We start from the raw sequence: 44,214 nt of genomic DNA, 5'->3' as shown, positions 1-44,214 counted from the left end.
GGCTCATCATCGCTTCCATCAGGCGCATGACACGCCGTATCGCAAAACTCGAATTATGAGTCGGGCTCTTACGCCGCAGTGGCGACCCGAATGGGGTGGGTTGCTGCTCTTCCACGACGATCGTGAGGTGGCGCACGGCTTCGTGCCGGGGTTCAACACACTTAACCTGTTCCGCGTGCCACAACGCCATAGCGTGAGCGAAGTGACGCGCGCGGCGCCCCATCGGCGCTATTCGATAACCGGCTGGCTGCGCTCGCGCTGACGATCGCCGCCGGCGACATACCGGCCATGCCACGGCCCCGTATCAATACGGCCTCGCCGGCTGACGCGTTGACCTGATTACGACGATTGCGGCGGAGGGCGGGTCTGTGCGGCCGTGTGTTAGTCCGCATGCGGCCTGCGATTTGTCGGATGGGATTACCGCTCCGTCCGATCTTAGAGGCGGCCAGCCCAAATCCTCGTTCTTGATGATGCCAGCATTACCACGACGGTAGTGTTGCTGCCAGCGGCTGTAAGGCGTCCTGCTGCTTGCCTCGATCGCAAATCGCAAAAGCAGAACAAAACATACCAAAAAGAGAACATAATAGCAACTAATTCCATTCCACCCCAGTTTAGGCGCAAAATCCCCGATTGAGGCAGATCATCCCCTTGCGGGTGAGGGGGGTTTCGATTACTCAAAATGCCGAGGGGCACTCTCCCGTTTTGATGTCGGGATTCGGTGGCGGCGCAGGGTCGTTTCCGAAGGCGGGAGGGCTTTGCCGCTCGTGGGGCTGAACGGGCGTGGCGGACTTCGAACTTTACGAAGGCAGTGCACTGCAGGGTGTCGATGCGAAGGGTCGCGTCGCCATCCCGGCCGACTTTCGCGCGGTGTTCGAGAAGAACAGCGACGCGCGTACCATCGTCATCGGCATCCACCCGACACTGCCCTGCCTGCGCGCCTATGACCTGACTTGGTCGCGCTTCAACTATGAGGAAATCCGCGAGGCGATGCGCAGCCCCGACGCCGACGTGCGGGCGCTGGCCGAAAAGCGGAATGCCGATTTCTCCGACGTCGATCGTGCCCCGTTCGACCCGTCGGGGCGATTCGTGCTCGATGAGTTCTTCGCGAAGGAAGCGAAGATCGAGACGCCCGGCTGGGCGTTCTTCTCCGGCGACGCGCAGACCTTCAACATCTGGAATCCCGACGTCCTGATGGCGCAGACCGAAGGCGTCAGTGCGGTCACCCGCCGCCGCTGTGCGCATCTGATGGCCAATCGCAAGGTGCGCGCATGACCGCCGCGGCACCGCATATCCCGGTCCTGCTCGATGAGGTGATTGCCGGCCTCGCCCCCACGGCCGGCGAGAAGCATGTCGATGCGACTTTCGGCGCGGGCGGCTACACGCGCGCGATCCTGGCGACGGGCGCGCATGTCATCGCCTTCGATCGCGATCCCGATGCGATCCGCGAGGGGCAGGCGGTCGTCGCCGCGGCGGACGGAGCGCTGACGCTGATCGAGGCGCCGTTCTCCGCGATGGTGGCCGAACTCGCCGCGCGCGACGTGGCGTCGGTCGACGGCGTGACGATGGACATCGGCGTGTCGTCGATGCAGCTCGATCAGGCCGACCGCGGCTTTTCCTTCCAGTCGGACGGCCCGCTCGACATGCGGATGAGCCAGTCGGGCGAGAGTGCGGCCGATTTCGTCAACACCGCCGACGAAGCCGCGATCGCTGACGTGCTCTACCTTTACGGCGAAGAGCCCAAGTCGCGCCGCGTCGCCCGCGCGATCGTCGCGGCGCGCCCGATCACGCGGACCGGCGAGCTGGCGCACGTCGTCCGCAAGGCGCTGGGGTACAAGCCGCACGACAAGAAGGACCCGGCGACCCGGACTTTCCAGGCTATCCGCATCCATCTGAACCGCGAACTGGACGAACTGGCCGATGGCCTGCGCGCGGCGGAAGCGCTGCTGCGTCCCGGCGGCCGGCTGGCAGTGGTGAGTTTCCATAGTCTGGAGGACCGCATCGTGAAGCGGTTCCTGCGCGAACGCTCCGGCGGCACCCCCGCCGGATCGCGTCACCTGCCGCAGGTTCAGGCGGTGCGGGAGCCGACGTTCGAGGCGCTGTCGAAGGCAATCCGGGCGGGTGAGGGCGAACTGGCACGCAACCCGCGTGCCCGGTCGGCGACATTGCGGGTGGCGCGGCGGACGGGCGCCGCGGCGTGGGCAGAGTGAGTTTCGGTCAAGTGAGCGTGGGGCGAGTGAGGAGCGTAGGGAAATGGCGGTAAGCGGCTTCAAGGGGTTCGGCTGGTTGCTCGGCATCGCTGTCGTGTCGCCGGCCTGCTACATGGTCTCGTCGCAGGTCGCGGCGGAGCGTGGGCGTGTCGAGGCGGTCGAGATGGCGATCCTGGATGCCAAGAAGGACATTCGCGCGCTGGAGACAGAGTTCGACACCCGCGCGAACCTGGCCCAGCTGGAACGCTGGAACGGCGACATCCTGTCGCTGTCCGCGCCGCGTCCCGAACAATATGTGTCGAGCGATGCCCAGCTCGCCTCGCTGCGCCCGATGGAGGGCGGTCAGCAGTACGCTTCGCTGGTCGTTCCCGCCGCCACCAATGTCACGCTCGCCGAAGTGAAGCCGGTCGCCCAGCCGTCGGTGAAGATCACGCTGCCCAAGACCACGCCCGTCCAGACCGCCGAAGCTCCGGTGGCGCCGCCGGTCCTGCAGAAGGCGGTCGCGAGCGCCGTCATCGCCAAGCCGCGGGTCCAGAAGGTGGCGATGGTCGACAGCGGATTGTTGAGCGACGCGACCTTCGGCGACCTCGTCTCCAGCGCGCGTCGTGAAAAGGGAACGCTGCGTTGATCGTCCTTGTCGCGCCGCAGTCGAACGACCGTCGTCGCGAAACCGGCCGGCATTCGCTGGTCGCGGTCGCCCATGTGCGACTGATGGTCCTGATGCTGCTGTTCGGCTTCGCCAACCTGACGATCATCGGCAAGCTCGGGTATCTCGCCATCTCGGCCGAGCCGGCGACGACGCGCGACGCCGCGGCGGCGCTCGTCCCGCTGCGCGGCGACATCGTCGATCGCAACGGCCAGCCGCTGGCGCGCACGATCGACGCCTGGTCGATCGGCATCCAACCGCGCAACATCATTGGCGACAAGATGGAGCTGGCGCAGAAGCTGGCCGAGGTGATGCCGGAACAGGATGCTGGCGCTTACTACCGGATGCTCAATTCCGAATCGCGCTTCGTCTATCTGAAGAAGCGCGCGATGCCCGAACTGGTCGCGGCGGTGAACGCGCTGGGCAATCCGGGCATCATCTTCGCGCGCGAGCCGGAGCGGCTCTATCCGCAGTCTAGCCTGGCGGCGCAGGCGATCGGCTATGTCAACGCCGACCGTCAGGGCGTGCGCGGCATGGAGCGTGTGCTCGACGAGCGGCTGACGGCGGACGCGACGCGTGGTCAGCCGGTCGCGCTGTCGATCGACGCGCGGGTGCAGGGCGCGCTCGATAGCGAGCTGACCCGCGCGATGGTGGCATACAAGGCGGCCGGTGCGGCAGGGATCGTCCTCGACGTGCACACCGGCGAGGTGCTGGCGATGTCGTCGCTGCCGACGTTCAACCCGAACAAGGTGATGTCGGGCGACGGCGGCATGAACAACATGACGCAGAGCCGCTACGAACTCGGGTCGGCATTCAAGCCGATCGCGATGGCGGCGGCGATCGATTCGGGTGTCGTCACCGACATGTCGCGCCGGTTCGACGCGACCCAGCCGCTCCCGATCGGCCGGTTCAAGATCAAGGACGATCACGCCATGAACCGGTGGTTGAACATCCCCGAGACGCTGATCCATTCCTCGAACATCGCGACCGCGCGCATCGCCGACCTGATGGGCCGCGAGCGGCTGGAGGCGATGTTCCGCAAGATGGGCTTCGACACTGCGCCCGATATCGAGATCGAAAAGGCGCGGCCGTTGTGGCCGACGAACTGGGGCCGGTCGACGACGATGACGACCGCTTATGGCCACGGTATCGCGGTGACGCCGCTGCATCTCGCCAGCGCCTATGCCGCGCTGGTCAATGGCGGCATCTGGCGTCCGGCGACGATGCTGAAGGTCGCTCCCGCCCATGCGCCGACCGGTCGCCGCGTCATCAGCGAGGCGACCAGCGCGCGGATGCGCCAGCTGCTGCGCCTGATCGTCACCGACGGCACCGGCAAGAAGGCCGAGGCCCCCGGCTACCGGGTCGGGGGCAAGACCGGCACCGCGGAGAAGCCCGGCGTCGGCGGCTATTCGAAGCACGTCAACGTCTCGACCTTCGCAGCGGCTTTCCCGATGGACGCACCGCGGTATGTGGTGATCGCCATGCTCGATTCGTCCCAGCGCGTTGAAGCGAACTCGTTCCAGACGACCGCGGCCTATACCGCCGCGCCGGTCGTCAGCCGTGTCATCTCGCGTACCGGCACGCTGCTGGGTGTCCAGCCGAGCCTGACCCGCGACGTCGACCTGTCCGAATTGACTCCGCTGATCTGGCACGCGCCGGGCGAAAAGACCGGACAGGTGGAGTGAGGCTCGGCGCGCTCACCGGCGGCAGCGAGGCCGACACGATCACGGGTTTCGCGATCGATCACCGCAAGGTCGCCCGCGGCACCATCTTCGGCGCATTTGAAGGTGCGCGGGTGAATGGCGAGGATTTCATTCCCGCCGCGGTCGCCGCCGGAGCGATCGCGATCGTGGCGCGACGGGGCGTGCGGGTCGACGGGGCGGTGCATATCGCCGCTGACAATCCGCGCGAGTGTTTCGCCCAGCTCGCCGCCAAATTCTTCGCACCGTTTCCGGCGACGACCGTCGCCGTGACGGGCACCAACGGCAAGACTTCGACGGTCGAACTGACTCGCCAGCTGTGGCGCTTCGCCGGCCATCATGCTGCGTCGATCGGGACGCTGGGCGTCACCACTGCGGACGACCGGGTAACGACCGGGCTGACGACGCCGGACGTGGTGACCTTCCTGTCCAACGTCGCAGGCCTCGCGCGCGAGGGGGTGAGTCATGTCGCGTTCGAGGCGTCGAGCCACGGCCTGACCCAATATCGTACCGAAGGGCTGCCGGTCCGGGCGGCGGCCTTTACCAACCTCAGCCGCGATCACCTCGACTATCACGGCGACATGGCGGCGTACTTCACGGCGAAGCTGCGCCTGTTCGCCGAAGTGGTGGCGGACGACGGGGCGATCGTGGTGTGGGCCGACGATCCAAATTCCGAACGGGTGATCGACATCGCCCATGCTCGCGGCCTGAAGCTGCTGACGGTGGGCGAGCATGGCGATACGCTGCGGCTGGTCGGGCGGGAGCCGACGTTGCTCGGTCAGCAACTGACGATGGAAGCGGATGGCGCGACGCATAAGGTCATGCTGCCGCTGATCGGCGCCTATCAGGCCGCCAATGCACTCACCGCGGCCGGGCTGGTCATCGCGACCGGCGGAAATGTCGCCGCGACGATTCAGGCGCTCGGCCGGTTGCAGCCGGTTCGGGGCCGGCTGGAGCGCGCGGTCATCACCGCCAGTGGTGCGCCGGTTTATGTCGACTATGCCCACACGCCCGACGCGCTCGACGCCGCCATCGCCGCGCTCAAGCCGCATGTCGCGGGGCGCCTGATCGTCGTGTTCGGCGCCGGCGGCGATCGTGATACCGGCAAGCGCGAGCCGATGGGCCAGGCCGCGGCACGCGGGGCGGACGTGGTGATCGTGACCGACGACAATCCGCGCTCCGAAGATCCGGCGGCGATCCGCGCAGAGGTGCTGAAGGGCGCTGTCGGCGCGATCGAAATCGGCGATCGGCGCGCGGCGATCGCGGAAGCGGTGCGGATGGCGGGCGCGCAGGATATCGTGCTCATAGCGGGCAAGGGGCACGAGCAGGGCCAGATCATCGGCGACTTGGTCCTGCCTTTCGACGATGTCCAGATCGCGCGCGAGGTCGCGGCGTGAGGCTGCTCCCATCGCCGTCATCCCTGCCCAGGCGGGGCTTGTGCGAACGTCCCCGCGCACGACCAAGACCCATCGGTGTTCCCGCGCAGGCGGGAACCCAGGGCCAAGCAACACAACAAGTGGGGGCGCTCGTGACCCTGGGCTCCCGCCTGCGCGGGAGCACCGATCGGCGTTTCGCACATGCCTCTCAACGGCGAGCAATTCTCGCTAACCTGTCGCAAGACAACGGCTGTTTGCGCCAATTTTCCCCCGTTTTTGCGGGCGTGACGGCTTATGGCGGGTTGCTATGACCTCGCCACTCTGGACTGCCTCCGAAATCGCCGCCGCAACTTCGGGCCACGCGAACACGGATTTCACCGCCACCGGCGTCACCTTCGATTCCCGCGAAGTCGGGGCCGGTGACCTGTTCCTCGCCCTGACCGGGGAGGAAACCGACGGTCACCGCTTCATCGACGGCGCGTTCGCCAATGGCGCGACGGGGGCAGTGGTCAGCCGGGACGTGACTCACCCGGCCGTGCGCGTCGCCGACACGATGGCTGCCCTCGAAGACCTCGGCCGCGCCGCGCGCGGGCGGGTCGATGCGACGATCATCGGGGTGACGGGATCGGTCGGCAAGACCGGGACCAAGGAAGCGCTTGCCGCCGCGCTGGACCGCACGATGCCCGGCCGCGTCCATTGGTCGGTCAAGAGCTACAATAATCATACCGGCGTTCCGCTGTCGCTCGCGCGCATGCCGCGCGACACCCGCTTCGGCGTGTTCGAAATGGGGATGAATCACGCCGGAGAGCTCGCGAAGCTGACCCGCATGGTCCGGCCGCATATCGCGATCGTCACCGCGATCGCGCCCGCGCATACGGCGTTCTTCTCGGGCGAAGAGGCGATTGCCGACGCCAAGGGTGAGATATTCCAGGGGCTGGAGCCCGGCGGCACGGCCATCGTGACCTTCGACAGCCCGCATCGCGACCGGCTTCTGGCCGCGGCGCGACCCCATGCGGGGCGCATCGTGACCTTCGGCAGCGGCGAGGGCGCGGACGTCCGCGCGATCGAAGCGATGCGGGTCGCGAGCGGCGGCACTTTCGTGACCGCGCGTGTCCGCAATCGCGAATTGAGCTTCACCGTCGCCCATCCCGGCGCGCATTGGGTGTCGAATGCGCTGGCGGTCCTGGCCGCGGTCGATGCGGCGGGCGGTGATCTCGGCCGCGCGGGCCTCGCGCTTGCCGATATGGGCGGGTTGCCGGGGCGGGGGCTGCGGTTCGCCGTGCCGGTCGCGGGCGGCGAGGCTCTGGTGATCGACGAAAGCTACAACGCCAATCCTAGCTCGATGCGCGCGACATTGGCGGTGCTTGCCCTGGAGGGGCATCGGCGCATCGCGGTGCTCGGCGGGATGCGCGAACTGGGCGACGACAGCGCCGCCTATCACGCCGCCCTTGCCGACCCAATCGACGAAGCGGGTATTTCCCACGCCATATTGGTCGGTGCGGAGATGCTGCCGCTCGCCCGGGCGCTTGAGGGGCGGGTCGATTTCGTCCATGTGCCCGATGCCGCAACGGCGCGCGATCGTCTGAATGACGTGCTGGCGCCGGGGGACGCGGTGCTCATCAAGGGATCGAACGGGATCGGACTGTCGGCGGTCGTCGCCGCACTCCGCACTCCCATCGCAGCAGGGGCGGGGGACTGATGCTCTATTGGATCGCCGAACAGCTCGGCTTTCCCGGAATCCTGAATCTGCTGCGCTATCTGAGCTTCCGCTCGGGTGGGGCGGTGGCGACGGCGCTCATCATCGGGCTGATCATCGGGCCGAAGTTCATCGGCTGGCTGCGGGTACGTCAGGGCAAGGGGCAGCCGATCCGGCTCGACGGGCCGCAGACGCACCTTGCCAAGGTCGGCACGCCGACGATGGGCGGGCTGCTGATCCTGACCTCGCTGACGTGCAGCGTGTTGCTGTGGATGGACCTGCGCAATCCCTATGTCTGGGCCTGCCTGTTCGTGACGCTCGGCTTCGGGATGATCGGCTTCCTCGACGACTACGACAAGGTGCGGAAGGCGAGCACCGCGGGCGTGTCGGGCCGGGTGCGGCTGATGGGCGAATTCGCCATCGCCGCGGTCGCCGCCTTCGTCATCACCCGCTTCAACGGTACCAACCTCTACGTGCCGTTCTTCAGCTATTTCTCGGTCGACCTGGGGCCGCTCTACATCGTCTTCGCGGCCTTCACGATCGTCGCGTTCGGCAATGCGGTGAACCTGACCGACGGGCTCGACGGGTTGGCGACGATGCCGGTCATCATCGCCAGCGTGACCTTCATGATCATCGTCTACCTCGCCGGTAACGCGCGCTATGCGGAATATCTCGGCATCCCGCATGTGCTGGGCGCGGGCGACCTGACGATCTTCTGCGGGGCGGTGATCGGCGGGGGACTCGCGTTCCTGTGGTACAATGCGCCCCCGGCGGCGGTGTTCATGGGCGATACCGGCAGCCTGGCGCTGGGCGGGGCGCTGGGAACGATCGCGGTGACCGCGCATCATGAGATCGTGCTGGGCATCGTCGGCGGGCTGTTCGTCGTCGAGGCGATGAGCGTCATCATCCAGGTGTTCTTCTACAAGCGCACCGGAAAGCGCGTGTTCCGCATGGCGCCGATCCACCATCATTTCGAACAGCTGGGCTGGAGCGAGCCGACCGTCGTGATCCGCTTCTGGATCATTTCGCTCGTGCTGGCGCTGGCCGGCCTGTCGACGCTGAAGCTGCGGTGATTACGAGCGCTACCTGGGCAGGGAAGCGCTACGCGGTGCTGGGGCTTGCGCGCTCCGGCGCGGCGACGGTGCGCGCGCTGGTGGCGAGCCGGGCGAGTGTTGTGGCGTGGGACGCGAATGAGGATGCGCGTGAAGCCCTCTCCCTTTGGGGAGAGGGTTTGGGAGAGGGGGCGGTGTCTCACCGAGATCAGTCCTCGCGGACGAGCCCCTCTCCCAACCCTCTCCCCGAGGGGGAGAGGGCTTTGGTGCTTGCCGACCCACTTGCCCTCGACCTCACCAGTTTCGCCGGCGTCGTCGTATCTCCGGGCGTACCCCTCAACCGCCACCCGATTGCCGCCCACGCCGGCGACGTGCCGGTCATCGGCGACATCGAGCTCTTCGCCCAGGCCCGTGCCGAACTGCCGGCGCACAGGATCGTCGGCATCACCGGCACCAACGGCAAGTCGACCACCACTGCGCTCATCGCGCATATCTGCGAGACGGCGGGTCTACCCACGCGCCTGGGCGGTAACATCGGCCTCCCGATCCTGGGGCAGGACCGGTTGCCCGAGGGCGGGGTCTATGTGCTGGAGCTGTCGAGCTATCAGATCGACCTGACCCGCAGCCTCGATTGCGACGTCGCGGTGCTGCTCAACATCACGCCCGACCATCTCGACCGCTACGACGGGTTCGAGGGCTATGCCGCCTCCAAGGCCCGCCTCTTCGCGATGCAGTCGGCGGGGCATGCCGCGATCGTCGGGATTAGCGACGAAGCTTCCGCCGTCATCGCCAGGCAGATCGCCCGTTCGGGGCGTGCCGAGGACCTGACCAAGATCGCGCCCGGCGTCTGCCTCGACCAGTCTCGCTGGCCGGCGCTGCAAGGTCCGCACAATGCGCAGAACGCGCTCGCCGCGATCGCTGCATGCGAGGCGCTGGGGATCGACGCGACTGCGATCGACCGGGGGCTGCAAAGCTTCCCCGGCCTGCCGCACCGCATGGAGCGGGTCGCGACCCGGGGCGGGGTGCTCTACGTCAACGACAGCAAGGCGACCAACCCGACCTCGACCGCGCCGGCGCTTGCCGCGTTCGACCGCATCCACTGGATCGTCGGTGGGCAGGCCAAGACCGACGATCTCGACGCGTGCCGCCCGGGCTTCGGCAATGTTGTGCAGGCCTATGTGATCGGCGAGGCGGCCCCGATGTTCGCCCGACTGCTCGAACTCGACATGCCGGTGTCCCAAAGCGGGACGCTCGACCAGGCCGTCCGCGATGCTGCCGCCAATGCGCAGGCCGGAGAGACGGTCCTGCTGTCGCCCGCGTGCGCCTCGTTCGACCAGTTCCGCGACTATGAAGATCGTGGCGCCCGTTTCCGCGCCGCCGTCGAGGCGCTACCGTGACCGACATGGCGCGAGACACTTCCCCGAAGGGCTTCCGCAGCCGCGTCGACGAACGGCTCGGCCGCGGCAATCGCGGGCCGATCGCGATGTGGTTCTGGGAGCTCGACCGCGTCCTGTTGCTGCTCGCCTTCATGCTGATCGCGATCGGTCTGATCGCGGTCGCGGCAGGGAGTCCGGCAACGGCACAGCGCTATTCGGGGCTCAACCACCAGTTGGCGCCGATGTATTATTTCTGGCGGCAGGTGATGTGGGTCGCGGTGTCGGTGCCGGTGATGCTCGCCTTTTCGATGCTGCCCCCGATCGCCGCGCGCCGGTTCGCGCTGGGTGCCTGTGCCGTGTTCGGTTTCCTGTTGCTGCTGACCCCTGTGCTAGGCGTCGAGGTGAACGGGGCGAAGCGCTGGATCGGCGGCGGCATCGCGCAGTTCCAGCCGTCCGAGTTCCTGAAACCCGTTTTCATCGTCACCATCGCCTGGATGCTCAGCCTGCGCGCGCGCGATCCGGACCTGCCGATGGTGCCGGTGACGCTGGCGATGACCGGCATCGTGGGCGCGACGCTAATGCTCCAGCCCGATTTTGGGCAGACGATCATCTTCGGCACGACCTGGCTGATCCTGCTGATGATCGCAGGCGTGAACCGCAAGGTGATCGGCGGGCTGATCGGCATGGGGGTCGCCGGTGTCGTCGCGGCGTACATATTCTACGACACCGCGCGCATCCGCATCGACAATTTCCTGTTCCCCGACCACGGCGGGCCGGGGGCGGATCACTATCAGACCGACATGGCGCACGCGACGATCACCGCGGGCGGCCTGACCGGCACCGGTCCCGGCGGGGGGACGGTGAAGTTCCGCCTGCCCGAGGCGCATACCGACTACGTCTATTCGGTGGTGGGCGAGGAATTCGGGCTTCTGGCCTGCGCGGTGATCGCAGTGCTGTTCTTCGCGATCGTGGCGCGGGTATTCGTCAAGCTGCTGGACGAGGAGGACGCCTTCCGCCTGCTCGCCGCCGCGGGGCTCGCCTCGCAGTTCGGGGTGCAGGCGACGATCAACATGGCGGTGAACACCGGTCTCGCGCCGTCGAAGGGCATGACGCTGCCTTTCATCAGCTACGGCGGGTCGTCGATGATCGCGTTGTCGATCGGCATGGGGTTGCTACTCGCCTTTACCCGGCGGAACCCGTATCTGCATCGCTCACCCTATATCGTCGGTAAGCGAAACGTCATGTCCCGACCTCGTCACTATGTCCTCGCCGCCGGTGGGACCGGAGGCCATATGGTCCCCGCCGCCGCCCTTGCCGCCGAGCTGACCCGCCGCGGTCACCGCGTAGCGCTGGTCAGCGATGAGCGCGGCGTGCGCTTTCCCGACCTGTTCGAGGGTATCCAGACGCACGTCCTGCCCGCCGGGCGCTTTGCCGGTGGACCGGTCGGCTGGCTGAGGGCGGGGCGCAAGATGCTCGCCGGCCGCGCGATGGCGCGTGAGCTGTACCGCACCTTCAAGCCCGCAGCGGTAATCGGCTTCGGCGGTTACCCTGCGCTCCCCGCGTTGCTGGCGGCGTTCGCGGAGAAGATCCCGACGATCGTCCACGAACAGAATGCGGTGCTCGGCCGCGTCAACCGGCTGGTCGCGGGGCGGGTCGCGGGCATCGCCACCTCCTACGCCGAGGTCGCGCGGCTGAAGCCTGCATATCAGGCCAAGACGCACCTCGTCGGCAATCCGGTGCGCGACGCGATCCTGGCGATCCGAGAGCGGCCATATCCGCTGCTGGACGAGGATGGAGTCTTTCGCGTACTCGTCACCGGCGGCAGCCAGGGCGCGACGGTGTTGAGCCAGGTCGTCCCCGATGGCCTCGCGCTGCTGCCCATCCATTTCCGCCGCCGGTTGCAGGTGACGCATCAGGCGCGGATCGAGGACATCGATGCGGTGCGGGCGAAATATGCCGAGCATGGCATCCCGGCCGAGACGGCGACCTATCTGCCCGATCTGCCCGAGCATCTGGCGTGGACCCATCTGGTCATCGCGCGCGCCGGCGCGTCGACGATCGCCGAGCTGACCGCCGCCGGTCGACCCGCGATCCTGGTGCCGCTGCCCAGCGCGACCGACGACCACCAGACCGCGAACGCGCGCGAGATCACCAAGTCGGGCGGCGCGCGGACGATCGCGCAGCCGGCGTTCACCGCAGCGGAGCTTGCCAAGCAGATGCAGCGCCTGGGCCTCGATACCGAAGCGCTGGCCAACGCCGCCACCCGTGCGCGCGGGTGCGGCCGGCCGAACGCCGCGCGCGATCTGGCCGATCTGGTGGAAAGCATCGATGCCCAGCCGGCCAGGCCGCCGGTCGTCATTCCCCAGCGCAAGGAGGCTTTCGCGTGAGCTGCAATCTGATCCTCCCCTGCAAGGGGAGGATTGGTCGATGAAAGGCGTCGCGACCGATATCGGGACCATCCACTTCGTCGGTATCGGCGGCATCGGCATGTCGGGCATCGCCGAGGTGATGCACAACCTCGGCTATCAGGTGCAGGGCAGCGATGTGGCCGAGGGCTATGTGATCGAGGGCCTGCGCAAGCGCGGTATCCCGGTCACGATCGGTCATGCGGCGGAGAACGTCGCCGATGCGGCCGTCGTCGTGACATCGACTGCGGTCAAGCGCGGTAACCCCGAGGTCGAGGCCGCGCTCAGCCATCGTATTCCGGTCGTGCGGCGTGCGGAGATGCTGGCCGAATTGATGCGCCTGAAGTCGACCGTCGCGGTCGCGGGCACGCATGGCAAAACGACGACGACCAGTATGGTCGCCGCGCTGCTCGATGCGGGCGGGGTCGATCCGACCGTCATCAACGGCGGGATCATCAACAGCTATGGCTCCAACGCGCGGCTGGGCGCGAGCGACTGGATGGTGGTCGAAGCCGACGAGAGCGACGGCAGCTTCCTGCGCCTTGATGGGACGATCGCGGTCGTCACCAACATCGATCCCGAACATCTCGACCATTATGGCAGTTTCGAGCGGGCTAAGGACGCCTATGTCGAGTTCGTGGAGAACGTGCCCTTCTACGGCGCGGCGCTGCTGTGCCTTGACCACCCGGAGGTCCAGGCACTGATCCCGCGCGTGCGTGACCGTCGCATCGTCACCTATGGCTTTGCGGCCAGCGCCGACGTGCGCGGGGTGAACGTCACGCCCTATCCGGGCGGCAACCGGTTCGAGGCGCAGGTCCGCCACCGCGATGGTTCGGTCCGCTCGATCGAGGGCATCGACCTGCCGATGCCGGGCCGGCACAATGTCCAGAACGCGCTGGCGGCGATCGGCGTCGCGCTGGAACTCGGCATCGACGATGCGACGATCCAGAAGGGCTTCGAGCGCTTCTCGGGCGTCAAGCGGCGCTTCACCAAGGTCGGTGAAGTGGCCGGTGCGACGATCATCGACGACTATGGCCACCACCCGGTCGAGATCCGCGCGGTGCTGTCCGCGGCACGCGAGAGCGCGCAAGGAAAGGTGATCGCGGTTGTCCAGCCGCACCGCTTCTCGCGGCTCGGCAATCTGATGGACGACTTCCAGGGCGCCTTCAACGACGCCGACGCTGTCTATGTGACCCCGGTCTATGCCGCGGGCGAAGCGCCGGTCGAGGGTGTCGACGCCGGCACGCTCGTCGAGGGGCTGAAGCGGCGCGGGCATCGTCAGGCGGCGACCGTCGCAGACGCCGACGATCTGGCGAACGTCCTCGCGGGCGACCTTTCGGCCGGCGACCAGGTCATCTGCCTGGGCGCGGGCGACATCACCAAATGGGCGGCAGGCCTCGCCGCGGCGATCGAGGGAAAACGAGCATGAGCGACTTCTTCTCGATCGCCGTCGACATGCAGCGCGAAATCCTGCTGGCGCAGAAAGCGCAGATGGACGTCGCGCAGAAGATGCTCGACGCCGGCAAGCAGGTCGCGGCCGCGCAGGACGTGACGCAGAAGGCGGCCGAGGCGAATGTGAAGGCGTTCCAGGCCTGGGCGAAGCTATGGGGTTGGAAGTGAACTCTCCCCAAATCCTCCCCGCAAGCGGGGAGGGGGACCAGCCGCAGGCTGGTGGAGGGGGCTCTCCGCGAGCGACTCCGGTGCGGCCCGCCCCCTCCACCACCGGCTGCGCCGGCCGTCCCCCTCCCCGTCCCGGGGAGGATTTTGCTGTCCGCGGCAAGCTTACTCTCAACGCCCCCCTGGCGCCGCTGGTCTGGTTCAAGTCTGGCGGCACGGCGCAGTGGCTGTTCGAACCGGCCGACACCGACGACCTGTCCGATTTCCTTCGCACGCTCGACCCTGAGGTGCCGGTGATGGCGCTCGGGCTCGGTTCCAACCTGATCGTCCGCGATGGCGGCGTACCGGGCGTCGTCGTCCGCCTCGGCAAGCCCTTCGCCAAGGTCGTTGCCGATGGCCTGACGCTGACCTGCGGTGGCGGGGCGAGCGGTATCCTGGTGTCCTCGACCGCGCGCGACGCGGGCATAGCGGGCGTCGAGTTCCTGCGCTCGATCCCCGGCACGGTCGGCGGATTCGTGCGGATGAATGGCGGGGCGTATGGCAAGGAGACGGCCGACGTGCTGGTGTCCGCCGACATCGTCCTGCGGTCGGGCGAGCGGCGGACGCTTGGCGTGGAGGATTTTGGCTATACCTACCGCCATTCGACATTGCCCGAGGGGGCGATCGTCGTCGGCGCGACCTTCCGCGGGCAAGCCGGTGAGCCGGCCGCGATCCAGGCGGAGATGGACCGCATCGCCGCCGCGCGCGAAGCGTCGCAGCCGCTGCGGAGCAAGACGGGGGGCTCGACCTTCAAGAACCCGCAAGGCCACAAGGCCTGGGCGCTGGTCGACGCCGCCGGCTGTCGCGGCTTGACCCGCGGGGGCGCGCAGGTCAGCGAGAAGCATTGCAATTTCCTGTTGAATACGGGCGACGCGACGAGCGCGGATATCGAGGGGCTGGGGGAAGACGTGCGGGCGCGGGTGAAGGCGGCGAGCGGGGTTGAGCTCGAATGGGAAATCCAGCGGGTCGGGGTGGCGAAGTGATTGCTTCCGACGCGATCCTCCCCTGCAAGGGGAGGTGGCTGGCCGCAGGCCAGACGGAGGGGTGTCCCCCTCTCGATAGCGCGACACCCCTCCGTCATCGCTCCGCGACGACACCTCCCCTTGCAGGGGAGGATTACCGGTGACCACCCCCCTCCACATCGTCGTCCTCATGGGCGGATGGTCCGGCGAGCGTCCCGTCTCACTCATGTCCGGCGCCGGCGTCGCCGATGCGCTGGAATCGCGCGGCCACCGCGTGACCCGCATCGACATGGACCGCAACGTCGCCGCGCGTCTGGCCGAAGCAAAGCCCGACCTCGTCTTCAACGCGCTGCACGGTGCGCCGGGGGAGGACGGGACCGTACAGGGCATGCTCGACCTGATGGGCATCCCGTACACCCACTCGGGCCTCGCGACCTCGGTCATCTCGGTTGACAAGGTGCTGACCAAGAACCAGCTCGTGCCCCACGGCATCCCGATGCCCGGTGGACGGATGGTGAAGTCGGCCGAACTGTTCGAGGGCGACCCGCTGCCGCGACCCTATGTGGTGAAGCCGGTTAACGAGGGGTCGTCGCTGGGCGTGGCGATCGTCACCGATGACGGTAACTACGGATCGCCGATCGGTCGCGATGTTGCAGGGCCTTGGCAGGACTTCGCCGAACTGCTGGCCGAACCCTATATCCGCGGGCGCGAGCTGACGACCGCGGTGCTGGGCGACCGCGCGCTGGGCGTGACCGAACTGCGGCCCAAGTCGGGCTGGTATGATTTCGACGCGAAATATACCGACGGGATGACCGAGCACGTCTTCCCTGCGCAGATCCCCGACGAGATCACCGACGCCTGCAAGCGGATCGCCGCCGACGCGCACCGCCTGCTCGGCTGCAAGGGCGCGTCACGGTCGGATTTCCGCTGGGACGATGAGCGTGGCGTCGATGGGCTGTTCCTGCTGGAGGTCAACACCCAGCCGGGCATGACGCCGCTCAGCCTGGTGCCCGAACAGGCGGCACATTGCGGGATCAGCTATCCTGAACTGGTTCAGTGGATCGTCGACGAAGCCCTGGGGCGCCGATGAGCCGTCCGCCCGCCAAACGTACGCTGAAGCGCCGCCCGCAGGCCGGGCGGGGTGGCCGCAAGCCCGCGAAGAAGGTAGGCCTGCTCGACAAGGCGGTCGCCGCGATCCCGGTGAGCGAACAGACGCTGCGCAAGGCGACCGGCTGGTCGATGTTCGCAGGCGCGCTCGCCGTGCTGATCGCAATGGCGGCGTGGCTGGGCATTCCCGGCACGATCGGCATCGCGCTCGCCGAGACGGTCGGGCGTGCGGGGCTGAAGGTCGACCGGATCGAGGTGACCGGCAACAGCCGCATGGACCGGATGACGATCTATGCCGTCGCGCTCGACCAGCGCAGCCGGGCGATGCCGCTGATCGACCTGGAGGGCGTGCGCAATCGCCTGCTCGACTATCCGTGGATCGCCGACGCGCGCGTGTCGCGGCGGCTGCCCGACATGCTGGTGATCGATATCGTCGAGCGCGAGCCCGTCGCGATCTGGCAGAACCACGGCCAGCTGATGCTGATCGACGTGACCGGCAAGCCGCTGGAGCCCGTCTCCCCCGACGCGATGCCGCCGCTGCCGCTCGTCATCGGCGACGGCGCCAACGAGCGCGAGCCGCAATATCAGACGTTGATGAACGCGGCGCCGCAGTTCAAGCGGCTGGTCAAGGCCGCGACCTGGGTCGGCGACCGGCGCTGGGATATCCTGTTCGCGAGCGGTGAGAAGCTGTCGCTGCCGGAAGGGGAGGACGCCGCGGCCAAGGCGCTGGAGAAATTCGCGCAGCTCGATGCACGTGACCGGTTGCTGGGGCGGGGCTATCTGAGCTTCGACCTGCGCGATCCGACGCGGATGGTGCTGCGACTGCCGGGCGGGGCGACGAATGCGAAGGCGATCACGGGGGAGGGGGCGTAGTCCTCAAACACTTCCGTTCGCCCTGAGCGACGTCGAAGGGCATGAGACTCATGTGCTTCGACTTCGCTCAGCACGAACGGTAGGGTAAGGGCCGACGCTACGGCGCGCATACAGGGGCAGGGCAATGGCGAAGACGGGACCGGACGATCTCATCACCGCACTCGATATCGGGTCGTCGAAGGTGTCGGCGCTGATCGCGCAGAAGGGCGATGGCGGGGAACTGGTCGTGCTCGGCACCGGCCAGCGCGAAAGCCGCGGGGTCCAGCGCGGCTATATCAGCGACATGCACGCGACCGAGGCCGCGGTGCGGGAGGCGGTGGAACAGGCCGAGCGTATCGCCGGGCTGAACATCGAAGACGTCTGGGTCGGATTCTCGGCCGGCGGGCTCGTCAGCGACGTCGTGAAGCTGGAGGTCGATCTGGGCGGCCACCGCGTCGAGGAAGGCGATATCGACGACCTGCTGCGGGCCGGTCGCAACGCGATCGATCCCGGCGGGCGGATGGTGCTCCATGCACAGCCGATGCGCTACACGCTCGACGGGCGGAACGGCGTGCGCAATCCGCTGGGGCTGCACGCCGACAAGCTGGGCGTCGACATCCATGTCGTCGCGACCGACGGCTCGCCGGTGCGCAACCTCGACCTGTGCGTCCGCTCGGCGCATCTGGAGGTGAAGTCGATCATCGCTGCCCCCGTCGCGACCGGCCTGTCGTGCCTGAGCGAGGAGGAGCGCGAGCTAGGTGTCGCGCTGGTCGAGATCGGCGCGGGGGTCACTAACGTCAGCGTGTTCCGCGAAGGCGTGCTGGCGAGCCTCGCCTCGATCGGCATGGGCGCGGCCGACATCACCGACGACATCGCCTCCGCCTTCGGCACCCGCCGCGCGCAGGCGGAACGGATGAAGTGCTTCCACGGCTCCGCGAATATGAGCCCGCGCGACCATCACGAGATGATCGACGTTGCGCCGATCAGCCATGATGGCGAAGCGGAGGCATCGCGGATCACGCGGTCGCAGCTCAACACCGTCATCCGCGCCCGGCTCGAACGGCTGATGGCGGAGATCACCAAGGAGCTGAAGCGGCTCAACTTCGACGATCCGGTCGGGCGGCAGATCGTGCTGACCGGCGGCGGCGCGGAATTGCGCGGGATCGCCGACTATGCGCAGCAGGCGCTCGGCCGGGCGGTACGTGTCGGTCGCCCGCGCGGGCTGTCGGCGCTGCCGGAGGCGCATTCGGGGCCGGCATTCGCGACGCTCGCGGGGCTTGCGGTGTTCGCTGCGTCGAGCCCGATCGACCTTCGTGCGATCGAACCGGGCGGGCAGATGGTCGCACGGCCGCGCGGCGGGGCCTTGCTTGGGCGGCTGATGTCGGCTTTTCGGGCGAATTATTAACATTTGGCGACAGCTCCCCGCCGTTTAGGCCTAGGCGCGGGCGGGGCGTTGGTGCAAAATGGCACAGTAACAGGTGGACCCTCGCGTTTTGGGGTCCGTGGGAGACCAGCGCATGAGCATCGAATTCCTTCCCCCCGACGTCGATGAACTGACGCCGCGCATCAGCGTAATCGGCGTCGGCGGCGCGGGCGGCAACGCGATCGCGAACATGATCCGCGCCGAGGTGCAGGGAGTCGAGTTCCTCGTCGCCAACACCGACGCCCAGGCGTTGAAGCAGTCGGAAGCGCCGACGCGCATCCAGCTGGGCACGAAGATCACTCAGGGGTTGGGCGCCGGCTCGCGGCCCGAGATCGGGCGAGCGGCTGCCGAGGAGACGATCGAGCAGATCCAGAAGAGCCTCGAAGGCGCGCATATGTGCTTCATCGCCGCCGGCATGGGCGGCGGCACGGGCACCGGCGCAGCTCCGGTCATCGCCAAGGCGGCGCGTGACATGGGTATCCTGACCGTCGGCGTCGTGACCAAGCCCTTCGCGTTCGAGGGCAAGCGCCGCGCGCAGTCGGCCGAAGCGGGCATCGAGGAACTGCAGAAGTTCGTCGACACGCTGATCGTCATCCCGAACCAGAACCTGTTCCTGATCGCCAACGCCAACACGACCTTCAAGGAGGCGTTCGAGCTGGCCGACGAGGTGCTGCAACAGGGCGTGCGCGGCATTACCGACCTGATGGTCATGCCGGGCCTCATCAACCTCGACTTCGCCGACGTCCGGTCGGTGATGCAGGAGATGGGCAAGGCGATGATGGGCACCGGCGAAAGCTCGGGCGATGCCCGCGCGATCGAGGCGGCGCAGAAGGCGATCGCCAACCCGCTGCTCGACGGCGTGTCGATGCGCGGCGCGAAGGGCGTCATCGTCTCGATCACCGGCGGCGACGACATGCGTCTGCTGGAAGTCGACGAAGCCGCGAACCACATCCGCGAGCTGGTCGATCCCGACGCCAACATCATCTGGGGTTCGGCATTCAATCCCGAGTTGGAAGGCCGCATCCGCGTGTCGGTCGTCGCGACCGGGATAGAGGCTGTGACCGAGGCCGAAGCGCCGCCGGCGCCCGCTCCGGAGGCCCCGCGCGTATTCTCGTTCAACACGCCGCGTCGCCCGGACGTGCCGGCGCCGGTCGCCGCTGCGCCGGTTGCGCCGCAGCCTGCCGCGCCTGCGCCGCAGGACGGCACTTACGGCACGACCGCGCCGGTGCCGGCCAACGTCGCGCCGACAGGCTATGAAGCACCGACCCACGTCTCCTCGCCCGCCGCGGTCGCCGCGCGTGACGAGGATGAGCTGGTGCTCGGTTCGGATTCGATGATGGACGTGCCGCCGTCGCAGGCGCACGAGCCCGTGTCGTCGGGCGAACTGCCGCCCGAACCGGCAATCCGTCGTCGCTGGCTGACCGGCGCACCGGAAGAGCCGGCTGCTCCGGTCGATCCGGCTCCGCGGGTCAAGATGGGCGGCACCTTGTTCGAGCGTATGTCGGGCCGCACCGCCAAGGGTGATGAAGAGGAGGGCAAGGCTCCCCTCGACATCCCGCGCTTCCTGCACCGCCAGAACAACCAGTGATGGGACACGAGCGGGCGCCGGTGAAGGTCGGCGCCCGCTCGTGGTGTTTGGGCGAGCCGATTTTCGGCGCACTGCACGTCCGCACCTCAGCCTGAGCGGCGGACGCCGTCGATTTGGACGTGGGCGGCGGCTCGGTTAGGGCCTAAAGCAGATGGCCCACCATTTCGGTGCGACCACCTCGGCGTTGGTTTCGGTCGGCTTTGATCGTTCGTGCTGAGCGAAGTCGAAGCACCTAAAGGAGGGCCGCCCTTCGACTTTGCTCAGGGCGGACGGGGTGAATGACGCCGATCGCCTTACGATACCGCGCTCAACCGACGAGCATCTGCGGCGAGTGTCGGCACCGCCAGACTCCCCGTCGTCGCGGCGACCTGCTAACCAAATCGGGTGACACCGGCCGCCCGCTCCGAACCCCGCCAGGTTTCGACCGCGACTTACGTCGCTTTGGCGTACTCGGCGGCCTCTGACAGCCTGTGTTCAGCCGCACGGGCGTGTAGGTTTATATACCGATGACGATCAGCAGATTTCGTTTGGGCATCGCGACGGCCGCGGTCGCCCTCGCTCCGGCAACGGCGCTTGCGCAGCAGCTGATGCCGGCGCCGACGCCCAATGCCGATGCGCTTGCCGCCCAGATGCGCATCCTGGGCGAAAACCCGCGCGATGTCCCCGCCCTCCTGCGGGCCAGCGAACTCAGCATTCGCCTGTCCGACACGCCGGCCGCATTGTCGTTTCTCGCGCGGGCGCAGGCGGTCGACCCGTCCAATCCGCGCATTCTGGCCGGGCGTGCGTCGGCACTGGTGTCGATGGAGCGGCCCGCGGAGGCGCTGCGGCTGTACGGACAGGCCGAGCGGGCAGGGGTGGCGATGACGCCATATCTGTCACAGCGCGGGCTCGCCTATGACCTGACCGGTCAGCCGACGCTCGCGCAGCAGGATTATCGGCGGGTGTTGGCAGCGGGCGCCGATGACGAAGTGACGCGGCGGCTGGCGCTGTCTCTGGGTATATCGGGGCGGCGGGACGAAGCGCTCGCGCTGCTCGATCCGCTTCTGCGTCGCAACGACCGTGCGTCGTGGCGCGCCTGGTCGTTCGTGCTGGCGATGGTCAACGACCAGGCAGAGGCGCGCAAGATCGTCAGCGGGATGATGGTCGGTGGGGCGGCGATGGCGCCGTTTCTCGAACGCTTGCCCGCACTCGGTGCGGCCGATCGCGCCTTTGCCGTCCATTTCGGGCAATTGTCGCCAAGCCCTGCGCGGCTGGCGGATGCGCGGATGGCGCCAGGGTCGGGGGCGCAGGTGGGGACTCTCGTCGCGAGCCGCGCGCCCGCCATGTCCGCGCCGCGACCGGTGCCGGCTCGGATGCCGACGCCTGCCCCCGCACCCACGACGGTGGCGCCCGCGCCGACCCCGACCCCGGCGCCGGTGCGTGTCGCATCCGGCACGCCGATCCCGGTCCCGTCGAGCCTGACCGGCTCGCCAGCGCCAAACGTGGTTCGCTCCGCGTCGACCTATGTCCCGTCTGCGCCCATCGCCACTGCCGCGCCGACGCCACCGCCGTCCGGATCGCTCCCGGCCACGGGCGCGACACTTCCGCCGGTTCGCCCGACCCCGGCCCCCGTGACGCAACCGGTTGCGCCTGTCCGGACGCCAGACGTCGCACGTCGCAATACGCAGCTGCTCGCCTCGATCATCGAGACGATCAACGTGCCGGCCACCGAACGTGAAGTCGCACCGCCGAAGCCTGTCGTTGCCCGGCCGGTGAAGGTCGCTCTTGCCAAGCCGAAACCGGTCGTCGAGCCGAAGACGGTCGACACGAAGAAGACTGCGGTCGACAAGAAGGCAGATGCCAAGCTCTCGGCGGATGCGAAGACCACGGACTCGAAGGCGAAGAAGCTCGCCGATGCCAAGGCCGATACCGACGCGAAGGGCAAGAAGGCCGCGGACGCGAAGAAGGTGGCCGATACGAAAAAGCCCGATCCCGCCAAGGGCGAGGCGCAACGCTGGTGGGTCCAGGTCGCTGGCGGCGCGAACGAGGACGACCTGGGCAAGGACTGGAAGCGGGTGACCGCGAAGTCGTCGGCGCTGAAGGGCAAGGGCGCCTATACGACGCCGCTGCGGGCGACGAACCGGCTGTTGACGGGGCCGTTCAAATCGCAAGAAGAGGCCATGGCCCTCGTCAATACGCTCAAGAAGGACGGCACGTCCGCATTCGCCTGGCAGAGCCCGGCGGGACAGAAGGTCACCAGGCTTCCGGCCAAGTGATGCCGCGGGCCAGTTGGGCCGCGACCCCGGAAGCGAGCCGGGGGCGGCTGCACGTCGAGCCGGGCGGATCGGCGCGGGGGCCGCGCGACGCGTTTCAGCGCGATCGCGACCGGATCATCCATTCGATCAGTTTTCGTCGGCTGCGGCACAAGACGCAGGTGTTCCTGGCGCCCGACGGCGACCATTTCCGCGTCCGCCTAACCCATAGTATCGAGGTTGCGCAGATTGGCCGCACCATCGCCCGTGCGCTGAGGCTGAACGAGGATCTGACCGAGGCCCTGTGCCTGGCGCATGACATCGGCCATCCGCCGTTCGGCCATGCGGGGGAGGATGCGCTGGAGGCGGCGCTCGCGGACCACGGCGGCTTCGATCACAATGGGCACACGCTGCGCGCGCTGACCCGGCTCGATTCGCCCTATCCCCTGTGGCCGGGGCTGAACCTGACCTGGGATACGCTGGAGGGCCTCGCCAAGCATAACGGCCCGGTCGTCGAACCCGGCTGGGCGCTGGCCGCGGTCGATGCGGAGATGCCGCTCGACCTGGCGAGCCATGCGTCGCTGGAGGCGCAGGTGGCGGCGCTGGCGGACGACATCGCCTATGACAATCACGACATCGACGATGGCCTGCGTGCAGGGTTGCTGACGCTCGACCAGTTGCTGGCAGTGCCCCTGATCGCGCGCGGCTGGGATGCCGTAACCGCGCGCCATCCGGACGTTCCGCCGGAGCGACTGATCGGCGAACTCATCCGGTCGCAGATCGGGGCGATGGTCAACGACCTGATCGAGACGACTCGCGCCGCCGTCGCCGACGCGCGGGTCGAAACGGTCGACGATGTCCGCGCCGCCGGCCGCACCCTCGGCCGCTTCTCCGAGACGATGCGCGAAGACGAACGCGTGCTGAAGCGGTTCATGTACGCCAACCTCTACCACCACCCCAGCCAGCTTGCCGCCGCCGACGCCGCGCGCACGGTGGTGAGCGGACTGTTCGCGGCGTACCGCGCGGACCCGTCGTTGATGCCGCCCGAATGGCGCGACCGGATGCCCGCCGAGGAGCCGCTGCGCAGCCGGCACATCGCCGATTTCATCGCCGGCATGACCGATCGCTATGCCATCCGCCGGTACCAGGACATCTTCGGCCCGGTCGCGTTGCCGGAAGGATTCTGACCGGACGTCGTATAACCTTCGTCAGCCCGGACTTGATCCGGGATCCAGAGCCAAAAGCCGCGGCGCTCGCGACCCTGGATCCCGGATCAAGTGCGGGAGGACGGGTGCTCCGAGGCAAGGCGACGCTCTTCGCCGACGAACCGATCGGCTGACATAGTTCTGCGACAGGCCCGGCATAGGCAGGCTGGGTCATCGCAGGAGATCGTTGCCGATGTCCGATATCGTCATCGCGCTGAACCGCTTCGGACTGGGTGCCAGGCCGGGCGAGGCGGTGCCCGCAGATCCGCGCCGCTGGCTGCTGGCGCAGTTCGACCGCTACCAGGCCCGCCCCGCCGTTCTTGCCGATGCGCCGACCGCAGAGGCGGCGGCGCGGCAGGTCCAGGATTATCAGGCGATCCGCCAGGACGTCCGGCAGGAACGCCGCGAGCAGGCTCCGGCGACGCAACCAATGGCCGATACCGAGATGGCGCCGACGAACCGTCGCCCAGCGGGTCCGCGACAGGTTGCACAGGCCGACGACACGCCGCCAAGCGACGCGGAGCGGATGCGCGCCGCGCTGCGGCGGCAGGGGCAGAGCCTCTACACTCGATCGGTCGGCTTGCGCATGAACGCCGCGCTGACCACCCCCGCGCCGTTCGTCGAGCGGCTGGTGCATTTTTGGTCGAACCATTTCGCCATTTCAGCCGACGGAATGCGCGTCACGCCCTTTGCCGGCCCGTTCGAGTTCGAGGCGATTCGTCCGCATGTGCTGGGCCGGTTCCGCGACATGCTGTTCGCGGTGGAGCGGCATCCGGCGATGCTCATGTTCCTCGACCAGGCGCAGTCAGTCGGTCCGAATTCGATGTTCGCGCAGAATGCTGCGCGACGTCCGGCGGCAGCGCAGCGGCGGTTCGGGCTGAACGAGAATCTCGCGCGCGAGATCATGGAATTGCACACGCTGGGCGTCCGGACCGGCTATACCCAGGCCGATGTGACCGAGTTCGCGCGTGCGCTGACCGGTTGGACGGTCGCCGGGCTCGGCCGCGGGGCCGGGAGCGGAGCCGCCCGGACGCCGGGCAGCTTCCTGTTCGCCGAGCGGCTGCACGAGCCCGGCACGCGCACGATCCTCGGGCGGAGTTATGCGCAGGACGGCGTTGCACAGGCGTCCGCCGTTCTCGACATGCTCGCCGCGCATCCGGCGACGGCCAGGCATATCGCCACCAAGCTGGTGCGCCACTTCGTTGCCGACGATCCGCCCCCGGCTGCGGTCGCGCGGGTGGAGGCAGCGTTCCTGCAGTCGGACGGCGACCTGCCCACCGTCTATCGCGCGCTGATCGCCGCGCCCGAAGCCTGGGCTTCACGGGCGACGAAATTCAAGACGCCGTGGGATTGGTCGGTATCGACGCTACGCGCGCTGGGCCTCGACGAATTCGGGACGCCGCAAACGGTGGGGCTGCTCCAACAGCTTGGTCAGCCGGTCTGGCGACCGGGGTCGCCGGCGGGATGGGACGATGTCGCGGCCAGCTGGGCCGGGCCGGACGCGGTGCTGCGCCGGGTCGAGGTGGCGGAGCGCTTCGCCAACCGGGCGGGGCAGGTGATCGACCCGCGCGCGCGGGCGCAGGCGCTCTTCCCCGGCGGCGCCAGCGCGGTGACGACGCAGGCGATCGCCCGGGCGGAAAGCCCGCCACAGGGCCTCGCGCTCCTGCTCATATCCCCCGATTTCCTGCGGAGATAAGCTCATGGTCACGCGTCGACACTTCGTCTCGTCCGCCGGCCTCGCTATGCTGGGCACGACCTTCGCCCCGCGCATCGCCTTTGCCGCGGCACCCACCGACAAGCGTTTCGTCTTCATAATCCAACGCGGCGCCGCCGATGGCCTCGGCACGCTCGTGCCCTATGGCGATCCGGCCTATGCCGCGGCGCGTGGCAGCCTGGCCGACGGGCAGCATCAGAAGCTCGACGGGATGTTCGGTCTGCACCCGATGCTTTCGACGAGCGCGGCGATGTACCGGTCGGGCGAAGCGCTGTTCGCCCATGCCGTCGCCTCCCCCTATCGCGACCGATCGCATTTCGACGGGCAGAACGTGCTCGAGACGGGCGGGGCGCAGGCCTATGCGGTCAAGGATGGGTGGCTCAACCGCCTGCTGACCGTCCTGCCGCAAAGCGACACGCGCGCAATCGCGATCGCCGCCACCGTTCCGATGGCGCTGCGCGGACCGGTCGAGGTCGAATCCTATGCGCCCTCCGCGCTGCCGGATGCGACCGACGATCTGCTGGCGCGGGTGACCCAGCTCTATCAGGGGGATGCCCAGTTGCACGGCCTGTGGGAGCAGGCGATGGCGACACGCACCCTGACCGGCGACCTGAGCGCGGACGACGGTCGCAATGCCGCCGCGACGGGCGCGCTGGCTGCACGGTTGCTGGCGCTGGCCGATGGCGCGCGGATCGCCATGATCGAGACGGGCGGCTGGGATACGCACAGTGGCCAGCAGGGGCGGTTGGCGGCGCAGTTGCGCGGGCTCGACGCGATGGTCGCCGCGATCAAGGCAGGGATGGGCCAGGCGTGGAAGGACACGATGATCCTGGTCGCGACCGAATTCGGCCGAACGGTCGCGGTCAACGGTACCGGTGGCACCGATCACGGCACGGCGTCGGCGGCGATGCTGTTCGGTGGCGCTGTGAAGGGCGGCCGGGTGCTGGCCGACTGGCCAGGTCTGGCACCGGCGAACCTGTACGAGGGGCGTGACCTGAAACCTACGACCAGCCTGGACGGCTTCATCGCCGGCGCGGCGGCGGCGCATTTCGGGATCGATCCGGCGCGGACGATCGCGGCGCTGTTTCCGAAAGCGGGAGCGATAAGGCCGGTCGAGGGGCTGACCTGAAAACGCTTCCCCCGCAATGCCGGGAAGCCATATGAGAAAGGGGTGTCCTGCTACCGAAAGCGGGACACCCCTTCGACAAGCCTTAAGCTTTTCGCCTTCCCGCAGTCGGGGGAAGGTTGCGAGGACTTAGTCGGCGTTGGCGACGCGATCGGCGGTGCCGCGGGCCAGCGCGACCTTCGCCGAGGCGACCGTGAAGCGGACCGGACGGGTGCCGGCGTGACCGGTGACGTTGCCGTCGCGGATGACCAGGCGGAACGCTTCGCCGGTCGGCAGCGCGGTGCCGGTCAGGATCGTCGCGCCATCGGCCGACTTGGTGCTCGCATAGCGATAGGTAACGCCGTCGTGCGTGAAGCTCTTGGTCGGCTCGCCAGCGATGCCAGCGGTGGCAACGAGAGCGAGGGCAGGGGTCGCAATGAGGCTCAGCAGCTTGAACATAACGGTCTCCGATTGATGTCGGGGCCGGCGCGTTTCGCGGTGCCCATCTGACAACCCGGATCATATTGCAGTGCAGCATCGTCGCAATCGCGAGGATTGCCATCGCGATTGCAATTCCTGCAATCGTCTCTGGCGCCGCGCTTGCGATGCGGCCCCGCGACCCGTAAGCGCCATAGCATTATGACGCTCTATCCACGCTTCGCCGCCCATATCGATTCCGCACTCGACGCGCTGGTTGCGTCGGGACAGTTGCCGGCTGGGCTGGAACGACGCGCGGTCACGATCGAGCCGCCGCGCGATGCGAGCCACGGCGATCTGGCGACCAACGCCGCGATGGTGCTGGCGAAGCCCGCGGGCACCAATCCGCGCGCGCTGGCCGAGGCGCTGGCCGGCGAGTTGCGGGCCATCCCCGGCGTGTCGAGCGTCGCGGTCGCAGGCCCGGGCTTCATCAACCTGACGCTGGACGACGCGACCTGGCGCGACGAACTGGCCGCGATCGCCGCCGCAGGCGACAACTACGGCAAGTCGACGGTTGGCGAGGGCGTTACCGTCAACGTCGAATATGTTTCGGCCAACCCGACCGGTCCGATGCACATGGGCCATTGCCGCGGCGCGGTGGTGGGCGATGCGCTCGCCAACCTGCTCGCCTTCGTCGGGCACAAGGTCATCCGCGAATATGTCATCAACGATGCCGGCAGCCAGGTGCAGACGCTCGCCCGCTCGGCACATCTGCGCTACCGCGAGGCGCTGGGCGAGGACATCGGCGCGGTACCGGAGGGGCTGTATCCGGGCGACTATCTGGTGCCGATCGGCCAGAAGCTCGCCGCCGAGTTCGGCGACCGCTACGTCGGCGCGCCCGAGAGCGAATGGCTCGCGACCTTCCGCGTGAAGACCGTCGATGCGATGATGGAGCTCATCAAGGCCGATCTCGCGCTGCTGGGTATCCATCACGACGTGTTCGCGTCCGAGGCCGAATTGCAGGCGGCCGGCAAGCCCGAGGCCGCCGAGGCGTGGCTGCGCGCGCGCGACCTGGTCTATGACGGCGTGCTCGAAGCGCCCAAGGGCGAGACGCCCGAGGATTGGGAGCCGGTCGAGCTGCCGCTGTTCCGCTCGACCAAGTTCGGCGACGACCAGGATCGCCCGATCAAGAAGTCGGACGGGACGTGGACCTATTTCGGCGCCGACCTCGCCTATCACTTCCAGAAGGCCGAAAGCGCCGATCAGCTGATCGACATCTGGGGTGCGGACCATGCCGGCACCGTCAAGCGCATCCAGGCTGCGGTCGCGGCGCTGACCGAGGGCAAGACGCGGTTCGACGTGAAGCTGGTCCAGATGGTCCGCCTGCTGCGCGCGGGCGAGCCGGTGAAGATGTCGAAACGCGCCGGCAATTTCGTGACGCTGGCGGATGTGGTGCGCGAGGTCGGCAAGGACGTCGTCCGCTTCACCATGCTGACCCGCAAGGCCGACGCGCAGATGGACTTCGATTTCGCCAAGGTGGTCGAGGCGTCGAAGGACAATCCCGTCTTCTACGTGAACTATGCCCACGCGCGCGTCCATTCGCTGCACCGCCGCGCGAAGGAGGCGGGGATCGCTCTGCCCACCAAGGCCGATCTGTCCCGGCTTGATACATCGGAGCTCGCGCTGGTGAAGCGGATGGCACAGTTCCCGCGCGTGGCGGAAGGAGCTGCGGCGGCTCGCGAGCCGCACCGAATTGCTTTCTATCTGTATGACTTGGCAGCAGAGTTTCACGCTGCGTGGAATCAGGGTAACGACGATCCGTCGCGCCGCTTCCTTCTTGTCGAAGATGTCGAGACGACCGCCGCTCGACTGTTCTTGGCCGACGCGGTCGGGCAGGTTATTCGCGGTGGCCTCGCAATCATGGGGGTCGAGGCTGTCGAGGAGATGGGCGCGTGAACATCAGTAGCGAAGGCGGCAATCGCCCGTTGATCGCGGATGACGATCGGCTGCCTTGGCTGGAGTCCGCCGACGACGATTACCACGAGGGACCATCGATCGGGCGGATCGTGGCGATCGTGCTGCTGATCGCGGGCGTGATCGCTGCCCTGTTCTGGGCGGTCGACAAACTGGGCCGCAGCGGCGACGTCGCCGGGACGGGGGAACTCATCACCGCACCGGCCGGCGACTATAAGGTCAAGCCCGAGGAGCCGGGCGGGATGAAGGTCGACGGTCAGGGCGACAGCATGTTCCGCGCGTCCGAAGGCGCGACCGAAACCGGTGCGATCGACACCCGCGCAGTGCCCGAGGCGCCGGTTGCCGGCAAGACAGCCGCGCCCGCGCCGAAACCGGACGAAGGCGCCGCCCGGGTCGTCGCGGCAGTTCCGCAGGCCAGCAACGGCCGCCTGACCGCCCAGGCGCCGGGCATGGCACTGCCCAAGCTCGCCGCCGGTGGCGGGGGCGGGGCGCTGGTCCAACTGGGGTCGTTCCCCAGCGAAGCGGTCGCAAATTCGTCCTGGGCCACGCTCTCGAAGCGGTTCGCCTATATCGCCAACCTCGGCAAGTCGATCGAGAAGGCGGAAGTGAACGGCAACACCGTCTATCGCCTGCGCGTCAACGCCGGCAGCAACGGCAATGCGACGGCGATCTGCGGGCGGCTGAAGGTCGCCGGCGAGGCGTGCTTCGTTCCGAATTGAGGGGTTCCGTCCTCGGAACCTGAACTTTTGGAAGCGATGACCGGTTGCGGCTAATGCAAGCGTGGCCGCAATGCATCCTGTGCTGGATCGGTATTTAACCCTATCCTCCCCTGCAAGGGGAGGTGGCAGCGCGAAGCGCTGACGGAGGGGTGTCACGTTCTCGATAGCGGGATACCCCTCCACCACCGCTTCGCGGAGTGTCGGGTCGGATCGTCCCCCCCGGACGATGCTCGAACGCGCGGGGCGCGTTCGACCCGCCACTCCCCCTCCCCTTGCAGGGGAGGATCAGCGTCATTTCCTGATCCGACCTTGAGTTATTTCAGACTGACCATGGCATAAGCTTTCCAGCCGATTTGCCTGACGACGGCCTTCCTCGCTAAGGCTGGCGCCATGAAGCCAGTAATCTACGGCCTGTCGGGCCTGACGCTCACGCCCGACGAGCGCGCCTTCTTCCGCGAGGCCGATCCGGTCGGCTATATCCTGTTCGGACGCAATGTGCAGGATCGCGCGCAACTCTCTGCACTCACATCGGAATTGCGATCGATCACCGGACGCGATCGCCTGCCGATCCTGATCGATCAGGAGGGTGGTCGCGTCGCGCGGATGAAGCCGCCCGAGTGGCCCGCCTTTCCGGCCGGTCCTGCGTTCGACGCCGTGTACGAGACGGCGCCTGCCTCCGCGATCGCCGCTGCGCGCGCGAACGGCGAGGCGCTGGGGGCTATGCTGGCTGAGGTCGGGATCACCGTCGACTGCGCACCGATGCTCGACCGACGCTTCCCCGATACCGTCACGGCCATCGCCGACCGCGCGTTCGGCGGGGACGCGATGCAGGTGGCGGCGCTCGGTCGCGCGATGCTCGACGGCCTGGCCAGGGCGGGCGTCGTGGGCGTCGTGAAGCACATGCCCGGCCACGGCCGCGCCGGCGTCGACAGCCATTACGAGCTTCCCATCGTCGACGCGTCGGATGCCGAGCTGGAGGAGGATATCCGCCCCTTCCGCACGCTGGCGCAGGCGCCGATGGGCATGACCTGCCACGTCGTATTCCAGGCATGGGACGCTGACCGGCCGGCCACCTTGTCGCCGACTGTCATCGCCGATGTCATCCGCGGCCGGATCGGCTTCAATGGCCTGCTGATGACCGATGACATCGACATGAAGGCGTTGTCGGGCACGCCGGGCGAGAAGGCCGAACAGGCGCTGGCGGCGGGGTGCGACGTGGTGCTCGACTGCTGGGCGCGAATGGACGAGATGGTCGAGATCGCCGGACGGATCGGCGATATCTCCGATGCCGCGCAACAACGGCTGGACCGCGCGATGGTCAGCGTTGCCACGCCAGGCGGCGTAGACATTGCCGAAGCGATCGCGCGGCGCGACGCGTTCCTCGCGCTCGCTTGACGCGGTGGACACCGACACCCTCACGCTCGACCTCGACGGGTGGGAGGGGCCGCTCGACCTGCTACTGGCGCTCGCGCGGACGCAGAAGGTCGATTTGCGCGAAATCTCGATCCTGGCGCTGGTCGAGCAATATCTCCGCTTCCTCGATCAGGCACGGACGCTGAAGCTGGAGATCGCCGCCGATTATCTCGTGATGGCGGCGTGGCTGGCCTATCTCAAGTCCGCGCTGCTGCTGCCGCGCAATCCGGAGGAGACGCCGAGCCCTGAGGATCTGGCGCTGCGCCTGCAACTCCGCCTCGAACGGCTGAATGCAATGCGCGAGGCCGGCGCGCGGTTGGTCGCGCGCGATCGGCTGGGGCGGGACGTCTTCCTACGCGGCGCGCCCGAGGGGCTGCGCACCGTCAGGCACGCGACCTGGGAGGCGGAAATTTACGACCTGATCGCCGCCTATGGCCGGATCAGCGCGCGGTCGCGTCCGGTGATGCATGTCGTCGCCCAGCGCGACGTGATGACGCTGGAGGAAGCGCTGGCCCGCGTCTCCGACCTGATCGGCGCGCGGATCGAATGGTCGGCGATCGAGAGTTTCCTGCCGACGGCGGCGGGCGGCAGCTATCGCAAGTCGGCGCTCGCCTCCAGCTTCGTCGCCGCGCTGGAACTCGCCAAACAGGGGCGGGTCGACCTGCGCCAGGCGTCCCCCTTCGCGCCACTGTACCTGCGGGCAGCGTCGTGACGCCGGCCGGCTCGCTTGTCCGCGCTGTGGAGGCGATCCTGTTCGCCGCGGAAACTCCACTGACGGTTCAAGATATTCGCCAGCACGTCGGTACGGCGGCGGACGTGGAGGCGGCGCTTGCCGACCTGACCGGGCACTACGCCGGGCGCGGCATCGAACTGGTCGAGCGTGGCGGACGCTGGCATTTCCAGACCGCCGCGGACCTCGCGCACCTGTTGCGCCGCGACCGGGAGGAGACGCGTAAGCTGAGCCGTGCGGGCATCGAAACGCTGGCGATCATCGCCTATCACGAACCCGTTAGCCGCGCGGAAATCGAGGCGATCCGCGGGGTTCAGGTCGCCAAGGGCACGCTCGACGTGCTGCTGGAGGCGGGCTGGATCCGCCCTGCCGGCCGCCGCGAAGTGCCCGGCCGCCCGCTGACTTATGCGACGACGGCCGGCTTCCTCGGTCACTTCGGCCTCGCCAGTCGTCGCGATTTGCCGGGCCTGGAAGATCTGCGCGCCGCCGGACTGCTCGATCCCGTCGACCTCGCCTTCGAGAATGCCGTGGAAAAGGATGACGACAGCGACTAGATGACACTCAACCTAAGGAGTTGATCATGGGTAGCATGAGTCTGGTTCACTGGCTGGTCGTCGCCGTGATCGTCATCCTGTTGTTCGGCGGCAGCCGGTTCTCGAACATGATGGGTGACGTCGCCAAGGGCATTAAGCAGTTCAAGAAGGGCATGGCCGACGAGGACGAGACGCCGTCGTCGAAGGAGCCGACCCGGATCGAGGCGCAGAAGGCTGCCGAGCCCGCCTACAAGTCCGAAGCCGAGCGCGTCCGCGAGGATCGCTGATCGTCGTTCACGCTGCCATCCCTATCCATCGTTCGGGCTGAGCCTGTCGAAGCCCTGCCTTTCTCGTTTGCCGCACGATCTGTGGCACGAAGAAGGACAGCCTTTCGACAAGCGCAGGGCAAACGGGGTGGGCTGAAACCAGGATCGAGATGTTCGACGTAGCTCCTACCGAATTGCTGCTGGTCGCGATCGTCGCGCTGCTGGTGATCGGACCCAAGGATTTGCCGAAGGCGATGCGCTTCGTCGGCCATTGGGTCGGCAAGGCGCGCGGCGTCGCGCGGCAGTTCCGCTCGGGCTTCGATTCGATGGTGCGCGAGGCCGAACTGGCCGAGATGGAAAAGAAATGGGCAGAGGAAAATGCGCGGATCATGCGCGAGCATCCGATGACGCCCACCCCGGCAGCACTACCATCGCCTGAAGATTCGGCCGATGCGCATACGCCGGGCCAGCCGCCGGTATTTGACACGCCGCCGCCTGCCGATGACGCTGTTCATCACGATGGTACCCACGCGCCGGTGATGGTCGAGAAGCCCGTGGTCGAGCCGGCATCGGGCGACACGCCCCTGCCGCCTGCGGACAAGACGCCATCATGAGGGATATCGACGATACCCAGGCTCCGTTGCTCGACCATCTGATCGAGCTGCGCCGCCGCCTGCTCTACTGCATCATCGCGGTCGTGCTATGCTTTGCGGTCTGCTTCTATTTCTCGAAAGAAATCTTCGCTTTCCTGGTCCATCCGCTGGTGGTCGCCGGGCAGAAGAAGATCTTCTTTACCGTCCTGTTCGAGGCGTTCTTCACGCAGATCAAGGTCGCGTTCTTCGCGGCGATGATGCTGTCGTTCCCGATCATCGCGATGCAGCTGTGGCAGTTCGTCGCGCCGGGGCTCTACAAGAACGAGAAGAAGGCGTTGCTGCCCTTCCTTCTGGCGACGCCGGTGCTGTTCACGATGGGTGCGGCACTCGCTTACTATATGGCGATCCCGATCGCGGTGCATTTCCTGCTGAGCTATCAGGGGACGATGGGCGAAGTGCAGCAGGAGGCGATCCCGACGGTTGCGCCGTACCTGTCGTTCGTCATGCAGTTCCTGTTCGCGTTCGGCCTGTCGTTCCTGCTGCCGATCCTGCTGATGTTGCTGGAACGTGCAGGCATCGTCACGCGCAAGCAACTGGTCGGCGCGCGGCGCTATGCCATCGTCGGCGCCTTCGGCCTCGCCGCAGTGCTGACGCCGCCGGATGTCGGCTCGCAGCTGATGCTCGCGATCCCGCTGGTGATCCTCTATGAACTGGCGCTGATCGGCATCTGGTTCACCGAGCGCAAGCGCGCGAAGGAAGCGGCGGCGGAGACGAGCGAGGCTTAAGACATGACGGCGCTTGGCGAGCGCCTACAGAAGCGTCCGGCTAGCTCAGCGGGATGCTGACCTAGGCCGATCGAGGCCAACCGTAATCCTGCAAACAGAAAGGGCCGCGATCCTGCCCGGATCGCGGCCCTTTTCGTTATAAGCGCCGAGAAATTCTTACTTCGACTTCTCGGCCGTCTTCGCGACCGTATCGCCGGCCGACGAAACATCGCGGCCGACGCCTTCGACGGTGTTGCAGGCGCTGACGGCGAGGGCACCGACGAGGGTCAGTGCGGTCATGATCTTACGCATAGGGTGGGCTCCCGAAGAATTGGTTGCGCTGGCACAATGATCGACGTCCGCCTTCGTTCCGCGGGTCGCGAAACCGGTCTGTCAATAGCGATGTCGGGGAGCAGAAAGAATTTAGGCCCGGAAGCGTCACCGGGGGGGGGGGGAGGGGTGGACGCTACCGGGCCTATGTCTTGGATAGCGAGAGCGGGGGGGCATAAAGTCGCTATCCGAGGAGCAGAACGGCCGTCCTGCGCCCGGGTTCCGCAAGACTTCGAAAAAAATTGATACTTTCGAAGATTTTTCGCGTCACCGTTTCTTGCGACAGGCGTCCGAGCAATAGACGACGTTCTGCCAGTCCCGCGCCCACTTCTTGCGCCAGGTGAACGGCCGCTGGCACGCCGGGCAAAGCTTTGACGGCAAATCGCTTTTCTTAATTCCGTTGGGCATCGAGGAACGTCCGGATCAGGCCCAAGTCAACGGTCCGGTCGAGATAGGTTTGGCCGATCCCACGGGTCAGCAGGAACGGCAGCGTACCGGCATCCATCTTCTTGTCGTGCAACATATGCGCGACCAACGTCTCGCCATCGGCATCGATGCCGGCGCTGTTCAAATCATGCGGCAGCCCGACGTCGCGGAGGTGCGCGACGACGCGATCGGCATCCGCTGCCGGCGCGATGCCCTGTGCGGCGGAATAGCCACAGGCCAGCGCCATGCCCGCCGCGACGCCCTCACCGTGGAGCAGCCGGTCGGAGAAGCCTGCTTCCGCCTCCAGCGCATGGCCAAAAGTGTGGCCTAGATTGAGCAAGGCCCGACGCCCGGTCGTCTCGCGCTCATCCTCGCCGACGATGCGTGCCTTGGCGGCGACCGATGTCGCGATGGCATGTTCGCGCGCGGCGGGATCGCCGGCCAGAAGGGCGGCGGCATTCGCCTCGCACCAGGCGAAAAAGTTGGGATCGTCGATCAGGCCGTACTTCACGACTTCGGCATAGCCCGCGCGCAGGTCGCGGGCCGGCAGGGTGTCGAGCACGTCCGGGTCGATCAGGACCAGTGCGGGCTGGTGAAAGGCGCCGACGAGATTCTTGCCGGCAGGCGTGTTGATCGCGGTCTTGCCGCCGACCGACGAATCGACCTGGGCGAGCAGGGTCGTCGGCACCTGAACGAACCCGCAGCCGCGTTTGAGGATGGAACAGGCGAACCCCACCAGATCACCGATCACACCGCCCCCCAGCGCGATGACATGGTCGCCGCGCTCGATGCCCAGTTCGATCAGCCGGTCGGTCAGCGCCGCAAGCTGCGCCCAGCTCTTAGTCGCTTCCCCCGACGGCAGCACGATCGCCTCGCTGGCGATGCCTTCCGCCGACAGCGCCGCCTGTAGGGTAGCGAGATGCGCCGTCACATTCGCGTCGGCGACGATCACCATAGTCCGCCCGCGCGACAGGGGTTTCAGCAGGGCACCCGCACGCGCCAGCAGCCCCGCCTCGATCACCACATCGTAGCTGCGGTCGCCCAGTGCGACGCGGACGGTCGTCATTTGCCTAGTTCCTTCAGGATCGCCGCGACGGTCACTTCGTGCGGGGCGTTGGCGCTCGGCACCCGGATATGGGCGAGCGCGTAGAGCGGGTTGCGGACGGCGGCGAGTTCGCGCAGCACGGGCAGCGGATCGCGCCCGCTGAGCAGGGGGCGGGTGTCGCGGCGCTTGACGCGTTCGGCCAGCACGCGCAGATCGGCATCGAGCCAGATCGCCGTTGCCTGCGTCAGGATCAGGTCGCGGGTCTCGTCATTGACGAAGGCGCCGCCACCGGTCGCGATCACTTTGGGGCGCCCGTCGATCAGCCGCGCGATCACCCGGCGTTCCCCGTCCCGGAAATAAGGTTCGCCGAACTTCGCGAAAATCTCCGACACGGTCATGCCGGCCGCGGTCTCGATTTCGGTATCGGCGTCGACGAACGGCAGCGACAACCGGCTCGCCAGACGTCGGCCGACGGTCGATTTGCCCGCTCCCATCAGGCCGACCAGCACGATCGGACGCGCGCCATGCACGCGTTGGGAGGGATTGGGCTGAGCCATGCGCGGGGGGCTATACATCGCACCACCCGCTCGGGCAAAAGGGCGGCGATTCAGTTTTTGTTTCGGTGTTCGAAAGGCGCGTGATGTCCCGTCCGCTCGTGATTCTGGTGGTTCTGCTCGTAGTCGTCGTCGGGGGATTGTTCGTCCTGGCCGGGCGCGACACGACACAGGCCCCGACCCGCGTCGAAAAGGCGGTCGCCCTTGAAAATCTTTCGTAACGGGGTCGCGCTTTCCGTCCTCGCACTGGCGGTCGCAGTCGCGGCGGGGGCGCAGGACCGGCCCGAATCGATACTTCCGCCCGGCTTCGGCGATCCTGCGCCGACGCCGTCGCCGACTCCTGCGCCGGCCGCCACCCCCGGCGGCGCGCCGTCGACCGTCCAGCCGCTGCCGCCCGGCTATGTCTCCCCGAGCGCGACACCCACGCCGACCCCCAGCGCCACGCCGACGCCCGTCGATCTTTCGGCGTACGAGCTGCCCGCCTTCGCGCGACGCTCTCTGGCGGATGTCGGTGCGGTCGGCCCCGATACCGGCGGCCTGGGTCCGCGCGCGTTCGCCAACAGCGACGGGCAGATGGTCGAGCGGCTGATGCGTCGGCTCGACGCACCGATCCCGTCGCGCTGGCTGTCGATCGCGTTGCGCCGGGCACTCGTCTCGCGTGTCGATACGCCGCCGCGGGTCGGCGGCGCGGATTTCGCCGCCGAGCGTGCCTGGCTGCTGCTGCGGATGGGCGAGGCCGATGCCGCGCGCGCGGTCGTCCAGGCGGTCGATGTCGCCGATTACACGCCCAAGCTGTTCCAGGTCGCGATGCAGGCGATGCTTGCGACCGGCGACCCGGCGGGGCTCTGTCCGCTGGTCGAGCCCGCGCTGACCGTCGCCAACGACACCGGATGGCTGTTCGCGCGCGCGATGTGCTCCGCCTTCGCCGGCAAGGGGCCGCAGGCGATCCCGCTGCTGCGCACCGCCAGCCGCCGGACCGGCCGCAGTGTCGATGCGCTGCTCGCCGAAAAGGTGATCGGCGCGGCGGCGCAGGGGCGGGCGGTGACGATCGAGTGGAACGGCGTCGACCGTCTGACCGCGTGGCGGCTCGGGCTTGCGACCGCGACGGGCGTAGCCGTGCCTGACGAACTGCTGGCGCAGGGCCGCCCGCAGGTGGCGCTGTGGCGCGCGACCGCGCCGATGATCGCGCCGGACGTCCGCGCGACGCTGGCCGATCGGGCGGCGGCGCAGGGCGTCATCTCGAACCTTGCGCTCGTCGATCTCTATTCGGAGGTCGAAGCATCCGACACCGCCAACAGTCCCGCCGCCACCGCGGCGCGCGACCTCCGAGGCGCCTTCACCGAAAAGACGGTCGATGGCCGGCTGAAATCGCTGCGCCAGCTGTGGGGAGGGGACGGCGATCGGTGGACGCGTTACGGCCGTCTCGTCCTGACCGCGCGGGCGGCGGCGAATATCCCGGCCTCGACCGATTACGCCGAGGACGCGCCGCGGCTGATCGCCTCGATGCTAACTGCCGGGCTCGACCGGCCGGCGATCCGATGGGAGCGAGTAGCTACCAGCGGCGATGGCTGGGCGATGCTGACGCTCGCCGATCCGCGGGCGCGCGACGTGGCGCCTGATGCGATCGAGTTGTATCGGGGCAGCGATACGAGCCGCAACACGCTCAAGGCACGGATGCTGCTCGCCGGGCTGACCGGGCTCGGTCGGCTCTCGCCCGAAGGCGCGCAGAACCTGGCCAAGACGTTCGAGGTTCGATTCGGCCAGCAGAACGCCTGGACGCGCGCGATCGATGCAGCAGCGACACGCGGCGACGCGGGCACCGTCCTGCTGCTGTACGCGGTCGGAATGCAGACCGGCGACTGGCGCGGCGTACCGCCCGAGGTGCTCTATCACGGCACCGCGGCGTTGCGGCGCGTGGGCCTGGGCGGCGAAGCGCGGATGATTGCCGCAGAGGCGATCGCCCGCCTGTGACAAGAGCACTAGAGGATGCGATCCTGATCGATCGATTCCTCGAGATGATGATGGCGGAGGCGGGGGCGGCGAAGAACACGATCGCCGCCTATCGCACCGACCTGACGCTGGCGTCCGAGGTGCTGGGCGGCCGGCTCGCCGGGGCCGGGGCGGGCGATCTGACCGCGCTGGCGGATGGCTGGGGCGATCTCGCCCGTGCCACGGTCGCGCGCAAGGCAGCGGCGATTCGCCGATTCTACGGGTTCCTGGTCGACGAAGGGCTGCGCGCCGACGATCCCTCTCCCGCACTGCCACGGCCGGGGCGGGGTCGGCCGCTGCCAAAGACGCTGTCGGTGGCCGAGGTCGATAGGATCTTCGCCGTCATCGCCGATCGTCGCGCGCGCATTCCGCCCGATCCGCTCGACCTGCGACTCTCCGCGCTGATCGAATTGCTCTACGGCTCGGGCCTGCGTGCGAGCGAACTCGTGTCCCTGCCGCGCGCCGCGGTCGCGACCGACCGGCCCTATCTGATCCTGACCGGAAAGGGCGGGCGGGAGCGGCTGGTTCCCATCTCCGACCGCGCCCGTGCCGCCGTGGCGGCGTGGCGGCTGTATGTTCCCAAGGATGCCGCCTGGCTCTTCCCCTCGGGCGCAACGCATCTGACGCGCATCCGGCTCTACCAGATGGTCAAGGCGCTGGCGGCGGCGGCCGGTATCGCGCCCGAACGCGTCAGCCCCCACGTCTTGCGTCATGCCTTTGCGACGCACCTGCTGGCGGGCGGCGCGGATCTGCGTGCGCTTCAATCGATGCTCGGCCATGCCGATATCGCGACGACCGAAATCTACACCCATGTCGACGCCAGCCGCCTGGTCGAGCTGGTGAATACCCGCCATCCCCTCGTTGACGCGGGCAAACCGCGCGCTTAGCGCGTGCAGCATGGCAAGCTTCCTCGACTTCGAGAAACCGATCGCCGAGCTGCAGGGGCGGATCGACGAACTGCGCGAGACCGCGTCCTCGCCCGAACTGGACATCGATGCGGAGGTCGCGCGCCTTCAGGCCAAGTCCGACAAGATGCTGCGCGACACCTATGCGCGGTTGACGCCGTGGCAGAAGACGCAGGTTGCGCGGCATCCCGAACGCCCGCACCTGAAGGATTATGTCGCGGCGCTGGTCGACGATTTCATGCCGCTGGGCGGCGATCGCGCGTTCGCCGACGACCAGGCGATCATCGGTGGCCTGGGCACCTTCCGCGGGCGCAAGGTTATGGTGATCGGCCATGAGAAGGGCGACGACACCGCCAGCCGCCTGCGCCATAACTTCGGCATGGGCAAGCCGGAGGGCTATCGCAAGGCGATCCGCCTGATGAAGCTCGCCGATCGCTTCGGTCTGCCGGTGCTGACGCTTGTCGACACGTCGGGCGCGTTCCCCGGCGTCCAGGCCGAGGAACGGGGCCAGGCCGAGGCTATCGCGCGGTCGACCGAAGCCTGCCTGGAAATCGGCGTGCCGCTGATCTCCGCGATCGTCGGCGAAGGGGGATCGGGTGGTGCCGTGGCGCTCGCGACCGGCAACGTCGTGTTGATGTTCGAGCACGCCGTCTATTCGGTGATCTCGCCCGAGGGCTGCGCCTCGATCCTGTGGCGGACCGCCGACAAGGCGCCCGAAGCAGCGGAGGCGATGAAGGTCACGGCGCAGCATCTGAAGGAACTGGGCGTCATCGACCGCATCGTGCCCGAGCCGCTGGGCGGCGCCCACCGCGACCGGGCGGCGGCGATCGCGTTACTGGGCGACGCGCTGGAGGCCGCGCTGAAGGATTTCGACGGTCGCGAACCGACCGCGATCCGCTCCGCACGCCGGCAGAAATTCCTGGCCATCGGTCGCGTCTGAGCAAGGTCGGATCGACGTTCGACCGATTGAGCGACGTCCGATCGCCTTTCCATGTCATCCCGGACTTGATCCGGGATCCAGGTTCGCGAGTGACACGGCTCCTGGCTCTGGATTCCGGATCAAGTCCGGAATGACGGTGCCTTGAGATCAACCCGCTAGTCGTCAGATCGCCGGCAACAAAAAAGGGCGACGGACCATCGGTCCGCCGCCCTTTTGTGATCGAGTATGAAGTCTTACGCCGACTTCATGTTCGATGCGACGTTGTTGAACGTCGCCTTCAGGTTGTTCCCGAGGCCCTGCATCGCGGCGATCGCGGCAACCGCGATCAGAGCGGCGATCAGGCCGTACTCGATGGCGGTCGCGCCCTTCGAGTTCTTCAGGAACGTGCGAATCTTCTGCATGTTGGTCTCCACTGTTCGAAACTTCAGTCACCCGGCTGCGCGGGGCATCCCGAACAGCATCGACAGCTTTAAGTTCAGTATGTTGAGAAAGGTTTAAACCAGCGCATTACCGGCTCAGTAACCGGTCGCATTCGTGATCTTGGTACGGATGCTCGTCCACATCGTCTGGGTGTTGTCGCCCAGGCTGAGCAGCGCGGTCATCATCGCCAGGACGATCATTGCGATGATCAGGCCATATTCGACGGCCGTCGCGGCCTTGCGGTCGGACATCAACCGGGCGAGGAGCCGGGTGGCGGTGCGGATAGGATCATGGACCATCGCGGTGATCATAGATCAGGAAAGGTTGAGGAAATGCTATCGCACCACGGTTCAGCTCCTTCGCTGCTGCACGTCGCGGCTGCGGCGCTGGTCGACGCCGACGGCCGCGTGCTGGTCCAGCAGCGCCCGCCCGGTACGCAGATGGCGGGTCTGTGGGAGTTTCCCGGCGGCAAGCTCGACGCCGCCGAGACGCCCGAGGCGGCGCTGATCCGCGAACTCGACGAGGAACTGGGGATCGCGGTGGCGCAGGCCTGTCTTGCGCCCGCCGCCTTCGCCAGCGAGCCGCTGGGCGACCGGCACCTGCTGTTGCTGCTTTACGTCTGCCGCAAATGGGGCGGCATCCCGCAGGCGCGGCACGCGACCGCGTTACGATGGGTGTATCCCGCACAACTCCACGCGCTAGACATGCCGCCGGCGGACCGGCCGCTAATCGGGCTGCTCGAGGCCTTTTTGTAGCGCCGCCGTCAGGCTTGCCGTCGCACTGCCGCGACGGGCGGGTTTCGGCTGGCTCGGATCGGGCGCCCAGCCGGTCAGGTAGACGATGTCGAACCGCTCGGCGACGCGACCGTCCGCGTCGGCCCGTGCCGTAAAGGCTTCGGCCAGCCGGGCGAGGGTGTCGCGGCGCAAGGGGCGGCGGTCGGTCAGCAGATTGCTCGCCGCCATCCCGCGCAGGTCGCGGACAAGGCCGAACAGGTTGCCGTATCGTACCGTCACGCTCTCCACATCTGCGACCGGGAGCGCGAAGCCGGCGCGGACGAGCAGGTCGCCCGCCGATCGCACGTCGATCATCGGGTGCGCGCGCGCCGTCCCAGGATCGGCATCCCGCAGCGCCGCGCGCAGCGTCGACAGGCTGCCGCCGCCGAGAAACGTGCCAAAGAACACGCCGTCCGGCCGAAGGGCTCGCCGCGCCAAGGCGAGGGCGCCGGGTACGTCGTTCACGGTGTCGAGCACGCCGGCCGAGACGACGAGGTCGAAACTCGCCGCCGGGACATCGATCCGGTCCTCGTCGGCCTGGACAGCGCCAGTGGCAAAGCGCGCGCCGGCATCGACTCGCGTGATCGCCGCTCCGGGCAGCGCGAACGCCCCGTCCGCGGAGCCCAGATCGAGCACGTCACGGAAATCGCGCTTCACCGTCGCCAGACGGTCCGCGATCCCGTCGAGCATCATGTCGCGCAGGAAGGCATAGTCGCGCCAGTCGGCCGCGGCCCGGTCGCGACGCAGGCGGCGGGCGGCGCGGTCGAAGATTTCGGAAGTGCTCACGGCGGCGGCTTGTGCGCGCCTCTCTCGCCCGCGACAAGAGGCGTGTGCATGCCGCCATCGCCTCACTTGTCTCGCTAGCGCTGCCACCGCGCTGTCCGGGATGTTCGGCGGTGGTCGAGGCGGACCATCGCTTCTGCGCCGCCTGCTGGGGCGCGCTGGTCTTTCTCGGCCCGCCATGGTGCGCGGGCTGCGCGCTGCCCTTCGAGCATGATCGCGGCCCGGAGGCGCTGTGCGGTCGTTGCCTGGCCGAGCGCCCGGAGCATGACGGCGCGCGGGCGGCTGTCGCTTATGGCCCGGTCGCGCGTGCGGTCGCGCTCAGGTTGAAGTACGGCCGCCGCACGGCTTTTGCCGAAACTGCCGCGCGATTGATGCACCGGGTGATGCCGGAGGATGCGGACCTGCTCGTCTCCGTCCCGCTCCATCGCTGGCGGCTGTGGACGCGGGGCTATAATCAGGCGGCGCTGATCGCGGATGCGCTGGGGCGGATGTCCGGCATCCCGGCGCGCCACGACCTGCTCCATCGCACGCGAGCCACGCCATCGCTGCGGGGGCTTGGCGGCAGGGCGAGGACCAAGGCGGTGCGCGGCGCTTTCGCTTTCGGACCCGATCGCAAGTCCGTGCTGGCCGGGCGATCCGTGGTCCTGGTCGACGACGTCTTTACCACCGGTGCGACCGCGAGTGCCTGCGCCAAGGTCCTGCGACGGGCCGGCGCGGCGCGGGTCACCATCCTCTGCTGGGCGCGGGTGATCGACGATACCGACGACGACGCAAGCGATTGACATTCGCAGCCGGCGACCACACTTCGAGAGGCATGGCACGGGTCGAGATCTACACCAAGGCGTTCTGTCCCTATTGCAGCCGCGCGATGCGCCTGCTCGATAGCAAGGGCGTCGCTCCGGAGGAATATGACATCACGATGGGCGGGCCGAAGCGCGCCGAGATGATCGACCGGGCGAACGGTCGTACGACCGTGCCGCAGGTGTTCATCGACGGTCGCCACATCGGCGGGTCGGACGATCTTGCCGCGCTCGACCGCGAAGGAAAGCTCGACCCGCTCCTGGCCGCATGAGGGCGGCGGTTCTCCAGATGACGAGCGGGGTCGATCCCCGCGCCAATGCCGTCACGCTGACCGACGCGATCGCGCGCGCCAGGGGCGAGGGCGCGGCGATGCTGTTCACGCCTGAGATGTCCAACCTCCTCGATCGCGATCGATCACGCGCGGCAACGTCGATCGTCGCGGAGGGGGAGGATGCGACGCTGGCCGCGGTGCGCGATGCGGCGGCGAAGGCGGGGCTGTGGGTCCATCTCGGTTCGTTCGCGGTGCGGGGTGACGATGGCCGCTACGCCAATCGTGGCTTCGTGATCGATGATAACGGCGCGATCCGCGCGCGCTACGACAAGCTCCACCTGTTCGACGTCGACCTTCCGACTGGGGAAAGCTGGCGCGAGTCTTCGGTCTATGCGCCCGGCGAGCGGGCGGTGGTCGTCGATACCCCGCTCGGGCGCCTCGGCCTGTCGATCTGCTACGACTTGCGTTTTCCCGACCTGTTTCGCGCGCTTAGCGATGCCGGCGCGACCCTTTTTGCCATCCCCGCCGCCTTCACCGTGCCGACCGGCCAGGCGCATTGGCATGTGATGATGCGCGCCCGGGCGATTGAGGCGGGCGCCTATGTCGTTGCGGCGGCGCAGGCCGGAACGCATGACGACGGTCGCGCGACCTATGGCCATTCGCTCGTCGTCGATCCGTGGGGCGAGGTGGTCTGCGATCTTGGCCCCGAACCGGCATTGGGCTTTGCCGAGATCGAGGCTTCGCGCGTTGCCGAGGTTCGCGCGCGCATCCCTGTCCTCGCACACCGTCGCGTGATCCCGCCGGTCGAGGTCGTGGCGTGATCCTGTTCGACCTGAAATGTGCCGGCGGGCATGTCTTCGAAGCCTGGTTCAAGTCGAGCGGCAGCTATGACGAACAGCGCGCCGGCGGCCTGATCGCCTGCCCGGTGTGCAGCGATACAGACATCGGCAAGGCGGTGATGGCGCCCAACGTAGCAGCGAAGGGCAACCGCGGTGAGGCACCGTCGCCGGCCGCGATCAAGGCTGCGATCGCAGCCATCGCCAGCGCCCAAGCCGAGGCGATCAAGGACTCGCAATGGGTCGGTACCGCCTTCGCCGACACCGCGCGCGCGATGCACAGCGGCGAAAAACCCGTCACCGCGATCCACGGCCAGGCGACCCGCGCCGAGGCGAAGGCGCTGGTGGAAGAGGGCGTGCCGGTCGCGCCGCTACTTGTCCCGGTGGTGCCACCGGACGCGCTGAACTGACGACCGGCGCAGTAAGCGCTA

At 67.8% G+C, this 44,214-nt stretch carries 46 protein-coding genes and 1 pseudogene; 39 read left to right on the top strand and 8 right to left on the bottom strand.

Translation table 11 applies throughout. The features are described 5' to 3' along the window. The 22 genes and pseudogenes from ACFSC3_RS16210 to ACFSC3_RS16105 all read left to right on the top strand — a co-directional run. Positions 1-262: 2OG-Fe(II) oxygenase family protein (locus ACFSC3_RS16210; RefSeq protein WP_380941462.1), on the top strand; the 262-nt coding region annotated here is incomplete at its 5' end. 518 nt (positions 263-780) lie between these two features. Continuing rightward, positions 781-1,272, top strand: coding sequence for a division/cell wall cluster transcriptional repressor MraZ (locus tag ACFSC3_RS16205; protein ID WP_380941461.1), 492 nt, complete (start codon positions 781-783; stop codon positions 1,270-1,272). Next, the gene (gene rsmH / locus ACFSC3_RS16200) at positions 1,269-2,207 is read left to right on the top strand and encodes a 16S rRNA (cytosine(1402)-N(4))-methyltransferase RsmH (protein ID WP_380941460.1); all 939 of its coding nucleotides are present in this window, start codon (positions 1,269-1,271) and stop codon (positions 2,205-2,207) included. Before ACFSC3_RS16205 ends, rsmH begins: the two co-directional genes overlap by 4 nt. A gap of 43 nt (positions 2,208-2,250) precedes the next feature. Beyond that, complete coding sequence (locus ACFSC3_RS16195) at positions 2,251-2,835, top strand: hypothetical protein (protein ID WP_380941459.1); 585 nt, start codon at positions 2,251-2,253, stop codon at positions 2,833-2,835. After that, positions 2,832-4,538 carry a peptidoglycan D,D-transpeptidase FtsI family protein gene (locus ACFSC3_RS16190; RefSeq protein ID WP_380941458.1) on the top strand — a complete coding sequence of 569 codons (1,707 nt, stop codon included), beginning with the start codon at positions 2,832-2,834 and terminating at the stop codon, positions 4,536-4,538. The genes ACFSC3_RS16195 and ACFSC3_RS16190 overlap by 4 nt, the downstream gene beginning before the upstream one ends. Continuing rightward, positions 4,535-5,950, top strand: coding sequence for a UDP-N-acetylmuramoyl-L-alanyl-D-glutamate--2,6-diaminopimelate ligase (locus tag ACFSC3_RS16185; protein ID WP_380941457.1), 1,416 nt, complete (start codon positions 4,535-4,537; stop codon positions 5,948-5,950). Before ACFSC3_RS16190 ends, ACFSC3_RS16185 begins: the two co-directional genes overlap by 4 nt. Positions 5,951-6,236: 286 nt before the next feature. Further along, positions 6,237-7,628, top strand: a complete 1,392-nt coding sequence (locus ACFSC3_RS16180) for a UDP-N-acetylmuramoyl-tripeptide--D-alanyl-D-alanine ligase (protein WP_380941456.1) — start codon at positions 6,237-6,239, stop codon at positions 7,626-7,628. Continuing rightward, complete coding sequence (gene mraY, locus ACFSC3_RS16175) at positions 7,628-8,698, top strand: phospho-N-acetylmuramoyl-pentapeptide-transferase (RefSeq protein ID WP_380941455.1); 1,071 nt, start codon at positions 7,628-7,630, stop codon at positions 8,696-8,698. The genes ACFSC3_RS16180 and mraY overlap by 1 nt, the downstream gene beginning before the upstream one ends. Then, a complete protein-coding gene (murD, locus tag ACFSC3_RS16170; RefSeq protein ID WP_380941454.1) occupies positions 8,695-10,074 on the top strand; it encodes a UDP-N-acetylmuramoyl-L-alanine--D-glutamate ligase in 1,380 nt (459 codons plus the stop codon). The genes mraY and murD overlap by 4 nt, the downstream gene beginning before the upstream one ends. A gap of 5 nt (positions 10,075-10,079) precedes the next feature. Beyond that, a pseudogene (locus tag ACFSC3_RS16165) lies at positions 10,080-11,276 on the top strand (FtsW/RodA/SpoVE family cell cycle protein); the annotation flags it as partial. 18 nt (positions 11,277-11,294) lie between these two features. Then, the gene (murG, locus tag ACFSC3_RS16160) at positions 11,295-12,440 is read left to right on the top strand and encodes an undecaprenyldiphospho-muramoylpentapeptide beta-N-acetylglucosaminyltransferase (protein ID WP_380941486.1); all 1,146 of its coding nucleotides are present in this window, start codon (positions 11,295-11,297) and stop codon (positions 12,438-12,440) included. 40 nt (positions 12,441-12,480) lie between these two features. After that, positions 12,481-13,887: a UDP-N-acetylmuramate--L-alanine ligase gene (murC, locus tag ACFSC3_RS16155; RefSeq protein WP_380941453.1), complete on the top strand. Its 1,407-nt coding sequence runs from the start codon at positions 12,481-12,483 to the stop codon at positions 13,885-13,887. Then, the gene (locus ACFSC3_RS16150; RefSeq protein WP_380941452.1) at positions 13,884-14,078 is read left to right on the top strand and encodes a hypothetical protein; all 195 of its coding nucleotides are present in this window, start codon (positions 13,884-13,886) and stop codon (positions 14,076-14,078) included. The genes murC and ACFSC3_RS16150 overlap by 4 nt, the downstream gene beginning before the upstream one ends. A gap of 80 nt (positions 14,079-14,158) precedes the next feature. Further along, positions 14,159-15,097 (top strand): UDP-N-acetylmuramate dehydrogenase, encoded by a 939-nt coding sequence (murB, locus tag ACFSC3_RS16145; protein ID WP_380941451.1) that lies wholly within the window; start codon positions 14,159-14,161, stop codon positions 15,095-15,097. A 169-nt stretch (positions 15,098-15,266) separates the two neighbouring features. Continuing rightward, a complete protein-coding gene (locus ACFSC3_RS16140; protein ID WP_380941485.1) occupies positions 15,267-16,166 on the top strand; it encodes a D-alanine--D-alanine ligase in 900 nt (299 codons plus the stop codon). Next, on the top strand, positions 16,163-17,056 hold the full coding sequence (locus tag ACFSC3_RS16135) for a cell division protein FtsQ/DivIB (protein WP_380941450.1): 894 nt from the start codon (positions 16,163-16,165) through the stop codon (positions 17,054-17,056). Before ACFSC3_RS16140 ends, ACFSC3_RS16135 begins: the two co-directional genes overlap by 4 nt. Before the next feature lie 124 nt (positions 17,057-17,180). Further along, complete coding sequence (gene ftsA, locus ACFSC3_RS16130; RefSeq protein ID WP_380941449.1) at positions 17,181-18,440, top strand: cell division protein FtsA; 1,260 nt, start codon at positions 17,181-17,183, stop codon at positions 18,438-18,440. A gap of 112 nt (positions 18,441-18,552) precedes the next feature. Beyond that, positions 18,553-20,046 carry a cell division protein FtsZ gene (gene ftsZ, locus ACFSC3_RS16125; protein WP_380941448.1) on the top strand — a complete coding sequence of 498 codons (1,494 nt, stop codon included), beginning with the start codon at positions 18,553-18,555 and terminating at the stop codon, positions 20,044-20,046. 506 nt (positions 20,047-20,552) lie between these two features. Further along, positions 20,553-22,301, top strand: a complete 1,749-nt coding sequence (locus ACFSC3_RS16120) for an SPOR domain-containing protein (protein ID WP_380941447.1) — start codon at positions 20,553-20,555, stop codon at positions 22,299-22,301. Beyond that, positions 22,301-23,464 carry a deoxyguanosinetriphosphate triphosphohydrolase gene (locus ACFSC3_RS16115; RefSeq protein WP_380941446.1) on the top strand — a complete coding sequence of 388 codons (1,164 nt, stop codon included), beginning with the start codon at positions 22,301-22,303 and terminating at the stop codon, positions 23,462-23,464. Before ACFSC3_RS16120 ends, ACFSC3_RS16115 begins: the two co-directional genes overlap by 1 nt. 211 nt (positions 23,465-23,675) lie before the next feature. Beyond that, positions 23,676-25,178 (top strand): DUF1800 domain-containing protein, encoded by a 1,503-nt coding sequence (locus ACFSC3_RS16110; RefSeq protein ID WP_380941445.1) that lies wholly within the window; start codon positions 23,676-23,678, stop codon positions 25,176-25,178. A 4-nt stretch (positions 25,179-25,182) separates the two neighbouring features. Beyond that, positions 25,183-26,325, top strand: a complete 1,143-nt coding sequence (locus ACFSC3_RS16105; protein ID WP_380941444.1) for a DUF1501 domain-containing protein — start codon at positions 25,183-25,185, stop codon at positions 26,323-26,325. A gap of 126 nt (positions 26,326-26,451) precedes the next feature. Here the strand turns inward: ACFSC3_RS16105 and ACFSC3_RS16100 are convergent, their stop codons facing one another. Then, positions 26,452-26,760 (bottom strand): hypothetical protein, encoded by a 309-nt coding sequence (locus ACFSC3_RS16100; protein ID WP_380941443.1) that lies wholly within the window; start codon positions 26,758-26,760, stop codon positions 26,452-26,454. Between the two features lie 180 nt (positions 26,761-26,940). On the opposite strand from ACFSC3_RS16100, the gene argS reads away from it, so the two are divergent. The 8 genes from argS to tatC all read left to right on the top strand — a co-directional run bounded on the left by argS (position 26,941) and on the right by tatC (position 33,731). Continuing rightward, complete coding sequence (argS, locus tag ACFSC3_RS16095) at positions 26,941-28,674, top strand: arginine--tRNA ligase (RefSeq protein ID WP_380941442.1); 1,734 nt, start codon at positions 26,941-26,943, stop codon at positions 28,672-28,674. Continuing rightward, positions 28,671-29,411 carry an SPOR domain-containing protein gene (locus ACFSC3_RS16090; protein ID WP_380941441.1) on the top strand — a complete coding sequence of 247 codons (741 nt, stop codon included), beginning with the start codon at positions 28,671-28,673 and terminating at the stop codon, positions 29,409-29,411. The genes argS and ACFSC3_RS16090 overlap by 4 nt, the downstream gene beginning before the upstream one ends. Positions 29,412-29,801: 390 nt before the next feature. Continuing rightward, a complete protein-coding gene (gene nagZ, locus ACFSC3_RS16085) occupies positions 29,802-30,806 on the top strand; it encodes a beta-N-acetylhexosaminidase (RefSeq protein WP_380941440.1) in 1,005 nt (334 codons plus the stop codon). A gap of 4 nt (positions 30,807-30,810) precedes the next feature. Continuing rightward, on the top strand, positions 30,811-31,536 hold the full coding sequence (locus ACFSC3_RS16080) for a segregation and condensation protein A (protein ID WP_380941439.1): 726 nt from the start codon (positions 30,811-30,813) through the stop codon (positions 31,534-31,536). Next, positions 31,533-32,108 (top strand): SMC-Scp complex subunit ScpB, encoded by a 576-nt coding sequence (gene scpB, locus ACFSC3_RS16075; protein ID WP_380941438.1) that lies wholly within the window; start codon positions 31,533-31,535, stop codon positions 32,106-32,108. The genes ACFSC3_RS16080 and scpB overlap by 4 nt, the downstream gene beginning before the upstream one ends. 26 nt (positions 32,109-32,134) lie before the next feature. Further along, positions 32,135-32,374 carry a twin-arginine translocase TatA/TatE family subunit gene (locus ACFSC3_RS16070; RefSeq protein WP_380941437.1) on the top strand — a complete coding sequence of 80 codons (240 nt, stop codon included), beginning with the start codon at positions 32,135-32,137 and terminating at the stop codon, positions 32,372-32,374. Positions 32,375-32,523: 149 nt separating this feature from the next. Beyond that, on the top strand, positions 32,524-32,967 hold the full coding sequence (gene tatB / locus ACFSC3_RS16065) for a Sec-independent protein translocase protein TatB (RefSeq protein WP_380941436.1): 444 nt from the start codon (positions 32,524-32,526) through the stop codon (positions 32,965-32,967). Then, positions 32,964-33,731, top strand: coding sequence for a twin-arginine translocase subunit TatC (gene tatC, locus ACFSC3_RS16060; RefSeq protein ID WP_380941435.1), 768 nt, complete (start codon positions 32,964-32,966; stop codon positions 33,729-33,731). Before tatB ends, tatC begins: the two co-directional genes overlap by 4 nt. 156 nt (positions 33,732-33,887) lie before the next feature. Here the strand turns inward: tatC and ACFSC3_RS16055 are convergent, their stop codons facing one another. The 4 genes from ACFSC3_RS16055 to ACFSC3_RS16040 all read right to left on the bottom strand — a co-directional run bounded on the left by ACFSC3_RS16055 (position 33,888) and on the right by ACFSC3_RS16040 (position 36,068). Continuing rightward, entirely contained in the window at positions 33,888-34,010 is a 123-nt protein-coding gene (locus tag ACFSC3_RS16055) for an entericidin A/B family lipoprotein (protein ID WP_380941434.1), read from the bottom strand. Between the two features lie 297 nt (positions 34,011-34,307). Continuing rightward, positions 34,308-34,448, bottom strand: a complete 141-nt coding sequence (locus ACFSC3_RS16050) for a DUF2256 domain-containing protein (protein ID WP_380941433.1) — start codon at positions 34,446-34,448, stop codon at positions 34,308-34,310. After that, a complete protein-coding gene (gene aroB, locus ACFSC3_RS16045) occupies positions 34,432-35,532 on the bottom strand; it encodes a 3-dehydroquinate synthase (protein WP_380941432.1) in 1,101 nt (366 codons plus the stop codon). Before aroB ends, ACFSC3_RS16050 begins: the two co-directional genes overlap by 17 nt. Further along, positions 35,529-36,068, bottom strand: coding sequence for a shikimate kinase (locus ACFSC3_RS16040; protein ID WP_380941431.1), 540 nt, complete (start codon positions 36,066-36,068; stop codon positions 35,529-35,531). The genes aroB and ACFSC3_RS16040 overlap by 4 nt, the downstream gene beginning before the upstream one ends. Positions 36,069-36,151: 83 nt before the next feature. Between ACFSC3_RS16040 and ACFSC3_RS16035 the strand changes: the two genes are divergently transcribed. The 4 genes from ACFSC3_RS16035 to ACFSC3_RS16020 are packed head-to-tail and all read left to right on the top strand — an operon-like array spanning position 36,152 to position 39,899. Beyond that, a complete protein-coding gene (locus ACFSC3_RS16035) occupies positions 36,152-36,286 on the top strand; it encodes a hypothetical protein (RefSeq protein WP_380941430.1) in 135 nt (44 codons plus the stop codon). Beyond that, on the top strand, positions 36,270-38,036 hold the full coding sequence (locus ACFSC3_RS16030) for a hypothetical protein (RefSeq protein ID WP_380941429.1): 1,767 nt from the start codon (positions 36,270-36,272) through the stop codon (positions 38,034-38,036). The genes ACFSC3_RS16035 and ACFSC3_RS16030 overlap by 17 nt, the downstream gene beginning before the upstream one ends. Continuing rightward, a complete protein-coding gene (locus tag ACFSC3_RS16025; RefSeq protein WP_380941428.1) occupies positions 38,033-38,941 on the top strand; it encodes a tyrosine recombinase in 909 nt (302 codons plus the stop codon). Before ACFSC3_RS16030 ends, ACFSC3_RS16025 begins: the two co-directional genes overlap by 4 nt. 10 nt (positions 38,942-38,951) lie before the next feature. Further along, positions 38,952-39,899, top strand: a complete 948-nt coding sequence (locus ACFSC3_RS16020) for an acetyl-CoA carboxylase carboxyltransferase subunit alpha (protein WP_380941427.1) — start codon at positions 38,952-38,954, stop codon at positions 39,897-39,899. A gap of 233 nt (positions 39,900-40,132) precedes the next feature. Here the strand turns inward: ACFSC3_RS16020 and ACFSC3_RS16015 are convergent, their stop codons facing one another. Continuing rightward, on the bottom strand, positions 40,133-40,300 hold the full coding sequence (locus tag ACFSC3_RS16015; RefSeq protein ID WP_056427022.1) for a Flp family type IVb pilin: 168 nt from the start codon (positions 40,298-40,300) through the stop codon (positions 40,133-40,135). Between the two features lie 114 nt (positions 40,301-40,414). Next, positions 40,415-40,618: a Flp family type IVb pilin gene (locus ACFSC3_RS16010; protein WP_380941426.1), complete on the bottom strand. Its 204-nt coding sequence runs from the start codon at positions 40,616-40,618 to the stop codon at positions 40,415-40,417. 33 nt (positions 40,619-40,651) lie between these two features. Here ACFSC3_RS16010 and ACFSC3_RS16005 point away from each other — a divergent pair, with 33 nt between their 5' ends. Then, positions 40,652-41,074, top strand: a complete 423-nt coding sequence (locus ACFSC3_RS16005) for a (deoxy)nucleoside triphosphate pyrophosphohydrolase (RefSeq protein ID WP_380941425.1) — start codon at positions 40,652-40,654, stop codon at positions 41,072-41,074. On the opposite strand, the gene ACFSC3_RS16000 is transcribed toward ACFSC3_RS16005, so the two are convergent. Then, a complete protein-coding gene (locus ACFSC3_RS16000; protein WP_380941424.1) occupies positions 41,045-41,878 on the bottom strand; it encodes a methyltransferase domain-containing protein in 834 nt (277 codons plus the stop codon). The two genes, ACFSC3_RS16005 and ACFSC3_RS16000, sit on opposite strands and share 30 nt — an antisense overlap. 11 nt (positions 41,879-41,889) lie before the next feature. On the opposite strand from ACFSC3_RS16000, the gene ACFSC3_RS15995 reads away from it, so the two are divergent. The 4 genes from ACFSC3_RS15995 to ACFSC3_RS15980 are packed head-to-tail and all read left to right on the top strand — an operon-like array spanning position 41,890 to position 44,193. Continuing rightward, positions 41,890-42,657 (top strand): ComF family protein, encoded by a 768-nt coding sequence (locus ACFSC3_RS15995; protein ID WP_380941423.1) that lies wholly within the window; start codon positions 41,890-41,892, stop codon positions 42,655-42,657. 32 nt (positions 42,658-42,689) lie between these two features. Continuing rightward, a complete protein-coding gene (gene grxC / locus ACFSC3_RS15990) occupies positions 42,690-42,947 on the top strand; it encodes a glutaredoxin 3 (protein WP_380941422.1) in 258 nt (85 codons plus the stop codon). Further along, positions 42,944-43,768, top strand: coding sequence for a carbon-nitrogen hydrolase family protein (locus ACFSC3_RS15985; protein ID WP_380941421.1), 825 nt, complete (start codon positions 42,944-42,946; stop codon positions 43,766-43,768). Before grxC ends, ACFSC3_RS15985 begins: the two co-directional genes overlap by 4 nt. Further along, positions 43,765-44,193, top strand: a complete 429-nt coding sequence (locus tag ACFSC3_RS15980) for a DUF1178 family protein (protein WP_380941420.1) — start codon at positions 43,765-43,767, stop codon at positions 44,191-44,193. Before ACFSC3_RS15985 ends, ACFSC3_RS15980 begins: the two co-directional genes overlap by 4 nt. Positions 44,194-44,214 lie beyond the last annotated feature (21 nt).

This window comes from Sphingomonas floccifaciens (assembly GCF_042681125.1).
Classification (GTDB): Bacteria; Pseudomonadota; Alphaproteobacteria; order Sphingomonadales; family Sphingomonadaceae; genus Sphingomonas; species Sphingomonas floccifaciens.
The sequence above is the reverse complement of the archived record's forward strand: the minus strand, read 5'-3'. Positions and strand labels throughout refer to the sequence as shown.

Excerpts from the sequence above, each read along its gene's own strand:
- grxC (WP_380941422.1), top strand. The coding sequence starts at position 42,690 with ATGGCACGGGTCGAGATCTACACCAAGGCGTTCTGTCCCTATTGCAGC.
- mraY (WP_380941455.1), top strand. The coding sequence starts at position 7,628 with ATGCTCTATTGGATCGCCGAACAGCTCGGCTTTCCCGGAATCCTGAAT.
- ACFSC3_RS16195 (WP_380941459.1), top strand. The coding sequence starts at position 2,251 with ATGGCGGTAAGCGGCTTCAAGGGGTTCGGCTGGTTGCTCGGCATCGCT.
- nagZ (WP_380941440.1), top strand. The coding sequence starts at position 29,802 with ATGAAGCCAGTAATCTACGGCCTGTCGGGCCTGACGCTCACGCCCGAC.
- ACFSC3_RS16105 (WP_380941444.1), top strand. The coding sequence starts at position 25,183 with ATGGTCACGCGTCGACACTTCGTCTCGTCCGCCGGCCTCGCTATGCTG.
- rsmH (WP_380941460.1), top strand. The coding sequence starts at position 1,269 with ATGACCGCCGCGGCACCGCATATCCCGGTCCTGCTCGATGAGGTGATT.
- tatB (WP_380941436.1), top strand. The coding sequence starts at position 32,524 with ATGTTCGACGTAGCTCCTACCGAATTGCTGCTGGTCGCGATCGTCGCG.
- ACFSC3_RS15985 (WP_380941421.1), top strand. The coding sequence starts at position 42,944 with ATGAGGGCGGCGGTTCTCCAGATGACGAGCGGGGTCGATCCCCGCGCC.
- ftsZ (WP_380941448.1), top strand. The coding sequence starts at position 18,553 with ATGAGCATCGAATTCCTTCCCCCCGACGTCGATGAACTGACGCCGCGC.
- ACFSC3_RS16040 (WP_380941431.1), bottom strand. The coding sequence starts at position 36,068 with ATGGCTCAGCCCAATCCCTCCCAACGCGTGCATGGCGCGCGTCCGATC.
- murC (WP_380941453.1), top strand. The coding sequence starts at position 12,481 with ATGAAAGGCGTCGCGACCGATATCGGGACCATCCACTTCGTCGGTATC.
- ACFSC3_RS16115 (WP_380941446.1), top strand. The coding sequence starts at position 22,301 with ATGCCGCGGGCCAGTTGGGCCGCGACCCCGGAAGCGAGCCGGGGGCGG.
- ACFSC3_RS16050 (WP_380941433.1), bottom strand. The coding sequence starts at position 34,448 with ATGCCCAACGGAATTAAGAAAAGCGATTTGCCGTCAAAGCTTTGCCCG.
- ACFSC3_RS16135 (WP_380941450.1), top strand. The coding sequence starts at position 16,163 with ATGAGCCGTCCGCCCGCCAAACGTACGCTGAAGCGCCGCCCGCAGGCC.
- argS (WP_380941442.1), top strand. The coding sequence starts at position 26,941 with ATGACGCTCTATCCACGCTTCGCCGCCCATATCGATTCCGCACTCGAC.
- ACFSC3_RS16055 (WP_380941434.1), bottom strand. The coding sequence starts at position 34,010 with ATGACCGCACTGACCCTCGTCGGTGCCCTCGCCGTCAGCGCCTGCAAC.
- ACFSC3_RS16140 (WP_380941485.1), top strand. The coding sequence starts at position 15,267 with ATGGGCGGATGGTCCGGCGAGCGTCCCGTCTCACTCATGTCCGGCGCC.
- ACFSC3_RS16035 (WP_380941430.1), top strand. The coding sequence starts at position 36,152 with ATGTCCCGTCCGCTCGTGATTCTGGTGGTTCTGCTCGTAGTCGTCGTC.
- tatC (WP_380941435.1), top strand. The coding sequence starts at position 32,964 with ATGAGGGATATCGACGATACCCAGGCTCCGTTGCTCGACCATCTGATC.
- ACFSC3_RS16005 (WP_380941425.1), top strand. The coding sequence starts at position 40,652 with ATGCTATCGCACCACGGTTCAGCTCCTTCGCTGCTGCACGTCGCGGCT.
- ACFSC3_RS16150 (WP_380941452.1), top strand. The coding sequence starts at position 13,884 with ATGAGCGACTTCTTCTCGATCGCCGTCGACATGCAGCGCGAAATCCTG.
- ftsA (WP_380941449.1), top strand. The coding sequence starts at position 17,181 with ATGGCGAAGACGGGACCGGACGATCTCATCACCGCACTCGATATCGGG.
- ACFSC3_RS16020 (WP_380941427.1), top strand. The coding sequence starts at position 38,952 with ATGGCAAGCTTCCTCGACTTCGAGAAACCGATCGCCGAGCTGCAGGGG.
- ACFSC3_RS16110 (WP_380941445.1), top strand. The coding sequence starts at position 23,676 with ATGTCCGATATCGTCATCGCGCTGAACCGCTTCGGACTGGGTGCCAGG.
- ACFSC3_RS16010 (WP_380941426.1), bottom strand. The coding sequence starts at position 40,618 with ATGGTCCATGATCCTATCCGCACCGCCACCCGGCTCCTCGCCCGGTTG.
- aroB (WP_380941432.1), bottom strand. The coding sequence starts at position 35,532 with ATGACGACCGTCCGCGTCGCACTGGGCGACCGCAGCTACGATGTGGTG.
- ACFSC3_RS16180 (WP_380941456.1), top strand. The coding sequence starts at position 6,237 with ATGACCTCGCCACTCTGGACTGCCTCCGAAATCGCCGCCGCAACTTCG.
- murG (WP_380941486.1), top strand. The coding sequence starts at position 11,295 with ATGTCCCGACCTCGTCACTATGTCCTCGCCGCCGGTGGGACCGGAGGC.
- ACFSC3_RS16070 (WP_380941437.1), top strand. The coding sequence starts at position 32,135 with ATGGGTAGCATGAGTCTGGTTCACTGGCTGGTCGTCGCCGTGATCGTC.
- ACFSC3_RS16100 (WP_380941443.1), bottom strand. The coding sequence starts at position 26,760 with ATGTTCAAGCTGCTGAGCCTCATTGCGACCCCTGCCCTCGCTCTCGTT.
- ACFSC3_RS16120 (WP_380941447.1), top strand. The coding sequence starts at position 20,553 with ATGACGATCAGCAGATTTCGTTTGGGCATCGCGACGGCCGCGGTCGCC.
- ACFSC3_RS16015 (WP_056427022.1), bottom strand. The coding sequence starts at position 40,300 with ATGCAGAAGATTCGCACGTTCCTGAAGAACTCGAAGGGCGCGACCGCC.